The following is a 57,671-nucleotide window of genomic DNA, read 5'->3' on the forward strand; positions in this document are numbered from 1 at the left end:
CCATCAGTCGTCAAATGAGCAAACTGGAATCCTCGGCCGGAGCTCCGCTGTTCCTCAGGCACCCGCGGGGCATGATGCTTACCGAGGCCGGGCGATTGCTCTTGGCCCACGCCCGCAGAAGCGAACTCGAAGGGGAATCGTTGCTTCAGGAACTGCGGGATACAGAGTCCCGGCGTACCAGCGTCATCAAGGTCGCCAGTGCGGAGGGGCTGGCTCATTGCAGGGTGCCTGCGGCCATTGCCGCGATGGTTGCCAGCTATAGCGACGTTGTGTTCAACCTTGTAGTTGTCCCTTCGGCAGAGGCCACACGTCAGGTGATCGAGGGCAAAGCTGATATTGCCGCAGTGTTTGCCCTCGGGCCCCAGCGCGATGTCACTGTGGAGTTCTCTTTGCCTGCTCCAGCCTTGGCGGCAGTCACTCGCGATCATCGGCTGGCAGTCCGGGAGTCAGTGTCTCTCCAAGAGTTGTGCGAGGAGAGGCTCGCGCTTCCGGGACGAGGGATTACCCAGCGTGAACTCTTCGACATCGCTGTCCAGCGGGAAGGACTAAGCCCGGAGATCGTCTTGGAAACGGATCAGGTGGGACCAATCCTGGCTTTTGCCCGCAGCGGAGCGGGCGTGGCGCTGATGAGCAGGTTCACCGTGCCGGCACGGGAAGACGCGGGCCTTGTGTTCATCCCTGTGGACAATACGGTCTTCCTTCAGCGGGAAGGACAAATCCAGACCATGGCCGGGCGCCGTAAGTCAGCCCTGGTCACTGCGTTCGCTTCGGCATTGGCGGACGAACTCCTGGCTGAGTAGAGCTGCTCAGCAAGGGGATCCCCGGCAACGAGTTCGCGGGAAGCCCGCGAGCACACAGGGAAACTTTCCACGATCCCGCAGCTTTCCCGCGAACTGAGCGAGCTACGCTAGGCAGCAGCCGCTTGGAAGTGCTTCTCGATGATCCCCCTGATGTCCTCATGGCACCCTCCGCAGCCCGTCCCGGCGCGGGTGGCCTTGGATACTTCACCCACGGTGCTGCAGCCCTCAACCACGGAATCCTCAATACTGGCCGCACTCACGCCGGCGCACCGGCACACGGTCCGCTGGGGATCGTTGCTGGTGGCCCCGGCGTCGAGTTGGTCCGGACCATCCAACCGCAGGAGCAGTGACCGGTCCGCGGGCAGCTCCGAGGTCCGCTCAAAGAGCACCACCAGCTCAGCAGCAGTCCGTGGCATGCCCACGGCTACCAGGCCTTCCAGGACTCCGCCACGGGTGGTCATCTTCACATAGCGTCCGTGTTCGGGGTCGGCCCACTGGGAGATTTGCCGGCGGGGTCGCCCGGGGACGGCGCCGGCTTCCAACATCTCCTCGTCCCAGGGGTCGGCTTGGTTGTCGCCTGCCACGGCCAGGTTGATGCCGCGGGCCTTCAGAACCACGACGCCCGGCTTCTCCTGGGGCAGGGGGTCACGTGCGTCCGCGGCGTCCTGGCCATCCCGCGCCAGGACCACGAGGTACTCGGCCAGCCACTCGGCCTGTCGCCAGCCCGGACCGACCAGCCCCGAAGGACCGGAGGCATTCCGGCAGTCAACGCATGCAGCGTCAGGGCAGCGCACTTCAGCGCAGTCGCCGATCGCGAACATGTGGGGCTCGTGATACGTGCGGAGATGATGATCCACCAGAATGCCGGAAGCAACAGGAAGTCCACACCCCTCTGCCAATTCGAGCCGCGGCCGGACACCACAGGACAACACCAGAAGGTCGCCGTCGATCGCGGAGCCGTCATCCAGCAGCAAGGCTGAGAAGCTGCCGCCAGGTCCGGCAGTTTCAACGCCGGTGGAACGTGCGTTGCCGGCCATCCGGACCCCGCCCGCCCTCAAACTGTTGGTGAGAACAGCGCCGCTTCCGCGGTCGATGCTGCGTCCCAGAGGGAACGGCCCGTTGTGGACCACGGTGGCCTGTGCGCCTTCTTCGGCCGCGGCGAGGGCGGTCTCCAGGCCCAGCACGCCGCCACCCAACACCACCACGCGCTTTCCATCAGCTACGGCGGAACGGAGTACTGCGGCATCTTTGAGATCACGCAGAGTGGTGACGCCAGCAGGGAGCACAGGCCCGGCGGGGTCGGGGTTAAGGCCCGTCAGGTTGGGGATCACGGGACGGGATCCGGTGGCGAACACCAGCCGGTCATAGTGTTCAGTGGTGCCGTCGGAGAGGACTACATGCTGGCGGGCGCGGTCGATCCTCTTGACCTTGACGCCCAAGCGCACACTCACCCCGTCGGCTTCCAATGCGGCGGCGTCAGCCATGGCCAGAGCCCCGGCCGTGGTGCGCCCGACGCCAAGCTCGGCAACCATCACACGGTTATACGCGGCCTCGGTTTCCTGGCCCACCACCAGCAGCTGCACCAGTCCGGTGCGGACGGCGGGCAGGAGTTCGTCCACCAGACGGGCAGCCACGGGGCCGAATCCAACAACAACAATGCGCTCGCTCATGATGCCTCCTTGACGTGCACTGGCAGCCCGGCCATGGCCGGATTTCTCGAAGAAGCCGAGGGAGCGTCCTGCGCAGCAACTGCCTTCCGGACCCACACCCGGCTGGTCTTGAACTCCGGCATGCCGGAAATGGGATCTGTGGCCGCTTCCGTGAGTCGGTTCGCGTTTTCCTGGCCGGGGAAGTGGAACGGCAGGAAGACGGTGTCCGGACGGACCGACGTGCTGAGCTCGGCACGGCAGAGCACTTCGCCGCGCTCGTTGGTGACCGTGGCGTAGTCGCCATCGGTAATGCCGCGGGTAGCCGCCGTGCCGGGGTGAATGAGGAGCCGGGCCTGTGGCTGAGATGCGAGGAGTTCGCTCACGCGCCGGGTCTGTGCGCCGGATTGGTAGTGCTCCAGAAGCCTGCCGGTTGCCAGGGCCAACGAATCGTCAGCAAAGGAACGCACGGCACGCTTGGACGGAGTCACCGGAACCATCACGGCGCGGCCATCAGCATGGGCGAAGCCGTCAGCGAAGAGCCGAGGGGTGCCGCTGCTGCCCACAGGGTACGGCCAATAAGCAGCCTCACCGCGGTCCAGCATGGCGTAGTCGATGCCTGAGTAATCGGCCAGACCACCGGCAGAGGCCAGGCGCAGCTCTTCGAAAACCGTCTCGGGATCATCGCTGAACGTGGAGGGCGCTTCAAGGAGCTCAGCCAGCCGGGCCATGAGCCACAGCTCGCTGCGCACGCCCGGGGGAGGAGTGAGTGCACGTCGGCGACGGATCACGCGGCCCTCAAGATTGGTGAGCGTACCTTCCTCTTCGGCCCATTGCGTCACCGGCAACACCAGGTCCGCTTCAGCCGCTGTCTCGGACATGAAGAAGTCGCACACCACCAGGAAGTCAAGGCTGCGGAGTCCTTGGATCACTGCGTTGGTATCTGGCGCCGACACCACCACATTGGCGCCGTGGACGAAAAGGCAGCGGACGCCGTCGGGCTGTCCGAGGGACTTGAGAAGTTCGACGGCGGGGAGGCCGGGTCCGGGGATCAGCGACTCGTCGATGCCCCATACTCCGGCGACGTGGGCACGGGCAGCGGGGTCGGTGATCTTGCGGTAGCCCGGGAGCTGATCGGCCTTTTGTCCGTGTTCGCGGCCGCCTTGGCCGTTGCCCTGTCCTGTGAGCGTGCCATAGCCGCTGCGGGCCGAGCCGGGCAGGCCCAGGAGGAGGCTGAGATTGATGGCGGCGGTGGCCGTGTCCGTGCCGTCAACGTGTTGTTCCACGCCGCGGCCGCTGAGGATATAGCTGCCACCGTTGCGGGCGCCTTGGGCCAAGCGGCGGGCGGTTTCGCGAATCAGCGGTGCGGGCACGCCAGTGATCGACTGGACGCGTTCCGGCCAAAAGGAGGACAGGCTGCGGACCACGGCGGCATAGCCGCTGGTGTGAGCGGCGATGTAGGAGGCGTCGGCCAAGCCTTCATGCACCACCACATGGCTGATCCCCAAAAGAAGCGCCAAATCGGTGCCGGGCGTCGGCTGCAGGTGGAGGCCGCCGCCGTCGGACGTGAACGCAGCAGTAGCCGAGCGGCGGGGGTCCACCACGATCAGTCCGCCGGCATCCCGTGCGCCTTGCAGGTGCTGGACGAACGGAGGCATGGTCTCGGCAACGTTGGATCCAAGCATGAGGATCACGGACGCGGTGTCCAGGTCCGTGACAGGGAAAGGGAGCCCCCTGTCGACGCCGAAAGCACGGTTGCCGGCAGCTGCGGCCGACGACATGCAGAAGCGGCCGTTGTAGTCGATCCGCGAGGTGCGCAGTGCGAGGCGGGCGAACTTCCCCAGCAAGTATGCCTTTTCGTTGGTGAGGCCGCCGCCGCCGAACACTCCCACGGCGTCCTTCCCGTACTGCTGTTGGGTGTCCTTCACCGCTGAGGTGATCAGCATGAGGGCCTGGTCCCAGGAGATCGGCTGGTGGACGCCGTCGGACCCTTTGAGCATCGGCTCGGTGACCCGGCCGCTGTGACGCAACAACGACGCCGATGTCCAGCCTTTGCGGCACAGCCCGCCCCGGTTGGTGGGGAAGTCGCGTCCGGAAACCTCCAGGGGCGCGGCCGGTGCTGCGTCAGTTGCTGGCACTGCCGATGTCCTTTCCACGGCAGGTGCAGCCGGGGTCAGCGTCATGGCGCACTGGAGTGCGCAGTAGGGGCAGTGGGTATCGGCGCCGTTGGGCATCTAGATGTGTCCGATCGTGTTGCGCTTCTGTGCGGGGCGAATGTAGATCACCCAGCAGACGGTGAGCATGAGGACGTAGGCTCCGACGAATCCGTAGAACGCCGGGGTGTAGGAGCCGCTGGCCGAGTTTGAAGCGTTGAGTACCTGAGGGATGACGAAGCCGCCGTAGGCGCCGATCGCGGAGATCAGGCCCAGCGAGGAAGAAGCGAGCCGTGCAGTGGTGGCACTCGGGGCACCTGAACGGGCTGCCCGGCTGGAGGTTGCGAAGATGACCGGGATCATGCGGTACGTTGCGCCGTTTCCGAAGCCGCTGGCCAGGAAGAGCAGCAGGAACAGGGTGAGGAAGAGCCAGAAGTTCTTCAGGGGCAGCGTCCAGATCATGGTCAAGGTGATGACGGCCATGGAGGCGAAGGAGGCGATGGTCATGCGGGCGCCGCCCATGCGGTCGGCCATGCGTCCGCCGTAGGGACGGGCCAGGGAGCCGATCAGCGGGCCGAGGAAGGCGAGCGAGAGTGCCACAGCGCCGACGTGGATGGAGGAGAAGTCCGGGAAGTAATCCTTGATCAGCTTGGGGAAGACACCTGCGAAGCCGATGAACGAACCGAACGTTCCAATGTAGAGGAACGCCATGATCCACAGGTGCGGTTCCTTGAGGGCGGCCAGGGAACCGGCCACATCGCCCTTGGCGCTGGTGAGGTTGTTCATGTATTTGTACGCGCCGAAGGCGGCGATGATGATCAACGGGATCCAGATGATGCCGGCCATGGGCAAGTTGACGGTCCCGGCTGCCAGGAGCGTGATGGCGATGGGCACAACAAGCTGCGCGACGGCGGCACCGAGGTTTCCGCCGGCTGCGTTCAGGCCCAGCGCCCAACCCTTTTCCCGGGCGGGGTAGAAGAAGGTGATGTTGGCCATGGAGCTGGCGAAGTTGCCGCCACCGAAGCCTGCGAGTGCGGCCATGAGGAGCATGACACCGAAGGGCGTCTCCGGGTTGGAGACGCATAGCGCCAACCCGGTGGTGGGGATCAGCAGCAGCAGCGCGGAGACGATGGTCCAGTTCCGGCCGCCGAACTTGGGAACCATGAAGGTGTAGGGGATGCGGAGCGTGGCGCCCACGAGGCTGGGGATGGAGATGAGCCAGAAGATCTGGTTGGTGTCGAACGTGAAGCCTGCTGCGGGAAGCTGGACCACCACGATGGACCACAGCTGCCAGACGACGAAGCCGAGGAATTCGGCGAAGATGGACCAATTGAGATTGCGCTTGGCGATGGACCGGCCTTCGGACTCCCATTGGCCCTTGTCTTCGGCATCCCAGTTGGCGATCCAGCGGCCGGGGCGGTGTTCAAGGGTGGAAGTGGCAGTGGACTGGACGGGAGCCAGTGCATCTGCGGTGCGGTCAACAGTCACGGAAGTGCCTCCTTGGTGGGGACGTTGTTCTTCCAAGGTAGGTTTGGCGCATTTCGTGGACGGTCGCCGTTTGTAAACGCCCTGTGACATTTCCCTATCGGCGGGGTCACCGGCGCGTGAGGCCGTGGTGAGGTAATGTGGCGCGGACCACAAGGTGAGATTTTCTTGTGCGTCCGCATGTTGGACTTGGTTGTCCAGTCAATGGACACCGGGAACTATTATTGAACTCTCGAATAATCCTTCGCCGGGTAGGCTCTCGGGGCTTCGGCCGGCGTGAAAGAAAGCTGCAAACACATGTCTTCCACCGCACCATCCAAGGAAGGCGAGTCCACTAAGCCAGTGAACTCGCGGGGCAAGGTGATCTTCGCGAGCCTGATCGGCACGACGATCGAGTTCTACGACTTCTACGCCTATGCCACCGCGTCGGTACTCGTCTTCCCGAAGCTTTTCTTCCCGGACGCCACAGACATCAATGCGCTGCTCAGTGCGTTCGCCATCTTCGGTGTTGCCTTCTTCGCGCGGCCCATTGGCGCTGTGGTCTTCGGCCACTTCGGTGACAAGATCGGCCGCAAGGGCACCCTGGTGGCATCGCTGCTGACCATGGGTATTGCAACGTTCCTCATCGGCCTCCTGCCCACGGCCTCCATGCCGGGGTGGGCCATCCTCGCCCCGATCATGCTGGTGATCCTGCGCTTCTTCCAAGGCCTGGCCCTGGGTGGAGAATGGTCCGGCGCGGCATTGCTCGCCACGGAGAACGCCCCCGAAGGCAAGCGCGCCATCTACGGAACGTTCCCGCAGCTGGGTGCTCCCATCGGCTTCATCATCGCCAACGTCATCTTCATCTGGATGAACGTCTCCCTGAGTGCCGAAGAATTCCTGGCCTGGGGCTGGAGGGTTCCCTTCATCCTCAGCGCCGTGCTGGTCATCGTGGGACTTTACGTACGCCTGAAGCTGGTGGAGAGCGCCTCCTTCACCAAGGTCATCGAGCAGGAAAAGGTCCAGAAGGTTCCCCTCGCGGCAACCCTCAAGAGCCACTGGCGCCCCGTGGTAGCAGGCACCTTCATCATGTTCGCCACCTACGTGCTCTTCTACATCATGACCACGTTCACCCTGTCCTACGGCACCAAGCCCACGCTGGCCGGCGCTCAGGCCGCCGCTGAGAAGGCCGGAAAGCCCATGACGGCAGACCAGATCGCCGCGTTTGTCCCCGGCTTGGGAATTACGCGCTCCGACTTCCTTTGGATGCTGATCATCGGCGTCGTCTTCTTCGGCATCTTCACCGTGGTCTCCGGACCGCTCGCCGAGAAGTGGGGCCGACGCAAGTTCCTGCTGGGCGTCACCGCTGGCATCTTCGTGTTCGGTGCGCTCTGGTTCACCATGTTCGGACCCGGCCAGGCAGCAGCCATGGTTGGACTCATTGTGGGTTTCACGCTCATGGGCCTCACCTTCGGACCCATGGCTGCCATCCTTCCCGAGCTGTTCCCGGCCAACGTCCGCTACACCGGGTCGGCGGTTGCTTACAACCTGTCCTCGATGATCGGCGCGGCACCCGCATCGTTCGTGGCCATTGCGCTCTGGTCTGCAGCCAACGGCAGCACCTGGCTGGTGGGCGCCTACATGGCCGCCGCCGCTGTGGTGACGTTCATCGCCCTCTGGCTGACACGCGAAACCAAGGACATGGACTACGAAAACAACGTCGCCTAAGTAGCTCACGTACGACGTCGGCCCCGCACCAAACGGTGCGGGGCCGACGTCGTTATATGGTTCTTTGCGTTAGTCCTCGATGGTGGCGATGACCGCGCCGGCGGTTACGGTCTCACCAGCGGTGGCGGAGAGACCGCGTACGGTACCGGCCTTGTGGGCTGTGAGCGGCTGCTCCATTTTCATGGCTTCGAGGACCACGATCAGGTCACCCTCAGCCACAACGTCACCATCAGAGGCTGCCACCTTCACGATGGTGCCCTGCATGGGGGAAGTGAGCGCGTTGCCACCGGCAGCTGCAGCCGTGGCGCCAGCCGAACGGGAGCGCTTCTTGGACTTGCCGGACTTGGCGCCCGAACCGCTGGAAACCGCGGCGATGCTGCCACCCAGGCCGGACGGCAACACCACCTCAAGGCGCTTGCCGCCAACCTCGACCACGACGCGTTGGCGCTCACCGGCGTCGGGCGCTTCGGTGGAGCCTGCCGCCGACCATGCCGGGATGCTGTTGACGAACTCCGTCTCGATCCAGCGTGTGTGGACGGTGAACGGGCCTTCCGTCGGGGCGAAAGCGGGGTGGGTCACCACGGCGAGGTCGAAGGGGATGACGGTGGGGATGCCCTCCACCACCATCTCTTCCAAGGCGCGGCGTGAACGCTGAAGCGCTTGCTCACGGGTTGCCCCGGTGATGATCAGCTTGGAAAGCATGGAGTCGAAGTTGCCGCTGATGATGTCGCCCTGCTCCACGCCGGAGTCGATGCGGACGCCGGGTCCCGTCGGGTTTTTCAGCGTGGTGATGGTACCGGGGGCAGGCATGAAGTTGCGGCCCGGGTCCTCGCCGGTGATGCGGAACTCGAAGGAGTGGCCGCGGACCTCGGGGTCGTCATAGCCCAGTGCTTCGCCGCGTGCAATGCGGAACTGCTCGCGGACGAGGTCGATGCCCGTGACTTCCTCGGACACACAGTGCTCCACCTGGAGGCGGGTGTTGACCTCGAGGAAGGAAATGGTGCCGTCCTGGCCCACCAGGAACTCACAGGTGCCGGCGCCGAGGTAGTTGGCTTCCTTCAGGATGGCCTTGGAGGATTCGTAGAGACGCTTGTTCTGCTCTTCGCTAAGGTACGGAGCGGGGGCTTCTTCAACAAGCTTCTGGTTGCGGCGCTGCAGCGAGCAGTCGCGGGTCGAAACAACCACCACGTTGCCGAAAGCATCGGCCAGGCACTGTGTTTCCACGTGGCGCGGGGCGTCAAGGAACCGCTCGATGAAGCACTCGCCGCGGCCGAAAGCTGCGACGGCTTCGCGGACCGCCGATTCGTACAGCTCGGGGATTTCGTCCATGGTGCGGGCCACTTTAATGCCGCGTCCGCCGCCGCCGAAGGCAGCCTTGATAGCGACGGGAAGCCCGAATTCCTCCGCAAACTTGAGGATCTCGTCCGCGTTCTGGACCGGGTCAGCCGTGCCCGGAACCAGGGGAGCGCCTACCTTTTCGGCAATGTGGCGGGCCTGCACCTTGTCACCCAGGGCGGAGATGGCCTCGGGTGAGGGGCCGATCCAGGTGATGCCGGCGTCGATGACCTTGGCAGCGAACTCGGCGTTCTCCGCGAGGAAGCCGTAACCGGGGTGGATGGCATCCGCGCCGGACTGCTTGGCGACGTCGATGATCTTATCCATCACCAAGTACGACTCAGCAGCCGTGTTGCCGCCCAGGGCGTAGGCTTCGTCGGCAAGGCGGACGTGGAGGGCCTCACGGTCAGGGTCGGCGTAAACGGCTACGGAGGCGATGCCTTCGTCCCGGGCGGCTCGGATGATGCGGACCGCGATTTCGCCGCGGTTGGCAATCAAGACCTTGGTAAGAGGGCTGGAAATGGGCTGCGCCGGGTTAGCTGACAAGTTGTTGACTCCTTCTGTCCTTCAGGGAGCCTAGCGTGATTGTGAGGGTTCCGCCCATATTGATGGGGGATTCCGTGTGTGAGGCGATGTTCCTTTGTAGGGTTGCTACAAAACGCTTCTACTGCGTGTCCGCGGCCCACAGCTCCGTGATTCCCACGTTTGCGTGGACCAGCAGGTCCCGCAGAGTGGAGATGGAAAGCCCGACGACGGCGTGCGGGTCGCCGTCCACCTTGCGGATGAAGGCCCCACCCAAGCCGTCGATAGTGAAGGAGCCGGCGCAGTGAAGGGGTTCTCCGGTGGCAATGTAGGCGTCGATGTCGCTGGTGCTCATCCGGGCGAAGTGGACCTCGGCACTGGATACTGCTCCAACGGTGGCGCCCGTGCCCTCGGGGGTCACTGCGTCCGTACTCTCTGCTGCTTCGTCGTCCGCGTCAGCGGCGGTGTCCCGGCAGTCAACCAACCAGTGCCCGGTGTGAAGAACACCCTGTGAGCCGCTCATGCGAAGCATCCGCTCCCGCGCCACCTCGGCGGTGTAGGGCTTGCCATGGGACTCGCCGTCGAACTCGAAGACGGAGTCGCAACCGATCACCAGCGCGCCCTCAGCTTCAGGGAGGGACGCAACAGCCTCCGCCTTGGCCCGGGCGAGGAGCAGGGCGGTGTCATGGGCATCGGTCACGCCGTATTTCGCCTGAACCGCGTCCTCGTCCACGTCCGAGACCAGGACGTCGTGCCGGATCCCGGCCTCGGTGAGCAGCTTGGTGCGGGCGGGGGACTGGGAGGCGAGAATCAATCGGGTCACGTCCCCAGCCTAATACGGACGCACTCTCACATCCCGCGTGCTTAAACCGAACGCTCGCTCACTTGCCTGAAGCACGTGAGCGAGCGTTCGGAAATATCAGCTGGTATGTGAGTGAGGGTTAGTGGACGAGTTCCTCGGATCCGGCCTTTGAACGGTCGCTCCGCTCCAGCTTGGCGCCTTCCACATCCACGTCAGGAAGGATGCGTTCCAGCCACTTGGGGAGCCACCACGCCTTCTCGCCCAAGAGGTACATGACTGCGGGAACAATGGTCATGCGCACTACGAAGGCGTCAATCAGCACACCGAACGCCATGGCAAAGCCGAGCGGGCGGACCATGGTGAGATGGCTGAAGATGAAGCCGGAGAACACGCTCACCATGATGATCGCGGCCGCGGTGACCACGGCTGCGGCGTGGCTGAACCCGGAGCGGACGGCATGCTTGGCAGATTCGCCGTGCATGAACGATTCCCGCATGCCGGAGGTGATGAACACCTGGTAGTCCATGGCGAGTCCGAACAGCACGCCGATGAGGATGATGGGCAGGAAGCTCAGGACAGCGCCGGGGTTGGCGACGTCGAAGATGCCTCCCAGCCAGCCCCACTGGTAGACGGCAACCACGGCACCGAAGGCAGCGGCCAGCGAGAGCAGGAAGCCGCCGGTAGCCAGCAGGGGCACCACAATGGAGCGGAAGACCAGCAGCAACAGCAGCAGGGAGAGTCCCACCACGATCGCCAGGTATGGCGGCAAGGCGGCGCCGAGCTTGTTGGAGACATCGATGTTGCCGGCGGTTTGTCCGGTGAGGCCGATTTGTACGTCCAAGTCGTCCTGAATAGCTGTGCCCTTGGCCCGGAGATCGGATACCACCTGCACGGTGCCGGCGCTGGCCGGCCCTTCCTTCGGGATGACCTGGAAGACTGCGGTGCGGCGGTCTTCACTCAGGGCAATCGGAACCGCAGCGATGACGTTCTCCACGCTACGGAGTTGGTCCGCGACGTCGAACTGCTTGTTCTTGGCATCGTTCTCGCTGAGGCCCTCGGGGAACTCGCCCACGACGACGATCGGTCCCGTCACGCCTTCACCGAAGCTGCTGCGCGTGAGGTCGTAGGCCTTGAAGGCTTGCGAATCCACCGGCTCGGAGCCGCCGTCGGGAAGTGCCAGCCGCAACTGTGAAGCCGGGAGTGCCAAGGCGCCCAACAGCACCACGCTTGCCACCAGGGCAGCCCACGGATGACGCGTGACCATGCCGCCCCAGCCGCCGCTGCTGCGCTTCTCTTCGCGTTCGCGATCGGCAGCTTCGTGGCCGGGCTCGGCGTTGTGCTTCGCGGCCTTGGCCCAGGCGCGCTTGGAGATGAGCCTGCGGCCGATCAGCGCCAGGACTGCGGGCGTCAGGGTCAAGGCGACGACGACGGCGACCCCCACTGTCGCTGCAGCAGCAACACCCATGACGGCGAGGAAGGGGAGCCCAGGAACGACCAAGGCCGCGAGGGCGATGATGACGGTCAGGCCGGCGAACAGCACGGCGTTGCCGGAGGTGCCGGTGGCCAGTGCTGCAGATTCTTCGGCATCCATACCGGCCAGGAGCTGAGTCCGGTGGCGGTTGACGATGAAGAGAGAGTAGTCAATGCCCACGGCCAGCCCAAGCATCAAGGCGAGCATGGGGGAGATGGAGCTCATGTCGATCACACTGGTGAGCGCGAACGTTCCGCCCACACCCACGGCAACACCGATCAGGGCCATGACCAGCGGCAGGCCGGCAGCAATCAACGTTCCGAGCATCAGAATCAGGACCAGAGCTGCAACAGCGATGCCGATGATTTCAGCGATGCCGAAGATCTCTGAAACGTCCTCGGTGATTTCCTTGCTGGCGTACGCGGTGACCCCGGCAGAAGATACGGCGTGGACAATGTCCTGGACTTCCTGGCGAACGGCGGGGTCCACGGCATTGATGGAAGTCTTGAACTGCACCTGGGCCACTGCGGCCTTGTTGTCGGTGGAAACGAACCGGATGCCCTGCGAGGCTTCAATCTGCCTCTTGCTCAGGGCCAGCGTGGCGGCGCCAGCGGCCGCTTCCTTGGTGCCGGCGTCGAACTTCTCCTTGCCTGCGGCGAGTTCTGTCCGCTGCTGGCCCAGTTGCGCGTCGATCTGTGCGGGCGTGAGGCCGGAAGCGGCAAGCTGCTGCGCTACTGCGTTGAGCTGCTGCTCGCTCGCAGCCAGTTGCGCGCCGGTAGCATCCAGGAGGGCCTTGCCCTCGGCGGCTTTGGCCTCGCCAGCTGCTATGCCGGCCGCACCGTTGTCCACTTGCTCCTGGGTGGTGAAGGGGTTCACCACCGCCTGGACCTCGGGCAAGTCCTGCAGCTTGGTCAGTGCGGCCGCGACGGCGTCCTTCTTGGCTTGGTCGAAGCCGGACTCGCCCGCTTCGAAGACCACTGAGGCTGAACCACCCGAAGACTCCGGGAGTGCTTCCTTGAGTTTGTCCGCCATCTGCTGGGTTTCGGTGCCCGGGATGGTGAAGTTGTTGCTCATGGTGCCGTGGAATGCTGCGGCAGAGCCGCCTACTGCCACCATGACGGCCAGCCATATGGAGATGACGAGCCAGCGGCGGCGATACGAAAACTTGCCGAGACGGTAGAGGAACGAGGCCATGTCAGAACCGATCTTTGGTGGTTGGAACGGAGGGGGAGACTGTTGCCGCTGAGGGGAAAGCGTTCGACGGCGGCGCGAAGCCGGCGCCGAGGAGGCCCATCGCATCGATGAGGTGCTGGCGAAGGACCGCGAGGGATTCGGCGGAGAGGTCGGGGCCGCGTTCGATGAACCAGACGGTCATTGCCGCTTTGCCGCAGGAGATCACGGATCCAGCAAGGGCGTGGAGATAGAGCTCGCTGACACCGGCGCCGAGCCTGCTGCGGGCGGCGTCAATGATCTGCGCTGTGCAGTGCTCCCAGGCTTCAAGCTCGGAGCGCGCAAGCTGTCTGTTGTCCTGGGTCAGGCTGAACAGCTCGGCCATGGGTGCCACGGACATTGGATCGGCCAGCGCCATGAGGGCTGCCTGGGCGGATTCGAGGATCGACTCCTCTGCAGGGCGCAGCCGGAACTGCTCCAGTGCGTGGTCCATGAAGCCATCGGCTACGGAGGCCAGCGCTGCTTCGAGGCTGGGGAAGTAATTGAAGAAAGTTCGCCGCGAGACACCCGCGGTGGCTGCGATGTCTTCCACGGTGAAGTTGCCGGGCCCGTTGCTGCGCAGGAGGTCCAAGGCTGCGGACGCGATGGAGCTGCGGGTGGCCGCCTTGTTGAGCTCGCGGCGTGAGGGCGTTGAGTGCTCAGCTGTGTGGGACGACTCCGCAGCGGCTTCTTGGCTACTGGTATGGGTCACATACTTACACTAAGTGCAAGTTTGCACTCTGCGCAATTTGGCTAGGTTGTGCGCACGAAAAAAGTCCCGCCTGGTTGGCCACTCCCGCCGATGAACGGCGAGGGTGACCAAACAGGGCGGGACGTGAGAACTCAGATTAGAACTGGTGGGGCTGGGCCGGGGGAGTGGGTGGGGTGAACTGCTGTGGCTGCTCGGGCTGGTGCGGAGTGGGTTGCTGTGGTTGTGTGGGCTGCTGCGGTTGTGCCGGCTGCTGCGTGGCAGTCTTGGTCAGGTAGACCGACTGGCCTGTGGCACCCGGCTCACCCTCACCCAGCGGCAGCACGTACACGGCGGTGCCGTAGGCGCACACTTCGGTCCAGTTGGTGCCCATTTCCGAGGTGTCGAAGCGCATGGCCACAATGGCGTTCGCGCCACGCTGCTGCGCTTCGTTGACCATGCGTGCCATGACTTCCTGACGGCTTTCGTAGAGTGCCTTGGTCATTTCAGGCAGCTCGCCGCCACCGAGGGAGCGGAAACCGGCCAGCATTTGCGAGCCAATATCACGGGAGCGGACAGTGAGGCCCATGACTTCGCCGAAGACGGCGTCAATGCGGTGGCCTGGGATTTCATTGGAGGTGACGATCAGCATGGTCTGAGCCTATCCAGACATGGCCCCTTAATCGGGGAAATCCCCCGGGGAGAACTCCCCGGGGGATTTGCGCCTGTTCACAAGGGGGCGGTCGCTAGGCCTTCGAATCAGTCAGTTCGCGCTCGTTGCTTTCTGCTGCTGCCTTGTCGGCTGCGTACTCGTCAGCGAACGCGGCACCGTTGCGGGGCGCGTTGTAGAGCGACTCGTCCAGGATGCCCTGGCGCTTGGCCACAATGGCGGGGACCAGTGCCTGGCCTGCCACGTTGACGGCCGTGCGGCCCATGTCCAGGATGGGGTCGATCGCCAGCAGGAGGCCGACGCCGGCAAGCGGAAGTCCCAGCGTGGACAGCGTCAGGGTGAGCATGACCACGGCGCCGGTGGTGCCCGCCGTGGCTGCGGAACCGAGGACGGAGACCAGCACGATCAGCAGGTACTGGCTGAAGTCCAGGTTGATGCCGAAGAACTGTGCCACGAAGATCGCTGCGATGGCCGGGTAGATGGCTGCGCAGCCGTCCATCTTGGTGGTGGCGCCCAGCGGCACGGCGAAGGACGCGTAGCCGGAGGGGACGCCCAGGTTCCGTTCAGTGACGCGCTGCGTGAGCGGCAGCGTGCCAATGGAGGAGCGGGAAACGAACGCCAGCTGCACAGCCGGCCAAACACCGGAGAAGTACTGCTTGACGGACAGGCCGTGGACGCGGACCAGGATGGGGTAGAGGACGAAGAGCACCAAGGCCAGGCCGATGTAGATGGCAGCCGTGAACTTGCCCAGGGATCCGATGGTGTCCCAGCCGTAGATGGCCACGGCGTTGCCAATGAGGCCGATGGTGCCCAGCGGTGCGATGCGGATGATCCACCACAGGACCTTCTGAATCACTGCAAGTGCGGAAGCGTTGAACGTCAGGAAGGCTTCGGCCTGCTTGCCCACCTTGAGGGCGGCAACGCCGATGGCAATGGCCACCACCAGGATCTGGAGGACGTTGAAGCTGACCGAGGTGCTGACGGTGGTGGCAGCATTGGCGCTCTCAGTAACGGTGGAGCTGGCGCCAAGACCCAGGAAGTTCTTGGGGAACAGGCCGATCAGGAAGGCCCACCAGTCGCCGGTCTTGCCGGCGTACTCTGCCTTCTGGGTGATGCCCGTGGCCGCACCGGGCTGCAGGAGTACGCCCAGGCCGATGCCGATCAGCACGGATACCAGCGAGGTGATGGCAAACCAGAGCAGCGTGTTCCATGCCAGGCGCGCGGCGTTGGAAACCTGGCGCAGGTTCGCGATGGAGCTCACCACAGCGGTGAAAATCAAAGGAACGACGGCGGTCTGCAGCAACGATACGTAGCTGGAACCAATGGTCTGGAGAGTAGCGCCGAGGCCGTTGGGCGCTGCCTTGGTGCTGCCCGTGTACTTGGCGATGAGGCCGAGGACCAGGCCGATGATGAGGGCTGCGATGATCTGGACGCCGAAGGAACCAGCCCACTTGGGGAGCCGGAAGCCGGTCTTGCCAGCTGCTGGGGAAGTGTTGGTTGAGGTGCTCACCGGAACACGTTAGGTGCATCGCAAATAACATAGCGAACGAACGTTGAGAAATGTTACGTCGCCCCCAGTGCTGCCCTCGATCGTGAGCCGCTAATTTGCGGGCCCGGCGCGGGTTTTTGTGAAGTTATTCCCGGAAACAGTGTGGCGATGATCTCCGAGTGCGCTGCAATCCCTTCACCCGCTGGCGCACCCCATCCCGCGGATCGCACCCGTAACCTCTGGTGCGATCCGCGGGAACGGGTGCGACCCTAGCGCCGAAGGGGTGCGCGAGGAGGGAACTGGAGCCCGCCGCGCGCAGCAACTTTCTAGCCCAGCAGCGCCCGCCGCAAAACGTCCAGGCCCACGGAGCCGACGTTCAAGGCCTTGCTGTGGAAGGACTTGAGATCGAAACCTTCACGGGATTCGAGCTCGGTGCGGATCTGTTCCCACAATCGCTGGCCCACCTTGTACGACGGCGCTTGTCCGGGCCAGCCGAGGTAGCGGGTGAATTCGAACTGGAGCTGGCCTTCGCTGATGTCGAGGTTGGCTTTAAGGAAGTCGAAGCCCTTCTCCGGTGTCCAGGTGCCGGTGCCCCAGCGTTCGGGGACGGGCAGTTCCAGGTGCACGCCGATGTCGAAGACCACCCGGGCGGCGCGCATGCGCTGGCCATCCAACATGCCCATGTGATCGCCCGGGTCCTTGAGGTAGCCCAGTTCCAGCATGAGTTGTTCGGCGTAGAGTGCCCAGCCTTCACCGTGGCCGGAGACCCAGCAGACGTTGCGTCGCCAGTTGTTGAGCAGTTCGCGGCGGTAGGTTGCCGTGGCGACCTGGAGGTGGTGGCCGGGGACGCCTTCGTGGAACACGGTGGTGGTTTCGGACCAGGTGGTGAAGGTGTCTTCGCCTGCCGGTACGGACCACCACATGCGGCCGGGACGGGAGAAGTCGTCAGAGGGGCCGGTGTAGTAGATGCCGCCCTCGTCGGTGGGGGCAATCATGCATTCGAGGGTTTTCATGACGTCCGGGATATCGAAGTGGACGTCGGCCAGCTCGGCGACGGCGCGATCGGAGAGTTCCTGCATCCAAGTCTGGAGGGCGGCCGTGCCGTTGATCTGGCGTGCGGGATCGTTGTTGAGGATGCTCTTGGCTTCCTCGATCGATGCTCCGGGCTTAATCTGGTTGGCAACCTTCTCCTGCTCGCTGATGAGACGCTCGAGCTCCTGCACTCCCCAGGCATAGGTCTCTTCCAGATCGATTTCCGCGCCTACAAATGAACGGGAGGCCAGCGCATAGCGTTCGCGGCCCACGGCGTCCTTTTCCGGGGCTACGGGGAGAAGCTCGTCCCTGAGGAAGTCGCCCAAGGCGCTGTAGGCCGAACGCGCGGCCGCAGTCCCGGCGTCGAGCTTGGCTTGAAGATCTGCGGGCAGCGGCTTACCACCGACGGCGGCCGTCGAAGCCATCTTGGCGAAGAATCCGTCGTCTGCGGCGTAGCGGCCGGTCTGCTCGATCACAATCCGGACCTGCCGGGCGGCGGCCACTTTCCCGTCGGCAGCAGCCGAGCGAAGGGAAACGATGTACCCCTCAATTGCCCCGGGAACGTTGGCGGCGCGGCCGGCGATGTGCTCCCACTGTTCCACCGTTTCCGTGGGCATGAGGTCGAAAATGGCCCGGATGTCCTGCGCCGGGGAGGCGATGTTGTTGAGGTCGGCTGCATCCCAGCCTGACTCGTGAATCTCACGTTCCAGGCCGAGGCGCTCGCGCATGGCGTCCAGGGTGACGGCGTCCACGTCATCGGAAGGCTCAAGTCCCGCCAAAGCATCCAAGGCCAGTTTGGTTGCCTCCGCATGCGAATCAAGGCCGGCGGGGGAGTAGTCCTGGTATTCGGTTTCGTGTCCCGGCAGGCCCAGCGTGGTGGCGAAGCTGGGATTGAGTTCGATCAGCTTTTCTGTGTACGCGTCAGCGACGGCATCGATGGCGGACTTCGGGCGTACGGGGGTGTTTGCAGTAGTCACCCACAGAGCCTAGCCGCGCTTCAGCGTGCGTGAAAGGGTTGTTGAACTTTTCTACGAGTGTGGGAATTAGCCCCGGCTGCGCTTCCATGCACCAGGGCCCGGAGTGGGGTCCAGGCGCAGTTGCTGGCGACGCACCCAGTGCCGGACGTTCGGTGTGGACGAGGCCGCCTCCGGCTGGCCACCCAGAGAAACCACGACGGCGGCAAGCGCCGCGAGCTCTTCGGCCGTCGGCTCGCCCTTAACCACCGAGAACAGGGGAGTGGCCGGCTCTTGGTCAGGCACAGAGTCGGCGCGATGCTTAGGCGCGCTCACAGCGGGATGTTTCCGTGCTTCTTGGTGGGCAGGCTCGCACGCTTGTCCCGGAGGGCGCGGAGTCCGCGGATGATGTGCAGGCGGGTCTCCGAGGGAGCAATGACTGCGTCAACATAGCCCAGTTCGGCTGCCTGGTACGGGTTGAGGAGTTCTTCTTCGTAGCCCTTGATGATCTCGGCGCGCTTGGCTTCCACGTCACCTCCGGCTTCGGCGACGGCAGCGAGATCGCGGCGGTACAGGATATTGACGGCACCCTGGGCGCCCATGACGCCGATCTGGGCGGTGGGCCATGCGAGGTTCAGGTCTGCGCCCAACTTCTTGGAACCCATCACGATGTACGCGCCACCATAGGCCTTGCGGGTAATGACGGTGAGCTTGGGAACGGTTGCTTCGGCGTAGGCGTAGAGGAGCTTGGCGCCGCGGCGGATGATGCCCTGGAACTCTTGGTCTTTGCCGGGCAGGAAGCCTGGGACGTCCACCAAGGTGATGATGGGGATGTTGAAGGCGTCGCAATGGCGGACGAACCGGGCGGCTTTCTCGGATGCCGAGATGTCCAATGTTCCCGCGAACTGCATGGGCTGGTTGGCCACGATGCCCACGGTGTGTCCCTCAACGCGGCCGTAGCCGATCATGACGTTGGGTGCGTACAAGGACTGCATTTCGAGGAAGTGTGCGTCGTCCACAATCTGCTCGATGACCTTGCGCATGTCGTACGGCTGGTTGGCTGAATCGGGAATCAACGCATCCAGTGCGTGGTCGTCCTCGTTGAGTTCCAGCTCCTGGTCGTGCTCCACCACAGGGGCTTCGGACAGGTTGTTGGAGGGGAGGAAATCCAGGAGTTCGCGGACGAATTCGATGGCATCGGCTTCATCGGAAGCAAGGTAGGTGGAGGTACCCGTGGTGGCATTGTGCTGCCGCGCCCCACCGAGGGTTTCCATGTCCACGTCTTCGCCGGTGACGGTCTTGATGACGTCCGGGCCGGTGATGAACATGTGGGACGTCTTGTCCACCATGACCACGTAATCGGTCAGGGCGGGGGAGTAGGCGGCGCCACCGGCACACGGACCCATGATGAGGGAGATCTGGGGGACTACGCCGGAGGCGTGGACGTTGTTGCGGAAGATGTCCGCGAACATGGCCAGGGAGGCAACGCCTTCCTGGATTCGTGCGCCGCCGCCGTCGTTGATGCCCACCACCGGGCAACCGTTGCGCAGGGCGAACTCTTGGACCTTGACGATTTTCTCGCCGTTGACCTGGCTCAGCGAGCCACCGTAGACGCTGAAGTCCTGGCTGTAGATGGCGATAAGTCGGCCATCCACTGTGCCGTATCCGGAGACCACGCCATCGCCGAGCGGCTTCTTCTTCTCCATGCCGAAGGCCGTGGAGCGGTGGACTGCCAGGGCGTCGAACTCCACGAAGGACCCCGGGTCCACCAGAAGGTCGATGCGTTCGCGGGCTGTGTTCTTGCCGCGTGCGTGCTGCTTCTCAATCGCTTCCGGGCCGGAAGGTTGCTCTGCACGGGCCTGGCGGTCGCGGAAGTCGGCAATCTTTCCCGCTGTCGTTGTCAGATCGTGGCTCATCAAGTGTCTCCGGCTCTGTAGCTGATATTCGCTGGCGCAATCCCGGGTACGGACAAGAAGCTGACTTAAGTAGCTTCCGTACAAAGAACAGGCCCCGCAGGCCAGTCTAGTGACGCCTTTGCCGCGAACCGCTGTAGAAACCCTACAATTTTCCGCGCCCAAGCCAAAGGCATCACTATGTTACCCGCCAGTAACATAGTTGGGTTAGAGTGTCTGCATGACTTCAAGCAACGGCGCTTCCTCCGCCTCCACAGAGGGTCACACGCAACGCACCAGCCCCTACGTGGCAACAGCTTCCCTCAAGGGCAGGACCATCCTCATGTCCGGCGGCAGCCGTGGCATCGGCCTGGCCATCGCCACCCGTGCTGCCCGCGATGGCGCCAACATTGTGCTCATGGCGAAGACCGGCGATCCTCATCCCAAACTCGAGGGCACTGTCTTTACCGCCGCGGAACACCTGGTGGAAGCAGGGGGCCAGGCCCTGCCGCTCGTGGGGGACGTCCGCAATGATGACGACGTCGCCGCTGCAGTCGCCGCCGCCGTCGAGCGTTTCGGGGGGATTGACGCAGTCGTCAATAACGCCTCGGCGATCGACCTGTCCCGCACCGACGCCGTGGACATGAAGCGCTACGACCTCATGCAGGACATCAACGTTCGCGGCACTTTCCTGCTCTCCAAACTGGCCCTGCCCGCACTGCGGGAATCCAACCATGGCCACATCCTCACCCTGTCCCCGCCGCTGAATCTGGATCCCAAATGGGCCGGGATGCACCTGGCCTACACCATGGCCAAGTACGGGATGAGCCTCACCACCCTGGGACTCGCCGAAGAGCTGAAGAACGACGGCGTCTCCGTCAACTCGCTCTGGCCCTGCACGTTGATCGACACCGCCGCGATCCGGAACATGCCCGGTGGGCAGCAGATGGTGCAGGCGGCACGCGGGCCGGAAATCATGGCTGACGCGGCCCACGCCGTGCTGACGGGCCCGGCCTCCACAGGGAACTTCTACACGGACGAGGAGGTGCTGCGGGCTGCCGGCGTGCAGGACTTCACTCCCTATAGCCTCGGCGCGCCCGAAGACCGTTTGGTGCCGGACATCTTCCTCTGAGTAGATTCTCTGGGCGGATTCCCAGACGCATTTCAGGGCAGTCATCATCCCGGGGACGCTGCAACTGGATAGGATTCAGCTATGGATGCCCAACAGCCAGACAGCAGCGAACCCCAAGCCTTGTCCGGAATGGTCCCCACCTCCGGTCCGGAACGGACAGCCCCAGGTCGCGAAGCTCTGGACCGCGAAGCCTTGCTTCAGCCGGACTTCCTGTCGGCCACGGGCATCTCCCAGCTGAACATTGTCCAATCCACGGGGTCCACCAACCAGGACCTCGTGCGTGCTGTGACGGTAGAGCCCAAAAAGTGGGCTGACCTTTCCGTCTTGACCGCCGAACACCAGACGGCTGCCCGTGGACGGCTTGACCGCCACTGGGAATCACCCGAGCAGTCTGCGGTTTCCGTCTCCATGGTGCTGCGGCCGGTCACGGCCGAGGGCATGCCGGTCCCGACTCAGAGCTACTCCTGGCTTTCGCTGCTTGCTGCTGTCGCCCTGCGGGAAGCCCTGCAGGAAACGGCAGGCGTCACCGCTGAGATCAAGTGGCCCAACGACGTCCTGGTGAACGGCCGGAAGGTGGCCGGCATTCTGGCGCAGATGACTCCTCTGGGCGACGGCTCCGTTCCTGCGGTCATCCTTGGCGTTGGACTGAACGTGTCCTTGGCCGAGGAAGAGCTTCCGGTTCCCACGGCAACCTCGCTCGCCTTGGAAGGTGCAACGACGACGGACCGCACCGCGCTGCTGAAGAGTTACCTGTCACGCTTTACCCGGCTTTACCGCAGCTTCTGCAACTCCGAAGGGGACCCCGCCGCCGGTTTGGTGGGTGGCCCATCCCTTCATAAGCGTGTTGAGTCGGCAATGGTGACGTTGGGCCGCGAGGTGCGGGCGCACCTGCCAGGGGATCACGAGCTGGTGGGGCATGCCTCACGCCTGGACGAGCACGGCTCGTTGCTGGTGGTGGACCATGGTGGCAGGGAGCACGTTGTGACAGCCGGCGATGTGGTGCACTTGCGCGCCACAGAGAGCGGTTATGCGTAAAGAGTTACTCCCGGGGGAGCAGGTCATCACCATCACGCGCCAACAGGCCCGCTCACTCTTCTTTCCACTGCTGGCCTTCATCGCCGTTCCTGCCGTTGCAGGCTTTGCCTGTGCTTGGATCGTGAGGGAAAACCCGCAGCGGCTTGCGCCCTTCATCACGGTGGAGTGGACGCCGTGGCTTGTGGGCGGGGTGCTTGTCCTCGCGGGGTGGTTCCTTGCCGGGTACAGCCTCAAGCGGGTCTTGCGGTGGCGTTCGGTCAAGTACATCCTGACGAGCAGGCGTGTACTTGCCAGGAACGGAATGTTTCGGCGCAATGATTGGCAGGTATCGCTGATGGCCATCCGGAACGTGGGCGTCCATCAGAGCATGCTCCAACGGACATTGCACTCGGGGAATATATCCTTGGATACCGGGCACTCCGGGACAGCCGTCCTGGCCGATGTTCCTGACGTGGGAAAGTTCCGGGGTTTCATTCTTGACGCGATGGACGAACTCCCGCAAGGTGAAGTTTTTGAGGGTGAAATACTGAGGGATTTTGAAGAATTGCCGTGGGAGTTGAGAGAAGGTGGAAGAGATGAGCGTTGAGGATCAGCAGTCCGGCGAGGACCTGGACCAGGAGTTCGACGCCGTACCGGAGCCTTCCGTGGACGAGGACACTGAAGCCGGGCCTGCTCCGGCGTCGGTGCCCACTGGTCCGCCCACTGGCGTGATGTCCGCGGAGCGCCTGGCCATCAAAGCGCTTGAGGCGAAGCTCCTTGGCGGGGAACGCAAGCTCCGGCGTCGTGAAGTTGCTGCCGGCGCGGGCGTATCCATCCTGTCCGCACGGAAGATCTGGCGCGCGCTGGGATTCCCCAACTTTGGTGATGAGGATGTCGCGTTCACTGAACGTGACCAGGCTGCTTTGTCCAGCATCCTGGATCTGGTCCGGGCAGGCCTCCTGACCGAGGAGGCGGCTATCTCGGTGACCCGTTCCATCGGGCAAATGACGGACCGCATGGTGGTGTGGCAGATCGAGGCTTTGGTTGAGGACATGGTGTCCGAGCAGGGCATCCCTGATGCTGTGGCCCGCAAGCAACTGGTGGGGCAGCTGCCCGCGCTGGTGGATTCCCTCGAAGAGATCCTGGTGTACTCCTACCGCCGCCAGCTTAACGCAGGCGTCCAGCGCCTTGCCGTTCGGGCCGAGGCCGGTTTGCAGGCCAGCGAGGAGGGCCGGGAAGGTGACGAAGACGATTCGCCGTTGCCTTTGGCCCGGGCCGTGGGATTCGCTGACCTTGTCTCCTACACCAGCCTGTCCCGGCGGATGAACGAGAAAACGCTCGCCCAACTGGTGCAGCGTTTTGAAAACAAGTGCGCCGAAATCATCTCAGTGGGCGGCGGCAGGCTGGTCAAAACCGTGGGCGACGAAGTGCTGTACATCGCTGAGACCCCGGCAGCCGGAGCCGAAATTTCCTTGGCCTTGGCGCAGGCCTTCACTGAAGACGAGATCCTCCCGCAGTGCCGGGTGTCCATGGTGTGGGGCCGCATCCTGTCCAGGCTTGGCGATATCTACGGACCTACAGTCAACCTTGCCGCCCGGCTCACCACGCTGGCGCAGCCCGGAACGGTCCTCGTGGACGCTATGACCGCTGCTGCTTTGGGCCAGGATGATCGCTTTGTCCTGGTTCCCCAAAAGTCGGAGAACGTCCGCGGTTTCGGTGAGATCCATCCCGTGATGCTTGCCCGCGGACGGGGCAAGGGTTTGGTGCTGGACTAATCAACGCGCTGACGGCCCGTCCGGGCCGCACGCTCTCTCACGTCCCTCGGGTTTCAGCCGATCGCTCTCTCACTCTCTTCACGAAAGTGAGAGAGCGATCGGCGTTAAGGGTTGTCATATGAGAGAGCGTTGGAATATCTGCGGTTGCTGAGAACTACGTCACGACTTAGCAAAACGTTGGATTAACCCGGTAGTCTTAGCGTTGTTTGTGTGTCGTGAATGGCCGTGGGGTGTGGCGTCGGCTACCTTGGGCTGCCTGAATTGTGGGGGAATGTGGATGGCTCTGCCTGACGGATCCGGAAACCGCCGTGCCAAGAATCGCCGGCGGAAGGTCATGGCGGCAACCGCGTTCTCCGTTGCTGCCGCGGTCCTCGTGACCGGTGCCATCCTCTACCCGGGGTTCAAGACCACCGAAGTGGAACTCAACGATGGCGGCGTCTGGGTAGTCAGCAAGTCCAAGAATGCCGCCGGAAGGCTCAACTACCCCTCTAAGTCCCTGGACGGGGCGGTGACTCCGGCCAGTAAGGATTTTGACGTCCTCCAGCAGGCCGGCGACGTCTTCATTGATGACCCCGAGGGCGCCACCATCAACCCTGTCAGCGCCGCGAACATGCGTTTGGGCGGGGACCAAAAACTGCCCGGCTCAGCGGATGTGAGCTTCGGCCACAAAGTTCTGGCAGTCACCGATCCCTCCAAAGGCAAGGTCTGGGCACTTTCCGCAGGATCCGTGGGTGGGTTCAGTGATGAGTCCGAACCACTGTTCGAGCAATCGCCCGGAATCGTTTCTGTTGTTGGCGTGGACGACACCATCCACACCGTGGATCCCGAGTCCGGCAGCGTCACAGCCACCAAGGTGGACGCCAACGGCAAATCAGTGGATTCGCAGGTCCGCACCGATGATGCGCTTAAGGGCGCGGGGGACCTTCAGCTGACGGCGGTGGGGAACAAAGCAGTGGTCCTCAATGAAGCCTCGGGAAACATCGTTCTGCCGGGCGGCGCAACCGTTCACCTGGACGACGCCCGCGACGCCAAACTGCAGCAACCGGGACCGGCTGCGGATTTCGTTGCCATCGCCACTACCAAAGCTCTTCTCCTCCAGCCGTTGGACGGTGGAACCGCCAAGACCGTCCGGCCCGACGCCGAAGGCATTCCCGCAGCGCCCGTTCAGTTGGGAACATGCACCTACGCGGCCTGGTCCGGTGCCAACAAGTACATCCGCGAATGCAGCAACGAGGCTGATAGCCGCCGCGCCGATGTTCCCAAGGCGAGTGCGTCGCCGTCGTACGTTTTCCGGGTCAACCGCGATCTTGTGGTTCTGAACGACGTCAATTCCGGAAACGTCTGGATGGTCAACCAGAACATGCAGTTGGTCAACAACTGGGATGACGTCATCCCGCCCCAACAGACATCGGACGACGCCGACAAGGACTCTGCGGACGAAGTCCAGCAGACGGTCCTTCCGGACCGAAGCAAACCGAACACGCCGCCAGTGGCCAAACCGGACTCTTTCGGAGTGCGCGCCGGCAAGACGACCCTCCTGCCGGTCTTGGACAACGACGCCGATTCGGACGGCGACGTCCTGACAGTCAGTAGTAGTCAGCCGTTGAGGTCCGGTGCTTTATCCGCCGTTTATGGTGGCACCGGCTTCCAGATCGCTGTCCCGGTGGGAACCACGGGTTCGGAAACGTTCAAATATTCGGTGGATGACGGCCGTGGAGGTACCAGCGGCGCGGACGTGAGCCTCCGGGTTGTCCCGCCGGAGGAAAACAACGCCCCCCAGCCCAAACCCAACCGCAACAACGCACTTGTGGTCCAGAGCGGTAAGATCGCCAGCCAGTTTGTCCTCACCGACTGGCTGGACCCCGACGGCGACGACCTCTTCGCCGTTGCTGTCTCCAGCAGCGATCCCGCTGACCAGGCCCGGATCCGGCCGGACGGCTTGCTCACCTTCCAAGACGCTGGGGCTGGGCCGGGCCGTAAAACCCTGACCGTGAGTGTCTCCGACGGGTCGCTGACCACCCAGGGGCAGATCAGCGTTGACGTCCGTGCTCCCGGTGCGCTGCCGCCTATCGCGAATGCAGATCACGTGGTTGCGGTGGCGGGCCAGGACACGGTGATCGCGCCGCTCAAGAATGACACCGATCCCCAGGGCGGTACTTTGCGGCTGGCTCAGGCACAGCCGGACGCGCAGTCGACCGCGGTGGTGGGTCCGGACCAACAGACCTTCACTTTCAACTCAACAACCGTCGGCGCCCATTACGTCACCTACATGGTGACCAATGGCCCTGCCAGCGCTCAGCAGTTGGTTCGCGTTGACGTGGTGTCCGGGAACAGCGACGGCGCACCGGTGGCCGTTCGCGATATTGCCCTCCTGCCAAGCGGCGGCAGCACCGTGGTTGACGTGTTGGGCAACGACTCGGACCCGAGTGGGGGCGTCTTGGTGGTCCAGTCGGTCACGGCGGCTGACGGGCTGCCGGTTTCGGTTGCGGTGCTGGACCATTCGGTCATCAAGATCACCGACGTCCGGGCCCAAGGGCAGCTCTCTTTGAAATACACCATCTCCAACGGCAAGGCTTCGGCAACGGGGGAGATTTCAGTCCAGGTTGTGCCGGCGCCCACCAAACTCCAGGCACCCCAGGCCAAGCCGGATGAAGTGACCGTCCGGGTGGGTGACGTGGTCACCATTCCGGTCCTGGACAACGACACTGACCCCAATGGCGGCGAACTGACGCTGGATCCTGTCCTGGCACAGCAGCCGGACGAGACCGCGGGCAGAATCTTCGTTGCGGGGAACACCCTGCGGTACATCGCGGGAGAGCAGCCCACCACGGTCTACGCGATCTACAAGGTCAGCAACTCTTCGGGCCAATCTGACTCACAGCAAGTCACCATCCGGATCCGCGCCCGCGACGACGCCACGAACACCAGGCCAGAGCCGCGAAACCTGACAGCCCGGGTGGTTGCCGGGATGACAGTGAAGATTCCTGTTCCCCTGGATGGCATCGACGCCGATGGCGACTCAGTGCAGCTCATCGGAATCGACAAAGCCCCGGAGTTGGGGACAGCCATCCTCCGGGACGGGTACTTGGAGTTCGCTGCCGGGGGCACGTCCGCCGGGACTGACACCTTCAGCTACCGAGTGCGGGATCGAATTGGTGCGGAAAACACCGGCACTGTGATCGTGGGCATTGCGCCGGCCGAAGCCGACAACCAGAAACCCATCGCTGTGGACGATGTCATCGATGTCCGGCCGGGACGACGCGTCGCGGTGAACGCTCTGAAGAACGACTCAGACCCCGACGGCGATCCCATCGGTTTGGTGGCGACGCTCGACGCCAATCCGGAACTCCAAGCTGAAGCTGCCGCAGGAAAGGTGGTGCTGACAGCCCCAGGTGTTACCGGGACGGAAAGCATCAGCTACCGGATCCAGGACGACAAGAAAGCTGAAGCGGCAGCTGTCATCCGCGTCCAGACCAGTCCTACGGCGCCGCTCCATGCTCCCGTGGCGGTGGACGACCGAATCACGCTTGCTGAAACCCTGGGTAAGACAGCAGTGGATGTTCCTGTTCTGAAAAACGACTCCGATCCTGACGGCGTGGCGGAGGATCTCACCATCTCCTTGCCCGACGGAAACCCGAACGCCCGCCTGGGGGCTGCTGGCAACGTGGTGGTGACGCTGCTGCCCCAGGACCAGTTGATTCCCTACACCGTTACCGACATCGATGGGCAGTCAGCCACTGCCGTCATGTGGATTCCCGGCCAAGGACTTCAGTACCCCACGCTTTCCGCCACTGACATCGTGGAGGTCACAGCGGGGCAGGAGATCACACTGGCCCTCCAGGATCGTGTCAAGGTCAGGGATGGGCGCCAGCCCCGGATTACGGTGGCGGACAAGATCCGGGTCCTTGGCGCCGACTCCACTAATGTGATTGTGGGCGACGGCACCGCGCTGCGGTATGCGGCCCAGCCGGAGTATGTGGGACCGGGATCCTTGACTTTCGAAGTGACCGATGGAACTGGTCCGGACGACGCTGACGGCTTGAAGTCCACTTTGACCATCCAGACCAGAGTGCTTCCGAACCCCAACGCCAATCACGCCCCCACCTTCAGCGGAGCTACCCTTGAAGCACCCAAGGGGGACACGACTGAACTGGACCTGGCCAACCTCGCCGCGGACGTTGACGAGCAGGACCAAGGCAAGCTCACCTTTAGTGTGGACGGCGAACTACCCGGTGGATTCGATGCACGGGTGGATGGCACCGTTCTGAAAGTCACTCCCGGAGGATCACTCAACCCCGGGGCCCGGGGGACTGTGCCCCTCAAGGTAACGGACGGCCGCTCGGAGCCAGTGAAGGCAGCCGTCACAGTCTCGGTGGTCTCTTCCAACAGGCCGAAACCGGCAGCCAACGATGACGTGGTGGACAAAGCCAACGCCGGCAAGTCCGAAACCATCAACGTTCTGGGCAACGACTTCAACCCCTTCAGCGAACCCTTGACCGTGGTGTCTGCCGTGGTCGAGACCGGTTCCGCGTCAGGTGAGCCGGCCATTGGAGGGGACTCCATTACGGTGACACCGGCCGATGGTTTCAAGGGGGTCCTGGTGGTGCGGTACACCATCAAGGACAAGACTGATGACCCAAGCCGCCAGGCCGTAGGGCGGGTCCGCATCACGGTGCGGGACAAACCCGATGCTCCTTCGGCGCCGGTTGCTACGGACGTCCGCAGTAAAACGGCCGTCCTCAAGTGGGCGCCGCCCTCGGACAATGGAGCGGTCATCACCAAGTACATGGTGAAAGCGGCCGGCTTCCAGCAAGAATGCCCCACGACGACGTGTACGTTGACTGGACTGACCAACAACGTCAAGTACGTCTTCACAGTGGTTGCCACCAATGAAGTAGGCGAATCCCAGCCCTCCGTGCCCTCCAACGAGATCACTCCGGATGAGAAGCCATCACCCCCGGACGTTCCCGCTGTCAAAGCCGGGGATAAGGACCTGGCCATCACCTGGACTCCCGCAAAAACCGAGGGGTCCCCGGTGAAGCACTACAACCTGGAGATCTCCCCGCCGCCGGCCAACGGCATCGCTGTTAAGAACGAAGTAACGGGCCTGAGCTTCACTTGGCCCGGGTTGACCAACGGCGTGAAGTACAAAGTCCGAGCGCAGGCCGTCAATGACCTGGGCCCGTCCGACTGGGGACTCTATTCAGCAGAGGACCATCCTGCCGGAATCCCCGGGACACCTGCGGCGCCGAGTACCGCCGTCGTATCCTCCGTTGGTTCGCAGAACCAGCTGCGGGTGGACTGGGCCGAGCCGAACATCAACGGTGATCCCATCAAGAACTATTACGTGACCATGAGCGGTGGCAGCGGCGCGGCCCAAACCCAGACCGTTGCCGGCACCGTGCGCACAGCCACCTTCACGGCCGGCAACTCGGAGGCGGCCTACACCTTCACCGTCCAAGCTGAGAACAAGGCCGGGAAGGGTGCAGTCAGCGCTTCTTCCGCGCCGCGCCGTGCCACGGGGAAGCTGGGCACGGTGGGCAACGTCAGTGCGACGCCGGCCAACACCGGCGCTGCAGGTGGACAGTTGACCATCAACTTCACTGTTTTGAGTGCGGCGCAAAGAAACGGTTCGTCGGCCAGCGAGGTGAGCTACAGCTACTCGGCAGCGGGCCGCACAGGTGCGATCCAACCCGGACAAACGGTAGGCGGCTTCAGCAACGGGCAGGCGACCAACGTGACCATCACGGCACACTCGTCAGTGGCGCCGAGCTCCGATGCCAGCGCTCCCGCTTCCGCCACCCCCTATGGTGCGCCCGGAACGCCGTCGGCGTCGGGGACCGGCGGAGGCCTGAACAACCAATCAGTCACTCTGAACTGGTCCTCGCCATCTGCTGCCACCAACGACGTCAAGACCACCAAAATCAGGATTAGCGGGGGAGGCTGGGAAACCGTAGCCGCCTCGGGTAGCCGGACCATCAACACCGGCGGGTGGGAGCAGACCCGCACCATTGATGTGCAGACCTTCAACTCGTTGGGAACCGGCGGTCCCGTAGCAACTGCCAGCGCGACGTCCGGACGGCAAGGCCAGTGGACCACCACCATGAACCCGGGTGCGGTGGTGCGGTCCTGCAGCTTTACTTTGGGTGGAGCCAACTATGACCCGAAAAAGTTCACCTGTGATGGCCAAAGCAACAACACGCCTCCCTGGATGGCCTCCGCCGATCAGGGCGCGATCGTGGTCCGCTGTTACATCGACCAATCGGACAACTGGACCGGGATGCACCGGTGGTGGCGGATTGAGTCCGGGTCGTACCGCAACGTTGGCCGGTACATCATCGCAGGGCACACCCATTTGGGCGATCCTGCGGGCTTGGGGGCGCCGCCTTGCTGACCATAGCCAGGAGTCGCGGCGGGGCAGTTGTCCCCATCGCGCCCCGGGGCACCGAGACAGTACGCTGTCAAAGCCAATGGATAGCCCGGTCTCGGGTTTCCTTGGTTGACCGCTGGGCGCGTGGGATAGTCTTAGGGACTGAAAATTCCGCCGCCGTACGGGGGAACTGCGGAATGTACGGCTGCCGGCATCTGCCGGTTGGCCCGGAAGCCACTGGGGAGCGGCTGGACACAAAGGGAATTCTGGGGCTGTGAGAAATTTCTTCGGCAAGCTGGGGCTGAAAAAGCGTCAAAACAAGAAAATACTAGCGGGAACTGCTGTCACCGCAGCGGGCGCCTTGCTGATCACCGGGGCAATTCTGTACCCGGGGTTCAAGACCACCGAGGTGGACTTGAACGACGGCGGCGTGTGGGTGGTGAGCAAAACCAAGAACGCCGTGGGTCGGTTGAACTATCCGTCCCGCGTCCTTGATGGTGCAGTGACCCCCGCCACCACTACCTTTGATGTGCTCCAGCATGACGGCAACGTCTTCGTGGACGATGAGTCCGGCTCCACTATCAACCAGGTCTCGGCCGCAAATCTGAAGCTGGGTGGCGACAAGCAGCTGCCGTCGTCGTCGCAAGTCAGCTATGGCTCCACCGTGCTCTCGGTGACCGATCCTGCCCGCGGCAAAGTCTGGGCGTTGTCTCCCTCCACCGTTAACGGCTTCGATGAAGAAGGAACCGAGCCCGTTCTGACCGGCTCCCCGGGCATGGTGTCGGCGGTGGGATCTGATAACCGGATTTACACGGCGGACCCCGGCAAGGGCGAAATCACCGTCACCACCGTGGACGCCAACGGTGAACGGACCGATTCCCAGATCACCAAGGTGGATGAGCTCAAGGGCGCCGGCGATCTTCAACTGACTGTGGTGGGCGATAAGCCCGTGGTCTTGGATGCCGCGTCCGGAAACCTCTTCCTCCCGGGCGGCCGGAAGCTCCAACTGGCCGATGCCCGCGAAGCAAAGCTGCAGCAGAGCAGCGAAGACAGCAATTACGTGGCCATTGCCACGAAGAAGGACCTGCTGAAACAGCCTCTTGACGGGTCCACAGCAGCAACTGTCAGTGCTGACGGCGAAGGCGTCCCCGCGGCGCCCGTGCAGGTCAGCAAGTGTGTGCACTCGGCATGGTCCGGTGCCAACAAGTACGTCCGCGACTGCGACAATGACGCGGACGACAAGAAGAACGACGTCCCCAAAGCCAGTGCCTCTCCGAGCTACGTTTTCCGGGTAAACAGGGACCTGGTGGTCCTTAACGACGTCAACTCAGGCAGTGTGTGGCTGGTCAACCAGAACATGCAACTGGTGAACAACTGGGACGATGTTGTCCCGCCCAAGAACCAGTCCGATGACCAGGACCAGGAGTCCGCGGACAACAACACCATCAACGTCCTCCCGGACCGCACCAAACCCAACCGGCCGCCGGAAACCAAACCGGACGAGTTCGGTGTCCGGCCCGGCCGGACCTCCATCCTGAGCGTGTTGGATAACGACTCAGACCCCGACGGCGATGTCCTCACCGCCTCGGTGGGCGCGAATGGCCCCAAGATGGGCGCGCTGGAAAACATCTACGGAGGCTCCGCCTTCCAGATCAAGGTCCCGGATGATGCCAAACCGGGAACGGAAGTCTTTGACTACAACGCCGCCGACGGCCGTGACTTGTCCGCAGGCGGCAAGGTCACCCTGCGGGTAGTAGCCCCTGAAGAAAATAAACCGCCGCTCTTCAAACGAGGCGAGCCCACCACCATGCTGGTGGAGCAGGGCAAGTCCGTCAGCCAGAACATTCTGACTGACTGGATGGACCCTGACGGTGATGACCTGGTCCTGCTGGACGCGAAGTCGGACAACGATCAGGACCAGGTGAAGGTTCGCCGTGACGGCCTGCTGACGTACCAGGATTCCGGTGCAGCACCGGGCAAGAAGAACGTCACCATCACCGTGTGGGACGGCCGGGCCACCACCACCGGCCGCATCGTGGTGAACGTACAGCCACCGGGCGCCCTCGCGCCTGTGGTCAACGCGGACCACGTCACTGCCGTAGTTGGCCAGGACCTGGTCATCGCTCCCTTGAAAAACGATGTGGACCCCAATGGTGGAGCCCTTCGTGTGGCTCACGTGGAAGCCGCAGGCCCTGCTGAGCTGGGCCCGGTGACCGACGGCGGAACTTTCACGTTCCGGAGCACCACGCCCGGCCCGATCTACCTGACCTACATCGCCAGCAACGGCCCCCAGAGCAGCCAGGGGCTGATCCGCGTGGACGTGGAGTCCGGTAAAGATCCCGGTGCCCCCGTCGCGGTTCATGACGTGGCTTTGCTTCCCGTGGGCGGCAGCGTTCTGGTGGATCCTCTCGCCAACGATTCCGATCCTTCCGGCGGGGTGCTGGTCCTCCAGTCCGTCACCGTGCCCGACGGTTCGTCCGCCTCGGTGAGCGTGATCGACCACAGCGTCCTTCGCGTCACGGACGTCCTCGGCGCCAAGGAACCTTTCGTCTTCAGTTACACCATGTCCAACGGCCGCGCCTCGGCCACAGGCACAGTGGGCGTCGTCCCGGTGCCGGCTCCCGCCGTCGTCGAGGCTCCCCAGCCCAAACCCGACGAAGTCAACGTCCGCGTGAACGACGTCGTGACCATTCCGGTCCTGGACAATGACACCCACCCGCAGGGTGAGGAACTGTCCGTTGATCCGGTACTGGCACAGAGCATTCCGGAAGAGGACGGCAAAGCGTTCATTTCCGAGAAGACCCTTCGCTTCATCGCCGGCCCCACGCCAAAAACGGTGCGCGCCATTTACAACGCGGTTGATCCTCAGGGCCAGAAGAGCGCCGCGGCGGTGACCATCCACATCCTTCCGCTGGAAGGCACCCAGAATTCGCGGCCGCAGCCGCAAAACCTGACGGCACGCGTGGTAGCGGGCGGCAGCGTCCGGATTCCGGTCCCGTTGGACGGCATAGACCCCGACGGCGACTCGGTGCAACTCACCGGCATCGACAGCACACCCACCATGGGTACTGCGACGGCGGGCAGCAGCTTCATCGATTTCGTCGCCGCAGGGGACGGCGCCGGAACTGACTCGTTCCGTTACAAGGTGATCGACCGCCAAGGCGCGGTGAACACAGGAACCGTGACGGTTGGCGTAGCGCCACGCGGCGAAGATAACCAGAAACCCGCACCCGTGGATGACGAGGTCAAGGTTCGTCCTGGCCGCCAGATCGCCGTTGATGCGACCGCCAATGACACCGACCCCGATGGCGACCTCATCCGTATCCTGACGGACAGCATCGAGGCTGATGCCGGACTCGACGCCAAGGTCAGCCAGACCAGCGGCCGGATCCTTGTGACCGCTCCGGCAGCGGAGGGCACCGTCAACGTCCGTTACTCGGTGGCCGATGACCGCGATGCGGTGGGCCAGGCCAGTATCCGCGTGGTAGTTCAGAATGACCTGCCCTTGCAGGCGCCGATTGCACGCGATGACCGCGTGACCTCGGCGCAGACTCTCGGCAAAACAGCCGTGGACGTCCCGGTCCTGAAGAACGATGAGGATCCGGACGGCGTGGGAGAAAACCTCAAGGTTTCCACCGGTTTGGACACCGCACGTCCCGGCCCCGAAGGCAACGTCATTGTTGACCTCACCGAGCAGCCGCAACTGGTGCCCTACACGGTGGAGGACGTGGACGGACAGAAGTCCACGGCCATCATCTGGGTTCCCGGGATTGGCCAGCAGGTTCCTACGCTCGCCAAGGACGAGGTGGTGGAACTTGTCTCAGGCCAGTCCGTCACCGTGAACCTCTCAGAGTGGGTCAAAGTCCGGGAAGGGCGCTCACCGCGCCTGACCCAGACTGACCGCATCAAGCTCATCGGTTCTGACGGCAGCGATCCCATAGCCAACGGCGGTACGGCGCTGAAATACACTGCCGGCGCGGAGTATGTAGGCCCCGGTTCCATCAGCTTCGAAGTCACTGACGGGACCGGCCCGGATGACCCCGACGGCCTCAAGTCGACGCTGAGCATCCGAACTAAGGTGCTGCCCGACCCCAATAAGAACAACCCTCCCGTCCTCTTGGGCAGTGACGTGGAGGTGCCCAAGGGTGACTCTGCCAGCCTGGACCTGGAGAAGCTGACCTCTGATCCGGACTCGGATGACGTGCAGAACATGAGCTACGAGCTGGTGGGTGACGCCCAAGGCGGCTTCAAAGCGAACGTGGATGGCAAGACGCTCAAGGTCTCTGCTAACGATTCCGTACAGATCGGGCAGACGGGCACTGTCCAGGTGAAGGCAAAGGACCGGCGCGGACTGGAAGCTGTGGCTACCTACAAGCTTTCACTGTCTGCCTCCACCAGGCCCAAACCGGTAGCCAACGACGACGCTGAGCCGGATGCCCAATCCGGGAAGCCAGTGACAGTGAACGTGTTGGCAAATGACTCCAACCCGTTCCCGGACACTGCGCTGAAGATCGTCTCAGCGGTGACCGAAACGGGCCAGGGAACCGCCGAAGTCGGGGGAGACAGCGTTACCGTCACGCCCGGGGGCGGATTCACGGGCACCATGGTGGTGGCCTACACCGTGCAGGATAAAACGGGGGAGATCTCCCGGTATGCCACTGCCCGCATCCGTTTGACCGTCAAGGACAAGCCGGCAGCGCCCACCACGCCGTTGGCCCAAAGCGTGGGGGACCAGACAGCGCTGCTGACGTGGAACGCGCCGCCGGACCGTGGCTCACCCATCACCAAGTACACGGTGTACGGGGAAAACGGCTTCACGCAGGACTGCCCCGCGAACACGTGTACCTTGACTGGGTTGACCAACAACGTGAAGTATCACTTCGCCGTTACCGCAACCAACGCGATCGACGAGTCCGAGCGCTCTCCTGCATCCGCCGAGGTCCGCCCGGACGTCAAGCCGGACACCCCGGTGGCACCGACGCTGAAGTTCGGTGACAAGCAACTCTCCGTAGCGTGGACTGCTCCTGCAAGCAAGGGCTCGCCCATCAAGTCCTACGATCTTGAGATTTCGCCTGCTCCGGCAGGCCAGAACCCCCAGATTCAGAACCTCACGGGCAACAGTCACGTGTGGACCGGTCTGACCAACGGCGTGGCCTACAAGGTGCGTGTCCTGGCACGGAACGACGCCAAGGAACCGTCCGAGTGGAGCACCTACTCCGCCGCGGAGATTCCTGCCGGCGTGCCGGCAACTCCCGCCGCTCCCTCAGTGGTAGGTGCAGGTTCCGTGGATTCACGAAGCCAACTGCAAGTCAGCTGGGCAGCGCCGAATAACAACGGTGATGCCGTGTCTACTTACACCTTGACGACTTACCGGGGTGGCGCTCTGGTAACTTCGCAACCCGTGGCCGGGACGTCACAAAATGTGACGGTAACCAACTCCGAGGATGACTACTCGTTCACAGTGTCGGCTACCAACAAAGCCGGTGTCAGCGGCGTCAGCCAGCAGTCAGCGGCCATACGTGCTGCGGGCAAACCAGGCATAGTGGGCGCCCCATCGGCTGCCTTGGTGGAGACCAACGCTGATGGCGGCAAGATTCAGGTGACGTTCAACCCGTTGGCGGGTCCGGAACGCAACGGCTCCAACGTCAACGAGATCAGCTATCGGTACGCTCTCACTTCCGGGGGAGGTAGCGGAACAATTGCCCCTGGCGGGGCTGTTGTTGCAGCCGCCAACGGAACTGACACGGCAGTGGTCGTGTGGGCAGTCTCCTCACGAAACCCTACGCCCGGTGACAGAAGCCCCGCATCAAACACTGTCAATCCCTATGGACTGGCAGCTGCGCCGGTGGTGACCGGTAGCAAGAGCAGCGGCGTCGGCGACAAGACGGTGTCCTGGACCTGGAACGCCCCCAGTGGTAATGGCCGCCCTGTGACGGGGTACCAGTACAGCCTTGATGGCGGAGCATGGACGAACACAGATCAGAGGTCGCTCTCAAGAAGTGTGGGTTACAGCCAGACCGTGACGCTTCAGGTCCGTGCGATCAGCGGCGGCCAAGCTGGCCGGGTGGGCAGTGATACATCCCGCAGTGGAGCCGAACCGCCTCCGCCGCCACCGCCTAACCCGCCGGCGCCTTCACAGATCCAGGCCCACAACAGCACCTGCCCGGGAAAGCCCGGCCAACCGGACTCGTACAACCCCAGCGGGCCCACGTGTGGAGTCGGCTGGGTGGAGCGGTCCTGGGGCTGGATTGATGTCACCTGCAGGCAGGACATCTACAGAAACGGCACTCCCTGGTACAAGCTGAACGGATCGCCGAAGAGCGGTTGGTTCGTGAAGTCCACCACCGTAGACGTCCGCAACGGCGTGCCGCCACCCTGCTGACCCATCGCCGGCTCAACGCAATAACCCAACAACCAACACCTCCATACCCAAGGAACAGGATCTACCGATGACCATGACAAACGAGCAGGCCGCCTGGTTTGCAGAGACGTTCGAGAAGCTCGTTGCCAACGTGGGCAAGGCCGTGTTGGGCAAGGAACACGTCATCCGGCTGACCTTCACCGCCATGATGGCCGAAGGTCACGTCCTGTTTGAAGACGCACCGGGCACGGGTAAGACTTCCCTGGCGCGTGCCTTGGCCGCAACGGTCCAGGGTTCGCACAACCGTATTCAGTTCACGCCCGACCTTCTGCCGTCTGACGTGACGGGTGTGACCATTTACGATCAGAAGACGCAGAAGTTCGAGTTCCACAAGGGCCCGGTGTTCAACAACATCGTCTTGGCTGACGAAATCAACCGTGCCTCTCCGAAGACGCAGTCCGCGTTGCTGGAGGTCATGGAGGAATCCCGGGTGACAGTGGACGGCACCACGTACGAGGCCGGCCGCCCGTTCATGGTCCTGGCGACCCAGAACCCCATTGAGCAGGCTGGTACCTACCGACTACCCGAGGCCCAGCTGGACCGCTTCCTCATCAAGACCTCCATTGGCTATCCGGACCACGCTTCCACCGTCCGGCTGCTGGGCGGGGCCAACTTGAAGGATCGGTCGAAGGACCTCACGCCGTTGATCACCACCCAGGCCGTGGCTGATATGGCCGACCTGGCAGCCACAACCCATGTGGACACTGCGGTGCTGGAGTACATTTCCCGCCTTTGCGAAGAGACCCGCAACGCCGGCGAAACCAGGCTGGGCGTATCCGTCCGTGGCGCTCTGGCCATGGTCCGCGCCGCGAAGGTGTGGGCAGCCAGCCAGGGCCGGAACTTCGTGCTGCCGGATGACATCAAGGAACTCGCTCCCGTGGTGTGGACGCACCGTTTGGTGATGGACCCCGAGGCTGAATTCTCCGGGGCAACACCTGAGGTGGTACTCAGCCGCGTCCTCGCCGACGTCGCTGCACCGCAGCAACGCGCCAGCGCCTAAACAGGCGCCAGCGCCTAAACAGGCGCCAGCAACTGGCACCACGCCTCCACAAAGCACCCGCTCAATCGCACCAGCTCAAACAAAGGCCCCTACATGTCCTCCAGCACACCCCTGAACAGGGCTGCTGATTCGCTCAAGCGCACTGCGTCTTCGCTTGGCGATAAGATGCGCTCCCTGCGTTCCTCTGGCAGCGAGCCGGGGAAGCGCCCCAGCCAGTCCAGCAAGCGCGGCCAGTCCAGTAAGCTCCACCCCGCCGCGGTATGGTCCGAAGCTGCCGGAACCGCGGGCGATGTCCTTTCGCCGGTGTGGGGCAAGGTCCGGGCTACGTGGCTGAGGTTCGTCTGGCCTGTCCTGGCTGTGGTGAGCCTGTTGGGCTGGGTTGTGTTGGTTGCGGCCATCGGGCTCTGGTGGGCAGGGCAGGCGTGGGGTTGGCAGGAAGCCAAGTCCGCTGCGATGGTGGCGTTCCTGCTGTTCCTCCTGGCCATCGGCTTCATTGTGGGCCGCTCGGCGTATGGTGTGGTTCTGGACCTTGCCCGCACCCGGGTGGCAGTAGGGGATGACGCTGTGGGCAGCATTGCTGTGTCCAACGTTTCCACGAGGCCTTTGTTGCCTGCTGCTTTGGAACTCCCCGTGGGTTCCAATACTGCTGTGTTCCATTTGCCCCGCATGAAGCCGGCGCAGGTTCACGAGGACCTTTTCACCATTCCCACGGCCCGGCGTGCAGTGATTGTGGTGGGTCCGGTCCGTTCTGTCCGCGCCGACCCCCTCCACTTGTTGCGTCGTCGCGTCATGTGGACCGAACCGGTGGACCTCTTCGTGCATCCCCGCACCGTTTCCCTGGGCAGCTCCGCGGCAGGGTTCATCCGTGACCTTGAGGGCATGCCCACCACGGAACTCTCCAGTGCGGATGTGTCCTTCCACGCCTTGCGCGATTACGTCCCGGGCGATGATCGGCGCCACATCCACTGGAAGACCACGGCCCGCACCAACAAGCTCATGGTCCGCCAGTTCGAGGAAACCCGACGCGCGCACCTTGCCATCTCTTTGTCCATTAACACCGACGAGTACGACTCCGAGGCGGAGTTCGAAATGGCCATCTCCGTGGCCGCATCCATCGGACGCCAAGCGATCAGTGAACAACGTGACCTGGACGTCCTGACGCAGAAGGGGCCGCTCCGCTGCGAGACGGGCCGTAACATGCTGGACGACATGACCCGGGTTGTCGGAGCACCCATGCGGAAGACCGCCGTCGACCTCGCACGGAACCTGTCAGACGCCGTCCCGAATGCCTCCGTGGTGTTCTTCGTCGTCGGCAGCCACGTGACGGCAACCCAGCTGCGCACCTGCGCTGCCTCCGTTCCTCCCGGCGTGCGGAGCCTGGCGGTGCGGGTTCAACCCGGCGCGGCGCCGTCAAGGGCTAACATCGCGGACCTGACGGTCCTGACGGTGGGCGACCTGGACGATTTGGCCATTGTTCTTCGAAAGGCGGCAGCATGAGCACCGCGCCCAATCTCCGTCCCCGCGCGAAGGAAGCCCGGGCAGCGAAGGGCTCTCGCGCTGCCCGGGGTTCCAGGTCCGAGGCCCGTGCCACGGGTGCATCGATCTTCAGCGACGGCCGGCCTCTGTGGCATTTCGCCGTTGACTGCGGCGCGCTTCTGGTGCTGCTGTTCCTTGGCGTCCTCGGGTTCACCCTGAGCTTCGGGGGAGACCCCCATTACCTCATCGCAGGTCTGGGCGGCGTGCTGCTCGGGTTGGGGATCGCCGTCCTTAACGCGCACCTCCGCTTGGGGCTGCTGATCACCACTGCGGTGACGTTCGGCGCCTATATGGTCTTCGGATCGGCGCTTGCAGTGCCGGATTCGGCAGTTGTGGGATTCCTGCCCAGCCTTGACTCCCTGCGCACGTTGCTGCTGGGCATCGTCTTTGCCTGGAAGGACATGCTGACAGTGGGCGTTCCCGTGGGGACCGCGAACGGCATGCTCATTGTGCCGTTCCTGAGCTCGCTGGTGACGGCGCTGGCCGCGGGTCTGCTGACATGGCGTTTGAAGAGCCCTTACTGGCCGTTGCTTCCTGTGCTGGTCCTGTTCGTCACCGGAATCGCCTTCAGTACCAGCGCAGGCTTCCTTAACGTGGAGCGTGGAGTCTCCCTGACCATTGTGTCCATTGTGTGGGCGACCTTCCGCCGCGACGTGCTCCGCAGGAACAGCACCAAAGCCGTTTCGGCCAACAGGCCAGATTCCGACGCCGACACCGCACGGCGCGGGCAGCTACGTCGCTTGGGTACTGCTGCAGCCGTGATCGCCGTTGCGGTGGGCGTCACCGCCATCGCCTCGCCGTTGGTCACTGCCAGCGATGACCGCAAGGTTCTCCGCAACACCATCGTCCCGCCTTTCGATCCGCGGGATTACATCACCCCGCTGGCGAGTTTCCGCAGCTTCGTCAAGGACGAGAAGGACAGCACGCTGTTCACGGTGAAGGGCCTGCCCAAGGATGCCCGCGTCCGGCTGGCTGCCCTGGACGCTTTCAACGGGCTGAACTACACCATGGACCCCAACAGTTCCGGCAACTTCAGCAAGGTGGGCGACGCCCGTTCGCTGAACACTCTGGCTGATTCCGGGAGCCCGGTGCAGGGCACCAACTACACGCTGGACATCACTGTGGAGGACTACCAGGGCTACTTTGTGCCGGGTGGCAGCCACACCACGGGGATGAGTTTCGCTGATACTTCCGGTGCAGCTTCAGGGCTTTACTTCAACGCCGGCACGGACACGGCCGTCACCACCAAGGGACTGTCCAAGGGTGAGAACTACACCGTGCAGGTCTCTGACCCCGGGACGCTGGAACACGGACAGCTCACCCAGTACGACTTCGCGAAGCTCACGCTGCCTGAGGCGGAGGAAGTGCCGCCGATCGTGGCGTCGCAGGCGAATCAGTTGTCAGAGGATGCACCTACGGCCATTGACCGCGTGCGGCAGATCGAGGCGCACTTCCAGAAAAGCGGTGCATTCAGCAACGGCCTGGTAGCCGAGGGACAGCTCCCCAGCCTTCCCGGTCACAGCGCTGCGCGCGTCCGCAACATGCTCTCCGCCAAGCAAATGCTCGGCGATGACGAACAGTACGCCGTGTCCATGTCCCTCATGCTCCGCCATCTTGGCATTCCATCGCGTGTGGTCATGGGGTTCTATCCGGACCCCAAGAGCCCCGAGAATGGTGCCGGCGACATCAAGATCACGGGCAAGGACGTCCACGCCTGGGTTGAGGTGGCATTCGACCGCGTGGGATGGGTTGCCTTTGATCCCACCCCGCCCAAGGACAATGTGCCCATTCCACCGGACCCGGAAAACAAGTCCAAACCCAAGCCGCAGGTGCTGCAGCCGCCGCCCCCGCCGCAGGAACCCGCTGACCTGCCACCGGATTCCACCCCGGACGCCCTGGATGCTGACGAGAAGAAGAACAACCCATGGCTCTTCTGGGGCCCGCTTCTCGCAGCCATTGGCGTGGCACTGATCCCGTTGGGGATCCTCGCGTTGCCGCTGTTGCTGATTCTCCTGCTGAAATCACGACGCCGGAAGGCGCGTTTCCGTGATGGTCACCCTGCCCAGCGGGTTGGCGCTGGATGGAACGAAGTGCTGAGCTTGGTCACCGATATGGGTGCCTCGATTGACACCAAGTCCACCCGGCGCGAATCGGCCACGGTCATCGCTGATGCTTTCCCCACTACGGGAACTACTACCACCCTGCTTGCCCATCGAGCCGACGCCGCCGTGTTCGGGGCCGGTCAGCCCAGTGAGGATCAGGTCAAGGAGTACTGGGAGATTGTTGATACGTCCTTGACGGATATTACGGGGAGCGTCGGTTTCTGGAAACGGCAGCAGGCACGGTTCTCGCCGCGTTCGTTGCTGTCCGATGGCCGCGCGGCCCTTCGTCGCCGGCGACAGAGCACCACCGAGCCTGCGAAGCGCCGCTTCACGTTGCCGTTCAAGAAGGACACCACCGATGAACAATGAGACAGAACTTTGCCCGGCTTGCCGGCACGGGGTCCGTCCGGGCGCGACGTTTTGCACGCAGTGCGGTTCACCTCTGAATAACCGTGGTGCCCGCAAGGAAGGCAACATCAATCACGCCCAGAAGGCGGCGTTGGAGTTCGCTAACCGGCAGGGTTCCTCCGATCCCGGTAGTATCTCGGTAGTGTCGGCGCCGGCGTCGCCGATGCAGCACGGCCAAAAAACCATGCCGGACCGTATGCCTGGGCCAGGGGGAGGGACCACAATGACCAGCAATCTCGAATTGGTGCCCGCCTCTGCCGGAAAACGCCTGGGAGCCGCCGTGCTGGACTGGCTGGGACCCTTTGCCGTCCTTGCCACCACGTTCGCTCTTGGCATTGCCGGCATCACGCAGACCCGCAGGAACGGCTTCATTGTCTATGACACGGGACTGTTGGTTCTCCTGGGGAGCATTGGTCTGGGGGTGACTGTGGTGTACACCTTTGTCATCCTTGGCCTTGAGGCGAAGTCGGGAAACACTGTTGGCAACCAGCTCATGGGCATCCGCAGTGCGGATTCCGACGGCTATGCGCCGGGCGCTGGTGTTGTTTTTGTTCGCGGGATCCTCACTGGTGGCCTCTTGCTGCTGGGGTCCATTGTTGCCGTCATCCTGTCGGCGCTCGGATTGATCGGACTGGTCCTCTGGATCGCCTTGCCGCTGATGTTCCTTGGTGTTGTTTGGGCTGTCCTTGTGGTCATCTCCAACGCCTGGGACAAGAACGGCAAGCTGCGGGGCTGGCAGGACAAAGCAGCAAAGTCGTTGGTCTTCGATGTCAATGCGGGCCGCAATCCGGTGACCACCGGAGGCATTCAAGGTCCGTACAGCTTCGCTCCCATGGATCTCCCGCCGGTTCAACCCGTAGCCTCCCCGGTGCCGTCAGGTCCGGCGTCGGGTTCCCGGCCAAACGGCAGCGTGCAGGCAGCTTCCGGGCAGGCCGCTCCAACCCATGCCACCCAAGCCACGCAAGCCCAAGCCGCTGCACCGCAAGCATCTCCAGCGCAGGCATCGCCGCAGCACACGGCTGCCGTACCGCAGGCCGTTCAGCCTTCCCACGACCCCAACCAATGGCGGCCGCCGTCGATGCCTTTCGCGCCGGCACCGCCCACAGCAACAGCTCCGCAAGGGCCGGCACCTCAAGCCGCGGCAGCGCCGCAGGCCCCGGCAGCACCGCAAGCAGGGATCATCACGCCCCAAGACACCCTTGCGGTCACTGCCCACCCGGACGACGACGTGGAGCGCACCCAGATGCGTCCGGGGGCTGCCCGTGCCCAGGCCGTACTGCGGATCCGGGTAGACGACGGCCAGGACATCCAGTTGGGCGGGTCAGTGCTCCTCGGCCGTAATCCGGCACCGCAGCCCGGGGAGTCCGTGGAGCAATTGCTGCCCGTGACGGATCCGGGCCGGTCTATTTCCAAAACGCATCTCCATCTGCGCGTTGACGGCGACGGTGTCTGGGTCACTGACCGTCATTCCACCAACGGCAGTGCAGTCACTACGCCGGACGGCTTGCAGACCCGGCTCAACCCGGGAGAAGCACGTTTTGTCCGTCCCGGTTCCACCGTTCACTTTGGGGACCGTTCCTTCCACCTAGGACAAGCATGAACTCACAGCCGGCTACCCCCGTCAACGCCGAAGCGGGTCCCGCCGCAGGCGGATCGGCTTTTCGCCTCAGCTACGGATACGGTACGGACCGCGGACTGCGGCGTGAACTGAACGAGGACTCGTTCATCGCCTCAGATCCTGTGTTTGCCGTTGCCGACGGCATGGGCGGGCACGAAGCGGGAGAAATCGCCAGCGGCATGTGTGTCCGGGCCCTGGGCAGTGCCCCTGAATTGTCCACTGGCGTGCGCACTGCAACTGCAGCGGGTCTTCAGTCCTGCCTGTTGAAGGCCGACGCCGCCATCCGCGACGCGACCGGCGCCCGCGCAGGGACCACCCTGTCCGGTGTGGTGGTGGTGGAACAGATGGGCCTGCCTTACTGGCTGGTGATGAACATCGGCGATTCCAGGACGTACCGCCTCAGCCAAGGGGAGTTTACCCAGGTCAGTGTTGACCACTCCGAGGTCCAGGAATTGGTGGATTCCGGTGATATCACTGCCGAGCAGGCAACGGTTCATCCCCGTCGCCATGTTGTTACCCGTGCCTTGGGAACCGGCGATGAGACCGAGGCCGATTTCTGGCTTCTTCCCATTCAGGAGGGGGACCGGATCATGGTCTGCTCGGATGGTCTCAACGGCGAACTGGGCGATGACCACATGTTCCGCGTCCTGAGCACCGTCGCCCATCCTCAGGATGCCGTGGATGCGCTGATTCAGGCCGCCTTGAGAAGCGGTGGCAGGGACAACGTCACGGTCATAGTGGTGGACGCCAAAAACGTCTTGAACGATGCCGGAATCGCCATCACTGCGCCTCGTCCTGAGGTAGCGTCCGAGGTTGAAGAAGACACCCTTCCCCGGGCTTGGGTGAACGGCACGGATGAGGCCGCCGGGGCTGACCAGGAGGAAGGCGTTGATGGGAAGCAGTAACCGCCTTTCGCTGACCCGCTACCAGCAGGGTGAATGGTTTGGCGTGGTGCGGAACGGAACCGTGGTGCTGCTTGGCCCCGACACCCCGCACGCACTGATCGATACCGTTTGGGAGTTGCTGGCAACCGCACCTGAGGCCCACGAAGTGCTCCACGAGGTGACGGAGGCTTTTGGCGTTTCCCTCAGCCGCATCCCGCCCTTCGGGATCATCGACTCAAAAGACGCCCTCCGTGTGTTCCTCCGGGGAGACCTTGAACTGGCGGTCCAGCTGAGTGGAGGGCCGAAGCTGGGCGGTGGCGAGGAGCGCCTGACGGGGCGTGACGTCACCACCTGGACCGAACGCCGGCTCGCCGATGTCACGTCCTACAGCGTCAGAATCGGACACGGCACTGCCGTGTCCATGGGAGTGCCGACGGCGGGTGGAAGCCTCCCGGTCAACAGCTCGCCACTGAACAGTCTTCCGTTGGGAGAAGGCGTGGTCCTTCTGGCATCGCTCGATGCCTCGGCCGCCGCCGACCACACTGAGAGTGAACCCGAAGCATCTGATGCCGGAAGAGCAGTCCGGCCCGCAGCGGTATCCGACGAGACCATGATCGGCTATACGGAGGCGGACCTCGGCCTGACCATCGCGCCCGGCCACATGATCAGCTCCATAGGTTCTTCCACCCCCGCGGACCATGCTGGTGCCGAAGGGCCCGGGACCGCCGAAGTACATGGCATGGCCCACCCTGATGCTCCTGAGGAAGCGGAGATGCTGGATGAACCGGAGCTGCCGCCGGCGGCGGCTCCGGTGGATTCTGTAGCCGAAAAGGCTGCCGATGACGTGGAACCGGCTGAAGAGGAACCGGTTGCTGACGAGAAACCGGCGGAGTCGGAAAACCCCAAAGCACCCGACGAACCCGCAGCATCCTCCGAATCAGCAGAGCCTGAAGAGCCGGCCGCGGAGCAGGAACCGGCCCCTGCGACGGATTCGGACGTCTCCGGTGTCCCCGTCCACACAAGCACCACGGATCCCATCCTGCCTTCGCTGGAGAACACCACCAGCTACGACCATTTGTGGGACAAAACCGTGATGCGGAACATTGAGGATGCCGCTGTCCGTTCGGACGATGGCTCCGAAGACCACGGCTCACCTGCTTCGGCCGCACCGGAAGACCAAACACCTCCGACGCCGGAGCCTGCTTCCAGCGCGCCCGTTTCCGCCCCGCTTGCTTCTGCCCCGCCTGCTTCTGCCCCGCCTGCTTCAGCCCCGCTTGCTTCTGCTCCGCCTGCTTCTGCCTCGGAGGTCCACGGGGAGAACGCGTCCGCAGCAGCGCCGTCTACTGGACTGATTGACTCGGTTCCGTGGCTCCGCAGCGGTTCCTCCACTCCTGAGTCCGGAGGTAACCAGCAGGTTGCGCCGCCGGGGCCAGCTGCCGTTCCTTCACCCCAGATACCGGCGGCTTGGCTATCGGTTCCCCAGGACAGCTCCGTGGATGAGGATTCGGATCACGACGGCCAGACCATCATGAAAAGCAGTCTTCCCACTGTTGGTGATGGGGGAGCGAAGGCTGCTGTGGGTGGCGCTGAGAGCCCAGCCGTCGCAGGGCCCAGCGTTTTGGCACGCATGTGCTCCCAGGGGCACGCCAACCCGCCTACCTATCCACAGTGCTCGGTCTGCGGGGTTCCTGTCACAGGAGACGCTGTCCACGTGCCGCGGCCCCGACTGGGCAGGATGCGGCTTTCCACTGGTGAGCTGGTTGATCTCGACCAGTCGCTCATCATTGGCCGGCAGCCATCGGTCTCCCGTGTCCAAGGCGGAACCATGCCCCGGCTGATCCAAGTGGACAGCCCGGGAGGGGACATCTCCCGCTCCCACGTGGAAGTCCGGCTGGAAGGTTGGCACGTCATGCTGTGCGACCTGAAGGCAACCAACGGAACAGTGCTCATTCGGGAAGGCCAGGCACCACGCCGCCTTGCCCAAAACGAGATGGCGATCCTGCTGGACGGCGATATTGCCGAGCTGGGTGACAACATTTCATTGCGTTTCGAGGAGATTCTTTGAGTTCCAAGAGGCCCCCTGCGCCGCCTCCACCCATTCCGGGTTTCAAGTACATCAGCCTGCTCGGTTCTGGTGGCTTTTCGGATGTTTACCTTTATGAGCAGGATCGCCCGCGCCGAAAAGTAGCGGTCAAGGTGCTGTTGTCCGATCTGAAGACCGAAGGGGCACGCCGCCGCTTCGAGTCCGAAGCGAACCTCATGGCCCAGTTGTCGTCGCATCCCTACATCGTGACGATCTTCGAAGCCGAGATCACCGAAAACGGCCACTCGTACCTGGCCATGGAGTACTGCTCCAGGCCGAGTTTGGACGTCCGCTACCGTCGCCAGCGATTCAGCGTGGACGAGGTACTGGCCGTCGGCATCCAGGTGGCGTCCGCCGTCGAAACCGCCCACCGGGCCGGCATTGTGCACCGGGACATCAAGCCTGCCAACATCCTGGTGACCGATTACAACAGGCCCGCCCTGACGGACTTTGGCATCTCAGGCACCATCGGCGCAGACACCGAGGACGACGCCGGAATGTCCATCCCGTGGTCTCCGCCCGAGCAGTTCCGCGGCGGCGCCGTGGACGGTGTTCCCGTGGATATCTGGGCTCTGGGCGCAACGCTGTACACGCTGCTGGCGGGTCGCTCGCCCTTTGTCCTTCCGGGACAGGACAACTCCCAGCGGGAACTGATCTCCCGCATCACCAACTCGCCGCTGCCCAGGCTGGGCCGTGCCGACGTTCCGGAGTCCTTGGAGCTTGTGCTGGCCACGTCCATGGCCAAGTCACCGGAATCGCGGTATTCCTCAGCGCACGCTTTCGCGTTGGCACTTCAGCGGATCCAGGCTGAACTGAACCTGTCCGTGACGCCTTTTGAGGTGTTGGAAGAACCCGGGCACGGCGACGATCAGCATCCGGACGACAACTTCGAGGAAACCCGGGTTCGGAGCATCGCCTCGATTGATCCCGACGCTTCCGGAACAGCCACGACGGGCTCGGCACCCACGTTCCCGGCACGAACGTTCCCGTCCACGGTTCCGGGCGGTACCCAGCGGCCGGCGCCGCCGTTCACCCGGCCCGCCGGTGATCCGCAAACCCCCGACGCTTCGCAACTCACCAACCCCTCGCAACCCACTAACCCTTCTCAACCTGTCCAGTCGCAGGCCGGGCCCTCGGCCCCGCCCCAGTTTCATGCCCCGGCAGCCGGATACACGCCGCCCGGCTCACAGTATGCGCCCGCCGAGCCTGACACGGCAGAGTCCACGGTCCTTCGCGGCTGGCAGCCCTCGCAATCACAGGACGATCTGGGGGCAACGGTCAGCCGATCTGCCACAGGAACCTCAGCGGTAGCCCAGGACGACGCTCCGCCGGCAGATCACGGCAAACGAAACCTTTGGCTTGCGGCAACGGGTGCGGCGGTGCTGGTAGTGGCCATTGTGGTTGGCGTGATCCTGGGTGCTCAAGCCCAGCCCAAGGTGGCGCCGACGGAATCGTCCAGTAAGCCGCCGGCGGACGCTTTGAGCGACGGCAGCGTTCCGGAGGTTGCGGGGCTGGCTGCAGCGCGCGATACCAAGGACCGGAATATCATCATCTTTTCCTGGACCAACCCTCAGCCGATGGCCGGGGACACCTTCAAGTGGCGCATAAAGTCGGCGAAATCTGAAGGTGTCTATGAGAACACCACCATTGGGAAAGCGTTCCTCTCCGCGTTTGATGAACCACCTATCTGCGTGCAGGCCATCATTGTGCGCGCCGACGGTTCCGCGTCACCTGGCGGGCCGGATTCCATCGCCTGCCTGGAGGAGTAACGGCACATGCGATTTACTTACCGCCGACCTAGGAGGCACAGATCATGGGGGATCTAGCAATAGATTTCTGTGGTGAATGGTACGAACCATCCGACGAGGACATCTTCGACATTGGGCGCGAAGGTGACTTGGAAGTTGATGACAACCCGTACCTGCACCGACGCTTCCTGCAGATAGCCCGTTACGACGGCATGTGGTGGCTCAGCAACGTGGGCAGCATGTTGTCCGCCACGGTGGCTGACGGTTCCGGCGGTATGCAGGCCTGGTTGGCGCCCGGTGCACGGATCCCGCTGGTGTTCAGCCACACCAACGTGATTTTCACTGCCGGACCCACAACCTACGAGTTTGCCGTGCACTTGAAGACGCCGTCTTTCCGGCATGAAGCCCGCGAGGATGACCAAGCGGGGGACACCACCATCGGTCCCGTGGTCTTCACTGATTCGCAAAAAGCACTCATCGTTGCCTTGGCCGAGCCCATGTTGCGGCGCGACGGCACCGGTTTCAGTGCCATTCCCTCATCCGCCGAGGCCGCGAAGCGACTGGGCTGGGCACTGACCCGTTTCAACCGCAAACTGGACAACGTCTGCGACAAACTGGACCGGGTAGGCGTCGTTGGCCTGCGCGGCGGGGTGGGAAAACTTGCCACCAACCGCCGGGCGCGCTTGGTGGAACACGCTGTGACCTCGCACCTGGTGACCCCGGCTGACCTGCATCTTCTTGAGAAAATGAGTGGAGTCGACGAAGGATGAAGTTCCGCCTGACCCTGCGGCGTGACCCTGCGGAAGCAAAGGACCTCGCCGTAACGGTGGATGGTCGTGCCACCGTGGCCGATATTGCCACCGAGCTGTGGGCGGCCGACCCCGCACGAAAGGGAACCGAGCCGCCGTCGAACTTGTCCATCAGCGTGGACGAAGCTTTCGTCGGCGGCGGGCTCTCCGGGCACGTGCTGCGGCCTACGGACAACCTGCTGGAGTCCGGGCTGCGGCCCGGGTCCAAGGTCTCCCTCGCGCAGGTCAGCGAACAGTTCGCCTCTAACGGCCACGCCAACGGCAATAGCCGGGGACCCGCAGCGGCGACGTTGCGCGTGATGTCAGGGCCCGACGTCGGACGCGAATTTTCGCTGCCGTTCGGCACCAGCTACATCGGCCGGGACCGGGACGCCGACATCCGCTTGTCGGACCCGCTGACTTCCAAGCGCCACGCGCGCATCACGGTGGGCGAGACCGTGGAAATAGTGGATACGAACTCCGCCAACGGCCTCCTCATGGACGGGTTGCCGGTAACCCGTGCGACGCTCGAGTCCTCGGACACCGTTACCTTGGGCGACACTTCCGTGGGCGTCGTTGCGTTGTCCCGAAACCATGGCGGCGGTCCGTCATCGCCGCTGGTGGATTTCAACCGATCCCCGCGGGTACTGCCCAGGTTCGAGTCGCCCAAACGGGTGCCGCCGGCCGGCCCCAAACGCCCGGAACACCAGCCCTTCCCGTACATCATGCTGGTGGCGCCGCTCCTGATGGGTGGCGTGCTCTTCGCCGTCACCCAGAACCTGCTGTCCGTGCTCTTCATGGCCATGATGCCGCTGTTCATCGTGGGGCACTACGTGGACCACAAGATGCAGAGCAAGCGGCAGGCCAAGGAAGGCCACAAGCAGTTCAAAGCCGCGATGCTGGCTTTCCGCGAGGACATCGACAAGCAGCAAAATATTGAACGCGCTGTCAGGCTGCAGGAAGCGTCGTCCGTCAGCGATACGGTTGACGCCATTTACAAACTTGGACCCCTGCTCTGGACCCACCGGCCCGAACACCAGCATTTCCTGGGGGTCCGCTTCGGGCTGGGCTCGGCGCCGTCGCGCATCCAGTTCGATGAACCAAGCGCCAACGAAACGGAACCGCAGTACATGCGGGAAATCCAGGAATGCCTGCAGCAGGTCCGCGTCATAGAAGGGGTTCCGATCGTCTCGCAGCTGCGCACCTCGGGCTCCTTTGGCGTGGCGGGGGACCGCAGCGTGGTGGATGACGTGGCCCGCGGCATGGTGCTCCAACTGGTGGGCCTCCATTCGCCTGCCGAGGTTGTCCTCACGTCACTGACTTCGGCTCGTTCGCGTGAGCGTTGGGACTGGTTGCAGTGGCTCCCGCACGTGGGTTCAGGCCACAGCCCCATCTCCGGCGATCATCTGGCTGCCGGCCCCGGCGCTGGCGCCGCCTTGTTGTCCAAGCTCGAAAGCCTCGTGGAAGAACGCGAGTCCATGGCCAAGGAGCCTGGGCCGCACCCCCGCCCCGGACTCAAGAATGAGCACGAGGACATTCCAGGTCCGGTGGTTCCTGCTGTCCTGGTGATCGTTGAGGACGATGCCCCGGTGGACCGCGGACGACTCACACGCTTGGTGGAACGCGGCCCCGACTATGGGGTGCACATCATGTGGGTGGCCGCCAATGTGCAGTCCCTTCCAGCCGCCTGCCGTGACTTCCTTTCCGTTGACGGCGATCACGGCACCACCACCGGCCAGGTCCGCTTGGGCCGCCACACGTACCCGGTGAGCTGCGAAAGCCTCGATGCCGAACTCGCCACCCAACTGGCGCGCATGATGTCGCCGCTGGTGGATGTTGGAAACCCGCTCGACGACGACTCCGACCTCCCGCGCGCCGTTTCCTACGCCACGTTGATCGGCAAAGAACTGATGGACAACCCGCAGGCCGTGGCCGAGCGTTGGCAGGAGAACAACTCCGTCCACGCCACAGCCGTGCCTAACCGCAAGGACAACGGCAGCCTCCGTGCGCTGGTTGGTTCCAAAGGTGTGGAGCCGTTCTACCTGGACCTCAAGAACGAAGGTCCGCACGCACTGGTGGGAGGAACCACCGGTGCCGGTAAGTCCGAGTTCCTGCAGTCCTGGGTGATGGGCATGGCGGCGGCGTACAGCCCGGACCGCGTCAGCTTCCTGTTCGTGGACTACAAGGGCGGTGCTGCTTTTGCCGACTGCCTGCACTTGCCGCACACCGTTGGACTGGTAACTGACTTGTCACCGCACCTGGTGCGCCGTGCACTGACCTCGCTGCGCGCTGAGCTTCACTACCGCGAGCGGCTTTTGAACCGTAAGAAAGCCAAGGACCTTCTGGCCCTGCAACGTGAAGCCGATCCGGAGGCGCCCCCTTACCTCATCATCATCGTGGACGAATTCGCCGCCCTGGCAACTGAAGTTCCCGAGTTCGTAGACGGCGTGGTGGATGTCGCCGCGCGTGGCCGGTCCTTGGGCCTGCACCTGATCCTGGCCACGCAACGGCCCGCCGGCGTCATCAAAGACAACCTGCGTGCCAACACCAACCTTCGCGTCGCCTTGCGCATGGCCGACGAAGTGGACGCCACGGACATTCTGGGCGTTCCCACCGCGGCCTACTTTGATCCGTCCATTCCGGGCCGTGGTGCTGCGAAGACCGGTCCAGGCCGCATCCAGGGCTTCCAAACCGGCTATGCAGGTGGCTGGACCACCGAAAAGCCGCAGCGTCCCAGGATTGACATTGTGGAGATGGCGTTCGGATCCGGCCCCACCTGGGAACCGCCCCTGGTGTCACAGGTGGAAGAAGAACCGGCCGGGCCCAATGACATTGCGAGGATGACCGGAAACATCATCCGGGCAGCTGACGTGCTGTCCATCGAACCTCCCCGCAAGCCTTGGCTCAACGAACTCGCCACCACCTACGATTTCTCCAAGCTTCCCAACCCGAGGACCGACGAACGGCTCCTGCTGGGTGTGGCAGATGACCCCGCCCACCAGGACCAGCCCACCGTGTTCTACGAGCCGGATAAGGATGGCAACATGGCCGTCTACGGCACGGGTGGATCCGGCAAGTCGGCGGCCCTGCGCGGGATTGCCATCGCAGCGGCTGTCACGCCGCGTGGTGGGCCCGTGCACATCTACGGCGTGGACTGTGGTTCCTCGGGACTCAAGATGCTTGATGGCCTTCCCCACGTTGGTGAAATCATCAATGGAGACGACGTGGAGCGCGTTGGGCGACTTCTGCGCTGGCTCAAGGAAGTGGCAGATGACAGGGCCGCACGGTTTGCCGAGGTCCGGGCCTCCACCATCGTCGAATACCGGCAACTGGCCAACCGGCCCGAAGAAAAGCGCATCTTCATCCTGGTGGATGGCATGTCCTCCTTCCGTGAATCCTACGAGTACAGCAACCTGTCCGCGCTGTGGGATATCTTCCTGACGCTGGCAACCGACGGACGTCCCCTGGGCATCCACCTGGTAGTCAGCGGTGACCGCACCAACTCCGTTCCGGCGTCGCTCCTTGCTTCCATCCAGAAGCGGCTGGTCCTGCGCCTGAGTTCCGAAGACGACTACATGACCCTCGACGTTCCCAAGGATGTCCTCAACGCAGCTTCGCCTCCGGGACGTGGCTTGTTGGACGGGCTCGAAGTTCAACTCGCCGTGCTTGGCGGCAACTCGAACCTTGCCCTGCAGGCCCGCGAAGTGGCAAAACTCAGCCAGGCGATGCTGCGCCAAGGGCTGGAGCAGGCGCCTCAGATCCAGCGGCTCCCGGAACTGGTGGACCTGGACATCTTGCCCACCGGCGCCCCGGACAATCCCGTCATTGGCGTGGACGACGAAACGCTGGGTTCCGCGGCCATCGCCGCCAAGGGATCCCTGCTGCTCGCCGGCCCTCCAGGTGCTGGACGGACAGTGGCCCTGGTCACCTTGGCCTACGCCTTGCGGCGTTCGAACCCGCGCACTGACCTGATCTACATCGGATCCCGGCGTTCGGCCGTGGCCTCGCTCAACATCTGGAGCAGGTCATTGGTGGGGCCGGACGAAGTCTCGGATGTTGTGGATGACCTGATCGACAAAGCCGCGGACAACCCTGGCACCATGGCCATCTTCATCGAGGGCCTCACCGAGTTCACTGACACGTTGGCGGAGTCTGGAGTGGGACGGTTGGTGACGGCCGCTATCAAGGCCGATCAATGGGTGGTGGGCGAATCCGAGACCTCCACCTGGTCCCAGGCTTGGTCCCTTGCCCAGCCGTTCAAGTCCGGACGCCGCGGGCTCCTGCTCAACCCCGGGGACGTGGAAGGCGATACCCTCCTCAATACTTCCCTGGGCCGGATCAGCAAGGACTTCATCCCGGGCCGCGGCTACATTGTGGGACGTGGAAAGGTACGCAAGCTCCAAATCGCCATGCCGCCTGAAAACCGTAGCTAGGAGGCTACCACCATGCGACGCTCGCTCATTCCGGCTGCCCTCCTTGCGGTTGGCCTGCTGATTGCGCCCGTTTCCGCCGCTCACGCCGCGCCGTGTGAAGGAAAATTCTCCTGCGCACCCACTGAGGGTGCCGGCGAACCCTTGCCGACGCAGCCCGGACTGGCTCCCGAGGAGGGCAAGAAACCCATGCCCAATCCGGGGCCAACCCGAGTCCGGGAAACGCAACTGGCTCCCGCACCCGCACCACCTGTGCAAGCGCCTCCGGTTCAAGCCGGGCAGCCGCCTGTCCAGGCGCCACCCCAGCCCGCGGTGACCCGGAACGTCACTGGGGCACCCCCGGTGAGCGCACCGGCGTCGAGCTCCGCCGTTCCCACCGCAAGCGCCGGCACTGCCCCTGCGTCAGCAACGCCGTCGGCTTCGGTGTCGGTGTCGGTGCGTCCGGGCTCCGCAAGCGCGAGCCCGAGCTCATCCTCCAACTGGAACACGCCCGTGGACAAGGACAAGGAGACGCAGGCGGCAGCGCTGGCATCGAGCTCTTTTTCGGGTCCTAACATGCTGGGCCTTTTCGGGCTTCTGGGTGCTGTCCTGTTGGTTGGCTTGGGAGGGCTCGCGTTCGCACTATGGAGCAGGAACCGTCTGTCGTCGCACTAACGGCTCTTTAATGTCGGCGGGTTACGGCAAGATAGTCCTGTGAGCACACCAGAGAATCCGGATCCGGTAGAGACCACACGTCAGGACGCCGTCGAGGCGATCGTTGCTGAGGAGGGGACTCCGCCGTCGGAGACCTTGCGGGACGAGTACGAGCAACTGGCGGACCTTGTCCGTAAGTACCGCTACGCCTATTACCAGGAAGACTCGCCAACGGTTTCTGATGCTGAGTTCGATGAACTTTACCGGCGGCTGGAGGAACTGGAAGCACTCCACCCGGAACTTGTTTCCAATGACTCGCCCACCCAGGAGGTTGGCGGCGAAGTGTCGTCCGCTTTCGCAGCGGTGGAGCACCTGCAGCGGATGTACAGCCTGGACGACGTCTTCTCCTTGGACGAGCTCGAAGCCTGGGTCCGCAAGGCCGAAGCAGCCGTGGCGAAGCTCGGTGATTCCGTCCCTCCCATCGCGTGGCTGACTGAATTGAAAATCGATGGCCTGGCCGTCAATCTGCTGTACCGGGACGGGAAACTGGTCCGTGCCGCAACCCGGGGCGACGGCACCACAGGGGAGGACATCACCCACAACGTCCTGACCATCAAAGAAATCCCACGGCAGCTCAGTGGCTCGGGATACCCCTCGGAAGTGGAAATCCGTGGTGAAGTGTTTATCCCCTCCAAGGCTTTTGTGGCGTTCAACGAAACGCTGGTCGCTGCGGGCAAGGCGCCGCTCGCCAACCCCCGCAACGCCGCCGCCGGGTCGCTCCGCCAGAAGGACCCGGCCGAAACGGCCAAGCGTCCTCTCAGCATGTTTGTCCACGGCATCGGCGCCCGTGAAGGGCTGGAGGCCAAGAGCCAGTCCGAAACCTACAAGCTCCTCGAAGAATGGGGCCTGCCTGTCAGCCCCTACCTCAAGGTGCTGGATACCTTCGATGATGTCCTGAAGTACATTGCCGATTACGGTGAGCGACGGCATAAGCTCCTGCACGAGATCGACGGCATCGTGGTCAAGATTGACGACTTCGCCACCCAGCGGGCGCTGGGTTACACATCCCGCGTCCCCCGCTGGGCTGCTGCCTATAAGTACCCGCCCGAAGAAGTCCACACCAAACTCCTGGACATCGCGGTCAACGTGGGCCGCACAGGGCGTGTCACTCCCTTTGGCCTGATGGAGCCAGTGAAGGTTGCCGGTTCCACAGTGGGAATGGCCACCCTGCACAACCAGGACGTGGTCAAGGCCAAGGGCGTCATGATCGGCGACATCGTCATTCTCCGTAAAGCCGGCGACGTCATTCCCGAGATCGTTGGGCCCGTGCTGGCGCTGCGTGACAAACAGGATCCGCCGGTCCGGGAATTTGTGATGCCCACAGAATGCCCGTCATGCGGCACCCCGCTGGCGCCGTCGAAGGAAGGCGATGTGGACATTCGTTGCCCCAACGCCAAATCCTGCCCATCGCAACTGCGGGAGCGGGTATTCCACCTCGCGGGCCGTGGTGGGTTCGATATTGAAGCGCTCGGCTGGGAGGCTGCCGTTGCTCTCACCCAGCCCGCAGAGCCGGAGACGCCGCCGCTCACCAGCGAGGCCCGCCTGTTCAGCCTGACGCGCGAAGACCTGGCAGATGTCCTGATCCGCCGGGAAAAGCGTTCCAAGGGTGTGGGTACGGGCGAGTACGAGCTGGTGCCGTACTTCTACACCAAGGGAACGGCCAAGTCTCCGTCCAAGCCCACGGCAACCACGGAGAAGCTCTTTGTGGAGCTGGAGAAAGCCAAGAAGCAGCCCTTGTGGCGCGTACTGGTGGCTCTGTCCATCCGGCATGTTGGCCCCACGGCCTCACGGGCACTGGCCACCGCGTTCGGCAGCATGGATGCCATCCGCAATGCCACGGAAGAGCAAATGGCGCACGTTGATGGCGTGGGTCCCACCATTGCTGTGGCCCTCAAGGAATGGTTCGCCGTGGACTGGCACAACGAGATCGTGGACACTTGGGCCGCTGCCGGGGTGCGCATGGCGGACGAGCGGGACACCTCAATGCCGCGGACCCTTGAAGGGCTCACCGTCGTGGTAACCGGCACGTTGCCCAACTTCAGCCGAGACGAAGCCAAGGAAGCCATCATCATCCGTGGCGGCAAGGCGTCCGGGTCCGTCTCCAAGAACACCAGTTATTTGGTGGCGGGCGAAAGCGCCGGCACCAAGCTGGACAAGGCCGAACAACTCGGCGTTCCAGTGCTGGACGAGGATGGGTTCCGCGAGCTCCTGGCCAACGGGCCGACGCAAACAGGGACGGACGAAGCATCAGTGGAAGAGGCCTCGGAATGACGGACGCCAAGGAGTTGCTGGAGGTCGCCAAACGTGCCGCGGCTGCGGGCGCTGCTGTCCTCGCGCAACGCTCTGCCACCGGCACGGGCGGCGACGGCCTGGAAACCAGCAATAAGGGCGAGGCCGGAGACTGGGTCACGGCTTTCGATGTCGCGGCCGAAAACGCGGTCCGCGAAGCCATCATGTCCGAGCGGCCCAACGACGCCATTACCGGGGAGGAGCATGGCACTACGCGGCCCGAGCAGCCCTCGGGATATCGCTGGTCCATAGATCCCCTTGACGGGACCACCAACTTCATCCGCAACATCGTCTACTACGCCACCTCTGTTGCGGTGGCGGACTCCGACGGCGTCTGGCAGGCCGGCGTAGTGCACGCGCCGGCGCTGGGCCGGATCTATTCCGCAGCCCGCGGGCTTGGTGCGTGGATGGACGCCGGGGGAGAGACCACCACGCTGGCCGGTCCCGTTCCCGGGCGAACAGGACTCATTCTGGCCACGGGCTTCAGCTACGATCCCGCTACACGGGCCAGCCAATCGGAGGGCCTCGCCGCACTCATGGAGGGGTTTGCCGACGTCCGGCGCCTCGGCTCGGCTGCCTTGGACCTCTGCCTCGTGGCTGACGGTACCTTTGATGCCTACGGGGAACGCGGCCTCAACGAGCACGACTTCGCTGCGGGTGCCCTGATCGCGGAAGAAGCAGGGTGCTGGGTTCGCCGTCCTCGCTTGGAAAGCCCCCTTGATGGCGGTCCCAGCACGGAGGACCGGTTGGCGGCGTGGATGTGTGCCGGGGCCCTGGAACTGTCCGGCAAATTCCCCCTGTGACCCGCAGACCTGTGACCCCCAGACCCTTTACCCGCCAGTGATCACAACACTCGCCATCGCGAACTACCGGTCCATCCGGGACCTTGCCATGGAGTTGCACGGACTGGATGTCGTGACCGGGGCCAACGGCAGCGGTAAGTCCTCGCTGTACCGCGCGCTGCGTCTGTTGGCCGAGTGTGCCGGCGGCGACTCAGGAAACGTGGTGGGTTCGCTGGCCAGGGATGGTGGCTTGTCATCCACGCTCTGGGCCGGGCCGGAGTCCATCAGCGATGCCATGCGCCGTGGTGACGTTCCCGTCCAAGGAACGGTTCGGCGGGAGTCCGTGAATCTGAAACTGGGCTACTCCGGTGGCGAATTCGGCTACCTGGTGGATCTCGGCCTGCCGGTGCCCAGCGGCTCCGGATTTGATGCGGAGACGGGGAAGCCCGTGCCCTCTGCTTTCGGGCTGGACCCGGAAATCAAGCGGGAACAGATTTTCTCCGGGCCCGTTGCCCGGCCAGGGTCCTTACTGGTTGACCGCAAGGGCAGCTTGGCCAAGCTGCGCGGAGCCGATGGCGGATGGGCAGAGCTCTCCCGGCGTTTGGATACTTTTCAGAGCATGCTGACCGAAGTTTCGGACCAGGACCGGGCCCCGGAAGTGCTGCGCGTCAGGGATTCAGTACGTTCTTGGCGGTTTTACGATCACTTCCGCACAGATGCCGAGGCGCCGGCCAGGCAGGCTCA

Annotated in this window: 33 protein-coding genes (2 of these 33 running past the window's edge); 20 read left to right on the forward strand and 13 right to left on the reverse strand. The window is 63.7% G+C overall.

Annotation, left to right across the window (positions count from 1 at the left end; all coding sequences use genetic code 11):
* Positions 1-800: the 3' portion of a LysR family transcriptional regulator gene (locus tag AR689_RS04115; protein ID WP_062067182.1), read on the forward strand. It extends 97 nt beyond the left edge of the window; the window shows 800 of its 897 coding nt (coding positions 98-897); its start codon lies off the left edge, out of view; the stop codon is at positions 798-800.
* A 107-nt stretch (positions 801-907) separates the two neighbouring features.
* Here AR689_RS04115 and AR689_RS04120 read toward each other — a convergent pair whose 3' ends face one another.
* From AR689_RS04120 to AR689_RS04130, 3 genes are read right to left on the reverse strand one after another with little or no spacing between them, the layout of a single operon-like run.
* Entirely contained in the window at positions 908-2,470 is a 1,563-nt protein-coding gene (locus tag AR689_RS04120) for an FAD-dependent oxidoreductase (protein ID WP_062067185.1), read from the reverse strand.
* Positions 2,467-4,680 (reverse strand): molybdopterin oxidoreductase family protein, encoded by a 2,214-nt coding sequence (locus tag AR689_RS04125; protein WP_062067187.1) that lies wholly within the window; start codon positions 4,678-4,680, stop codon positions 2,467-2,469. Before AR689_RS04125 ends, AR689_RS04120 begins: the two co-directional genes overlap by 4 nt.
* Positions 4,681-6,087, reverse strand: a complete 1,407-nt coding sequence (locus tag AR689_RS04130; RefSeq protein WP_062067191.1) for an MFS transporter — start codon at positions 6,085-6,087, stop codon at positions 4,681-4,683.
* 294 nt (positions 6,088-6,381) lie between these two features.
* Here AR689_RS04130 and AR689_RS04135 point away from each other — a divergent pair, with 294 nt between their 5' ends.
* The gene (locus tag AR689_RS04135; protein ID WP_062067194.1) at positions 6,382-7,791 is read left to right on the forward strand and encodes an MFS transporter; all 1,410 of its coding nucleotides are present in this window, start codon (positions 6,382-6,384) and stop codon (positions 7,789-7,791) included.
* A 69-nt stretch (positions 7,792-7,860) separates the two neighbouring features.
* Here the strand turns inward: AR689_RS04135 and AR689_RS04140 are convergent, their stop codons facing one another.
* The 9 genes from AR689_RS04140 to AR689_RS04180 all read right to left on the reverse strand — a co-directional run bounded on the left by AR689_RS04140 (position 7,861) and on the right by AR689_RS04180 (position 19,878).
* Positions 7,861-9,672: an acetyl/propionyl/methylcrotonyl-CoA carboxylase subunit alpha gene (locus tag AR689_RS04140; RefSeq protein WP_062067197.1), complete on the reverse strand. Its 1,812-nt coding sequence runs from the start codon at positions 9,670-9,672 to the stop codon at positions 7,861-7,863.
* Between the two features lie 118 nt (positions 9,673-9,790).
* Complete coding sequence (locus AR689_RS04145; protein WP_062067200.1) at positions 9,791-10,471, reverse strand: Maf family protein; 681 nt, start codon at positions 10,469-10,471, stop codon at positions 9,791-9,793.
* A 118-nt stretch (positions 10,472-10,589) separates the two neighbouring features.
* Positions 10,590-13,115, reverse strand: coding sequence for an MMPL family transporter (locus AR689_RS04150; RefSeq protein WP_062067202.1), 2,526 nt, complete (start codon positions 13,113-13,115; stop codon positions 10,590-10,592).
* A 1-nt stretch (position 13,116) separates the two neighbouring features.
* Positions 13,117-13,842, reverse strand: a complete 726-nt coding sequence (locus AR689_RS04155; RefSeq protein WP_062067205.1) for a TetR/AcrR family transcriptional regulator — start codon at positions 13,840-13,842, stop codon at positions 13,117-13,119.
* Positions 13,843-13,978: 136 nt separating this feature from the next.
* Positions 13,979-14,470: a YbjQ family protein gene (locus tag AR689_RS04160; RefSeq protein WP_062067208.1), complete on the reverse strand. Its 492-nt coding sequence runs from the start codon at positions 14,468-14,470 to the stop codon at positions 13,979-13,981.
* Positions 14,471-14,564: 94 nt separating this feature from the next.
* Positions 14,565-15,998, reverse strand: a complete 1,434-nt coding sequence (locus AR689_RS04165) for a dicarboxylate/amino acid:cation symporter (protein ID WP_062067211.1) — start codon at positions 15,996-15,998, stop codon at positions 14,565-14,567.
* A gap of 305 nt (positions 15,999-16,303) precedes the next feature.
* Positions 16,304-17,986, reverse strand: a complete 1,683-nt coding sequence (locus AR689_RS04170) for a DUF885 domain-containing protein (RefSeq protein WP_062067214.1) — start codon at positions 17,984-17,986, stop codon at positions 16,304-16,306.
* Positions 17,987-18,052: 66 nt separating this feature from the next.
* On the reverse strand, positions 18,053-18,298 hold the full coding sequence (locus tag AR689_RS04175; protein WP_062067225.1) for an acyl-CoA carboxylase epsilon subunit: 246 nt from the start codon (positions 18,296-18,298) through the stop codon (positions 18,053-18,055).
* Positions 18,295-19,878 (reverse strand): acyl-CoA carboxylase subunit beta, encoded by a 1,584-nt coding sequence (locus AR689_RS04180; protein WP_062067227.1) that lies wholly within the window; start codon positions 19,876-19,878, stop codon positions 18,295-18,297. The genes AR689_RS04175 and AR689_RS04180 overlap by 4 nt, the downstream gene beginning before the upstream one ends.
* A gap of 217 nt (positions 19,879-20,095) precedes the next feature.
* Between AR689_RS04180 and AR689_RS04185 the strand changes: the two genes are divergently transcribed.
* The 15 genes from AR689_RS04185 (at position 20,096) to AR689_RS04255 (ending at position 53,166) form a co-directional block, all read left to right on the forward strand.
* Positions 20,096-20,986 (forward strand): SDR family oxidoreductase, encoded by an 891-nt coding sequence (locus AR689_RS04185; RefSeq protein ID WP_062067230.1) that lies wholly within the window; start codon positions 20,096-20,098, stop codon positions 20,984-20,986.
* 81 nt (positions 20,987-21,067) lie between these two features.
* Positions 21,068-22,021 (forward strand): biotin--[acetyl-CoA-carboxylase] ligase, encoded by a 954-nt coding sequence (locus AR689_RS04190; RefSeq protein WP_082697792.1) that lies wholly within the window; start codon positions 21,068-21,070, stop codon positions 22,019-22,021.
* Positions 22,014-22,607 carry a PH domain-containing protein gene (locus tag AR689_RS04195; RefSeq protein WP_062067233.1) on the forward strand — a complete coding sequence of 198 codons (594 nt, stop codon included), beginning with the start codon at positions 22,014-22,016 and terminating at the stop codon, positions 22,605-22,607. Before AR689_RS04190 ends, AR689_RS04195 begins: the two co-directional genes overlap by 8 nt.
* A complete protein-coding gene (locus tag AR689_RS04200) occupies positions 22,597-23,775 on the forward strand; it encodes an adenylate/guanylate cyclase domain-containing protein (protein ID WP_062067238.1) in 1,179 nt (392 codons plus the stop codon). The genes AR689_RS04195 and AR689_RS04200 overlap by 11 nt, the downstream gene beginning before the upstream one ends.
* Positions 23,776-24,052: 277 nt before the next feature.
* Entirely contained in the window at positions 24,053-30,169 is a 6,117-nt protein-coding gene (locus AR689_RS04205) for an Ig-like domain-containing protein (protein WP_062068597.1), read from the forward strand.
* A 250-nt stretch (positions 30,170-30,419) separates the two neighbouring features.
* Complete coding sequence (locus tag AR689_RS04210; protein WP_062067239.1) at positions 30,420-36,527, forward strand: Ig-like domain-containing protein; 6,108 nt, start codon at positions 30,420-30,422, stop codon at positions 36,525-36,527.
* Between the two features lie 67 nt (positions 36,528-36,594).
* Positions 36,595-37,566 carry an AAA family ATPase gene (locus tag AR689_RS04215; RefSeq protein WP_062067241.1) on the forward strand — a complete coding sequence of 324 codons (972 nt, stop codon included), beginning with the start codon at positions 36,595-36,597 and terminating at the stop codon, positions 37,564-37,566.
* Positions 37,567-37,659: 93 nt separating this feature from the next.
* Positions 37,660-39,063 carry a DUF58 domain-containing protein gene (locus AR689_RS04220; protein ID WP_062067243.1) on the forward strand — a complete coding sequence of 468 codons (1,404 nt, stop codon included), beginning with the start codon at positions 37,660-37,662 and terminating at the stop codon, positions 39,061-39,063.
* Positions 39,060-41,573, forward strand: coding sequence for a transglutaminase TgpA family protein (locus tag AR689_RS04225; protein ID WP_062067245.1), 2,514 nt, complete (start codon positions 39,060-39,062; stop codon positions 41,571-41,573). The genes AR689_RS04220 and AR689_RS04225 overlap by 4 nt, the downstream gene beginning before the upstream one ends.
* Positions 41,563-43,212 carry an RDD family protein gene (locus tag AR689_RS04230; protein ID WP_062067247.1) on the forward strand — a complete coding sequence of 550 codons (1,650 nt, stop codon included), beginning with the start codon at positions 41,563-41,565 and terminating at the stop codon, positions 43,210-43,212. The genes AR689_RS04225 and AR689_RS04230 overlap by 11 nt, the downstream gene beginning before the upstream one ends.
* Positions 43,209-44,135 carry a PP2C family protein-serine/threonine phosphatase gene (locus tag AR689_RS04235; protein ID WP_062067250.1) on the forward strand — a complete coding sequence of 309 codons (927 nt, stop codon included), beginning with the start codon at positions 43,209-43,211 and terminating at the stop codon, positions 44,133-44,135. The genes AR689_RS04230 and AR689_RS04235 overlap by 4 nt, the downstream gene beginning before the upstream one ends.
* Positions 44,122-46,179: an FHA domain-containing protein gene (locus AR689_RS04240; protein ID WP_062067253.1), complete on the forward strand. Its 2,058-nt coding sequence runs from the start codon at positions 44,122-44,124 to the stop codon at positions 46,177-46,179. Before AR689_RS04235 ends, AR689_RS04240 begins: the two co-directional genes overlap by 14 nt.
* Complete coding sequence (locus AR689_RS04245; RefSeq protein ID WP_062067255.1) at positions 46,176-47,966, forward strand: protein kinase domain-containing protein; 1,791 nt, start codon at positions 46,176-46,178, stop codon at positions 47,964-47,966. Before AR689_RS04240 ends, AR689_RS04245 begins: the two co-directional genes overlap by 4 nt.
* A gap of 44 nt (positions 47,967-48,010) precedes the next feature.
* Entirely contained in the window at positions 48,011-48,715 is a 705-nt protein-coding gene (locus tag AR689_RS04250; protein ID WP_024820211.1) for a hypothetical protein, read from the forward strand.
* Complete coding sequence (locus tag AR689_RS04255; RefSeq protein WP_062067259.1) at positions 48,712-53,166, forward strand: type VII secretion EssC family protein; 4,455 nt, start codon at positions 48,712-48,714, stop codon at positions 53,164-53,166. Before AR689_RS04250 ends, AR689_RS04255 begins: the two co-directional genes overlap by 4 nt.
* A 266-nt stretch (positions 53,167-53,432) precedes the next feature.
* Here AR689_RS04255 and AR689_RS04260 read toward each other — a convergent pair whose 3' ends face one another.
* Complete coding sequence (locus tag AR689_RS04260; RefSeq protein ID WP_062067262.1) at positions 53,433-53,720, reverse strand: hypothetical protein; 288 nt, start codon at positions 53,718-53,720, stop codon at positions 53,433-53,435.
* A gap of 136 nt (positions 53,721-53,856) precedes the next feature.
* On the opposite strand from AR689_RS04260, the gene ligA reads away from it, so the two are divergent.
* The 3 genes in view from ligA to AR689_RS04275 are tightly spaced (at most 37 nt apart) and all read left to right on the forward strand, a layout consistent with a single transcriptional unit that may run on beyond the window.
* Positions 53,857-56,127 carry an NAD-dependent DNA ligase LigA gene (gene ligA / locus AR689_RS04265; RefSeq protein ID WP_062067265.1) on the forward strand — a complete coding sequence of 757 codons (2,271 nt, stop codon included), beginning with the start codon at positions 53,857-53,859 and terminating at the stop codon, positions 56,125-56,127.
* A complete protein-coding gene (locus AR689_RS04270) occupies positions 56,124-56,948 on the forward strand; it encodes an inositol monophosphatase family protein (RefSeq protein WP_062067268.1) in 825 nt (274 codons plus the stop codon). Before ligA ends, AR689_RS04270 begins: the two co-directional genes overlap by 4 nt.
* A gap of 37 nt (positions 56,949-56,985) precedes the next feature.
* Positions 56,986-57,671 carry the 5' portion of an AAA family ATPase gene (locus AR689_RS04275; RefSeq protein WP_062067270.1) on the forward strand. Its footprint extends 523 nt past the window's final position, so the window shows 686 of its 1,209 coding nt (coding positions 1-686); its start codon is at positions 56,986-56,988; its stop codon lies off the right edge, out of view.

It is taken from the genome of Arthrobacter sp. EpRS71, from assembly GCF_001512285.1.
GTDB lineage: Bacteria > Actinomycetota > Actinomycetes > Actinomycetales > Micrococcaceae > Arthrobacter.

Bases quoted from the DNA above. Each gene is read 5' to 3' on its own strand.
- AR689_RS04120 (WP_062067185.1), bottom strand. From the start codon at position 2,470: ATGAGCGAGCGCATTGTTGTTGTTGGATTCGGCCCCGTGGCTGCCCGT.
- AR689_RS04125 (WP_062067187.1), bottom strand. From the start codon at position 4,680: ATGCCCAACGGCGCCGATACCCACTGCCCCTACTGCGCACTCCAGTGC.
- AR689_RS04135 (WP_062067194.1), top strand. From the start codon at position 6,382: ATGTCTTCCACCGCACCATCCAAGGAAGGCGAGTCCACTAAGCCAGTG.
- AR689_RS04150 (WP_062067202.1), bottom strand. From the start codon at position 13,115: ATGGCCTCGTTCCTCTACCGTCTCGGCAAGTTTTCGTATCGCCGCCGC.
- AR689_RS04160 (WP_062067208.1), bottom strand. From the start codon at position 14,470: ATGCTGATCGTCACCTCCAATGAAATCCCAGGCCACCGCATTGACGCC.
- AR689_RS04180 (WP_062067227.1), bottom strand. From the start codon at position 19,878: ATGAGCCACGATCTGACAACGACAGCGGGAAAGATTGCCGACTTCCGC.
- AR689_RS04185 (WP_062067230.1), top strand. From the start codon at position 20,096: ATGACTTCAAGCAACGGCGCTTCCTCCGCCTCCACAGAGGGTCACACG.
- AR689_RS04190 (WP_082697792.1), top strand. From the start codon at position 21,068: ATGGATGCCCAACAGCCAGACAGCAGCGAACCCCAAGCCTTGTCCGGA.
- AR689_RS04195 (WP_062067233.1), top strand. From the start codon at position 22,014: ATGCGTAAAGAGTTACTCCCGGGGGAGCAGGTCATCACCATCACGCGC.
- AR689_RS04200 (WP_062067238.1), top strand. From the start codon at position 22,597: ATGAGCGTTGAGGATCAGCAGTCCGGCGAGGACCTGGACCAGGAGTTC.
- AR689_RS04205 (WP_062068597.1), top strand. From the start codon at position 24,053: ATGGCTCTGCCTGACGGATCCGGAAACCGCCGTGCCAAGAATCGCCGG.
- AR689_RS04215 (WP_062067241.1), top strand. From the start codon at position 36,595: ATGACCATGACAAACGAGCAGGCCGCCTGGTTTGCAGAGACGTTCGAG.
- AR689_RS04220 (WP_062067243.1), top strand. From the start codon at position 37,660: ATGTCCTCCAGCACACCCCTGAACAGGGCTGCTGATTCGCTCAAGCGC.
- AR689_RS04225 (WP_062067245.1), top strand. From the start codon at position 39,060: ATGAGCACCGCGCCCAATCTCCGTCCCCGCGCGAAGGAAGCCCGGGCA.
- AR689_RS04230 (WP_062067247.1), top strand. From the start codon at position 41,563: ATGAACAATGAGACAGAACTTTGCCCGGCTTGCCGGCACGGGGTCCGT.
- AR689_RS04235 (WP_062067250.1), top strand. From the start codon at position 43,209: ATGAACTCACAGCCGGCTACCCCCGTCAACGCCGAAGCGGGTCCCGCC.
- AR689_RS04240 (WP_062067253.1), top strand. From the start codon at position 44,122: ATGGGAAGCAGTAACCGCCTTTCGCTGACCCGCTACCAGCAGGGTGAA.
- AR689_RS04250 (WP_024820211.1), top strand. From the start codon at position 48,011: ATGGGGGATCTAGCAATAGATTTCTGTGGTGAATGGTACGAACCATCC.
- AR689_RS04255 (WP_062067259.1), top strand. From the start codon at position 48,712: ATGAAGTTCCGCCTGACCCTGCGGCGTGACCCTGCGGAAGCAAAGGAC.
- AR689_RS04260 (WP_062067262.1), bottom strand. From the start codon at position 53,720: ATGTTAGGACCCGAAAAAGAGCTCGATGCCAGCGCTGCCGCCTGCGTC.
- AR689_RS04270 (WP_062067268.1), top strand. From the start codon at position 56,124: ATGACGGACGCCAAGGAGTTGCTGGAGGTCGCCAAACGTGCCGCGGCT.